General features: G+C 63.8%; 57 protein-coding genes, 1 tRNA gene and 1 riboswitch (1 of these 59 only partly in view). Of the genes, 21 read left to right on the top strand and 37 right to left on the bottom strand.

What is annotated here, in order from left to right; genetic code table 11:
* Nucleotides 1-276: 276 nt before the first annotated feature.
* Nucleotides 277-358, bottom strand: a tRNA-Tyr gene (locus BKN05_RS01435).
* Nucleotides 359-468: 110 nt separating this feature from the next.
* The gene (locus tag BKN05_RS01440) at nucleotides 469-1,473 is read right to left on the bottom strand and encodes a polyprenyl synthetase family protein (protein ID WP_225746015.1); all 1,005 of its coding nucleotides are present in this window, start codon (nucleotides 1,471-1,473) and stop codon (nucleotides 469-471) included.
* A 98-nt stretch (nucleotides 1,474-1,571) separates the two neighbouring features.
* On the opposite strand from BKN05_RS01440, the gene BKN05_RS01445 reads away from it, so the two are divergent.
* On the top strand, nucleotides 1,572-2,837 hold the full coding sequence (locus tag BKN05_RS01445) for a geranylgeranyl reductase family protein (protein WP_225746016.1): 1,266 nt from the start codon (nucleotides 1,572-1,574) through the stop codon (nucleotides 2,835-2,837).
* 33 nt (nucleotides 2,838-2,870) lie between these two features.
* On the opposite strand, the gene BKN05_RS01450 is transcribed toward BKN05_RS01445, so the two are convergent.
* The 6 genes from BKN05_RS01450 to BKN05_RS01475 form a co-directional block, all read right to left on the bottom strand.
* A complete protein-coding gene (locus BKN05_RS01450) occupies nucleotides 2,871-3,560 on the bottom strand; it encodes a demethylmenaquinone methyltransferase (protein ID WP_225746017.1) in 690 nt (229 codons plus the stop codon).
* A gap of 11 nt (nucleotides 3,561-3,571) precedes the next feature.
* Nucleotides 3,572-4,771: a glycosyltransferase family 4 protein gene (locus BKN05_RS01455; protein ID WP_225747350.1), complete on the bottom strand. Its 1,200-nt coding sequence runs from the start codon at nucleotides 4,769-4,771 to the stop codon at nucleotides 3,572-3,574.
* A 60-nt stretch (nucleotides 4,772-4,831) separates the two neighbouring features.
* Nucleotides 4,832-5,302, bottom strand: coding sequence for a DUF3592 domain-containing protein (locus BKN05_RS01460; RefSeq protein ID WP_286687753.1), 471 nt, complete (start codon nucleotides 5,300-5,302; stop codon nucleotides 4,832-4,834).
* Nucleotides 5,303-6,925 (bottom strand): 2-succinyl-5-enolpyruvyl-6-hydroxy-3-cyclohexene-1-carboxylic-acid synthase, encoded by a 1,623-nt coding sequence (menD, locus tag BKN05_RS01465; protein ID WP_286687754.1) that lies wholly within the window; start codon nucleotides 6,923-6,925, stop codon nucleotides 5,303-5,305.
* A 57-nt stretch (nucleotides 6,926-6,982) separates the two neighbouring features.
* Nucleotides 6,983-7,729 (bottom strand): hypothetical protein, encoded by a 747-nt coding sequence (locus tag BKN05_RS01470; RefSeq protein ID WP_286687755.1) that lies wholly within the window; start codon nucleotides 7,727-7,729, stop codon nucleotides 6,983-6,985.
* A gap of 78 nt (nucleotides 7,730-7,807) precedes the next feature.
* Nucleotides 7,808-10,210, bottom strand: a complete 2,403-nt coding sequence (locus BKN05_RS01475) for an ATP-binding cassette domain-containing protein (RefSeq protein WP_286687756.1) — start codon at nucleotides 10,208-10,210, stop codon at nucleotides 7,808-7,810.
* A 218-nt stretch (nucleotides 10,211-10,428) separates the two neighbouring features.
* Here BKN05_RS01475 and BKN05_RS01480 point away from each other — a divergent pair, with 218 nt between their 5' ends.
* Nucleotides 10,429-11,340 (top strand): hypothetical protein, encoded by a 912-nt coding sequence (locus BKN05_RS01480; protein ID WP_286687757.1) that lies wholly within the window; start codon nucleotides 10,429-10,431, stop codon nucleotides 11,338-11,340.
* Between the two features lie 3 nt (nucleotides 11,341-11,343).
* Here the strand turns inward: BKN05_RS01480 and BKN05_RS01485 are convergent, their stop codons facing one another.
* Nucleotides 11,344-12,360: an o-succinylbenzoate synthase gene (locus BKN05_RS01485; RefSeq protein ID WP_049377882.1), complete on the bottom strand. Its 1,017-nt coding sequence runs from the start codon at nucleotides 12,358-12,360 to the stop codon at nucleotides 11,344-11,346.
* 84 nt (nucleotides 12,361-12,444) lie between these two features.
* Here BKN05_RS01485 and BKN05_RS01490 point away from each other — a divergent pair, with 84 nt between their 5' ends.
* From BKN05_RS01490 to menE, 9 genes are all read left to right on the top strand, one after another.
* Nucleotides 12,445-12,906, top strand: coding sequence for a DIP1984 family protein (locus BKN05_RS01490; protein WP_049377868.1), 462 nt, complete (start codon nucleotides 12,445-12,447; stop codon nucleotides 12,904-12,906).
* Nucleotides 12,907-13,199: 293 nt separating this feature from the next.
* Entirely contained in the window at nucleotides 13,200-14,168 is a 969-nt protein-coding gene (locus tag BKN05_RS01495; RefSeq protein WP_034656212.1) for a 1,4-dihydroxy-2-naphthoyl-CoA synthase, read from the top strand.
* Nucleotides 14,169-14,183: 15 nt separating this feature from the next.
* The gene (locus BKN05_RS01500) at nucleotides 14,184-14,333 is read left to right on the top strand and encodes a hypothetical protein (RefSeq protein ID WP_005322953.1); all 150 of its coding nucleotides are present in this window, start codon (nucleotides 14,184-14,186) and stop codon (nucleotides 14,331-14,333) included.
* Nucleotides 14,334-14,424: 91 nt separating this feature from the next.
* Entirely contained in the window at nucleotides 14,425-14,613 is a 189-nt protein-coding gene (locus BKN05_RS01505) for a hypothetical protein (RefSeq protein WP_005322954.1), read from the top strand.
* Nucleotides 14,614-14,782: 169 nt separating this feature from the next.
* The gene (locus BKN05_RS01510; protein ID WP_049377867.1) at nucleotides 14,783-15,949 is read left to right on the top strand and encodes a metal ABC transporter substrate-binding protein; all 1,167 of its coding nucleotides are present in this window, start codon (nucleotides 14,783-14,785) and stop codon (nucleotides 15,947-15,949) included.
* Nucleotides 15,950-15,955: 6 nt separating this feature from the next.
* Complete coding sequence (locus BKN05_RS01515; RefSeq protein ID WP_005322958.1) at nucleotides 15,956-16,642, top strand: metal ABC transporter ATP-binding protein; 687 nt, start codon at nucleotides 15,956-15,958, stop codon at nucleotides 16,640-16,642.
* A complete protein-coding gene (locus tag BKN05_RS01520; protein WP_049377866.1) occupies nucleotides 16,642-17,472 on the top strand; it encodes a metal ABC transporter permease in 831 nt (276 codons plus the stop codon). The genes BKN05_RS01515 and BKN05_RS01520 overlap by 1 nt, the downstream gene beginning before the upstream one ends.
* A complete protein-coding gene (locus BKN05_RS01525; RefSeq protein WP_005322960.1) occupies nucleotides 17,472-18,299 on the top strand; it encodes a metal ABC transporter permease in 828 nt (275 codons plus the stop codon). The genes BKN05_RS01520 and BKN05_RS01525 overlap by 1 nt, the downstream gene beginning before the upstream one ends.
* Before the next feature lie 56 nt (nucleotides 18,300-18,355).
* Nucleotides 18,356-19,489: an o-succinylbenzoate--CoA ligase gene (gene menE, locus BKN05_RS01530; protein WP_005322961.1), complete on the top strand. Its 1,134-nt coding sequence runs from the start codon at nucleotides 18,356-18,358 to the stop codon at nucleotides 19,487-19,489.
* Here menE and BKN05_RS01535 read toward each other — a convergent pair whose 3' ends face one another.
* Complete coding sequence (locus tag BKN05_RS01535) at nucleotides 19,490-20,161, bottom strand: metal-dependent transcriptional regulator (RefSeq protein WP_034656208.1); 672 nt, start codon at nucleotides 20,159-20,161, stop codon at nucleotides 19,490-19,492.
* Between the two features lie 214 nt (nucleotides 20,162-20,375).
* On the opposite strand from BKN05_RS01535, the gene BKN05_RS01540 reads away from it, so the two are divergent.
* The gene (locus tag BKN05_RS01540) at nucleotides 20,376-21,266 is read left to right on the top strand and encodes a 1,4-dihydroxy-2-naphthoate polyprenyltransferase (RefSeq protein WP_286687758.1); all 891 of its coding nucleotides are present in this window, start codon (nucleotides 20,376-20,378) and stop codon (nucleotides 21,264-21,266) included.
* Here the strand turns inward: BKN05_RS01540 and BKN05_RS01545 are convergent.
* Nucleotides 21,263-21,589, bottom strand: coding sequence for a DUF4229 domain-containing protein (locus BKN05_RS01545; protein ID WP_286687759.1), 327 nt, complete (start codon nucleotides 21,587-21,589; stop codon nucleotides 21,263-21,265). The genes BKN05_RS01540 and BKN05_RS01545 overlap by 4 nt on opposite strands.
* A gap of 38 nt (nucleotides 21,590-21,627) precedes the next feature.
* Here BKN05_RS01545 and BKN05_RS01550 point away from each other — a divergent pair, with 38 nt between their 5' ends.
* The gene (locus BKN05_RS01550) at nucleotides 21,628-21,873 is read left to right on the top strand and encodes a hypothetical protein (protein WP_286687760.1); all 246 of its coding nucleotides are present in this window, start codon (nucleotides 21,628-21,630) and stop codon (nucleotides 21,871-21,873) included.
* On the opposite strand, the gene BKN05_RS01555 is transcribed toward BKN05_RS01550, so the two are convergent.
* The 8 genes from BKN05_RS01555 to BKN05_RS01590 all read right to left on the bottom strand — a co-directional run bounded on the left by BKN05_RS01555 (nucleotide 21,870) and on the right by BKN05_RS01590 (nucleotide 29,148).
* Entirely contained in the window at nucleotides 21,870-22,130 is a 261-nt protein-coding gene (locus BKN05_RS01555; RefSeq protein ID WP_284839451.1) for a helix-turn-helix domain-containing protein, read from the bottom strand. The genes BKN05_RS01550 and BKN05_RS01555 overlap by 4 nt on opposite strands.
* The gene (gene ccsB, locus BKN05_RS01560) at nucleotides 22,131-23,150 is read right to left on the bottom strand and encodes a c-type cytochrome biogenesis protein CcsB (protein ID WP_284810969.1); all 1,020 of its coding nucleotides are present in this window, start codon (nucleotides 23,148-23,150) and stop codon (nucleotides 22,131-22,133) included.
* Between the two features lie 94 nt (nucleotides 23,151-23,244).
* A complete protein-coding gene (locus BKN05_RS01565) occupies nucleotides 23,245-24,876 on the bottom strand; it encodes a cytochrome c biogenesis protein ResB (protein ID WP_286687761.1) in 1,632 nt (543 codons plus the stop codon).
* Nucleotides 24,877-24,883: 7 nt separating this feature from the next.
* Nucleotides 24,884-25,687: a cytochrome c biogenesis CcdA family protein gene (locus BKN05_RS01570; RefSeq protein ID WP_286687762.1), complete on the bottom strand. Its 804-nt coding sequence runs from the start codon at nucleotides 25,685-25,687 to the stop codon at nucleotides 24,884-24,886.
* Nucleotides 25,688-26,299, bottom strand: a complete 612-nt coding sequence (locus BKN05_RS01575) for a TlpA disulfide reductase family protein (protein ID WP_286687763.1) — start codon at nucleotides 26,297-26,299, stop codon at nucleotides 25,688-25,690. It lies immediately after the preceding gene.
* Nucleotides 26,299-26,907 carry a histidine phosphatase family protein gene (locus BKN05_RS01580; protein ID WP_286687764.1) on the bottom strand — a complete coding sequence of 203 codons (609 nt, stop codon included), beginning with the start codon at nucleotides 26,905-26,907 and terminating at the stop codon, nucleotides 26,299-26,301. Before BKN05_RS01580 ends, BKN05_RS01575 begins: the two co-directional genes overlap by 1 nt.
* A gap of 8 nt (nucleotides 26,908-26,915) precedes the next feature.
* The gene (gene hemL, locus BKN05_RS01585; protein ID WP_286687765.1) at nucleotides 26,916-28,217 is read right to left on the bottom strand and encodes a glutamate-1-semialdehyde 2,1-aminomutase; all 1,302 of its coding nucleotides are present in this window, start codon (nucleotides 28,215-28,217) and stop codon (nucleotides 26,916-26,918) included.
* Between the two features lie 616 nt (nucleotides 28,218-28,833).
* Complete coding sequence (locus tag BKN05_RS01590; protein ID WP_286687766.1) at nucleotides 28,834-29,148, bottom strand: DMT family transporter; 315 nt, start codon at nucleotides 29,146-29,148, stop codon at nucleotides 28,834-28,836.
* Between the two features lie 8 nt (nucleotides 29,149-29,156).
* A riboswitch (guanidine-III (ykkC-III) riboswitch) is annotated at nucleotides 29,157-29,227 on the bottom strand.
* A gap of 26 nt (nucleotides 29,228-29,253) precedes the next feature.
* Between BKN05_RS01590 and BKN05_RS01595 the strand changes: the two genes are divergently transcribed.
* Complete coding sequence (locus BKN05_RS01595; RefSeq protein WP_286687767.1) at nucleotides 29,254-30,102, top strand: NAD(P)-dependent oxidoreductase; 849 nt, start codon at nucleotides 29,254-29,256, stop codon at nucleotides 30,100-30,102.
* A gap of 116 nt (nucleotides 30,103-30,218) precedes the next feature.
* On the top strand, nucleotides 30,219-31,250 hold the full coding sequence (locus tag BKN05_RS01600; protein WP_286687768.1) for an HNH endonuclease signature motif containing protein: 1,032 nt from the start codon (nucleotides 30,219-30,221) through the stop codon (nucleotides 31,248-31,250).
* Nucleotides 31,251-31,320: 70 nt separating this feature from the next.
* Here the strand turns inward: BKN05_RS01600 and BKN05_RS01605 are convergent, their stop codons facing one another.
* From BKN05_RS01605 to BKN05_RS01645, 9 genes are all read right to left on the bottom strand, one after another.
* Entirely contained in the window at nucleotides 31,321-32,700 is a 1,380-nt protein-coding gene (locus BKN05_RS01605; RefSeq protein WP_286687769.1) for a protoporphyrinogen oxidase, read from the bottom strand.
* A complete protein-coding gene (hemE, locus tag BKN05_RS01610) occupies nucleotides 32,701-33,735 on the bottom strand; it encodes a uroporphyrinogen decarboxylase (RefSeq protein ID WP_286687770.1) in 1,035 nt (344 codons plus the stop codon). It abuts the gene before it with no gap.
* A 37-nt stretch (nucleotides 33,736-33,772) separates the two neighbouring features.
* A complete protein-coding gene (locus BKN05_RS01615) occupies nucleotides 33,773-34,264 on the bottom strand; it encodes a tellurium resistance protein TerC (protein WP_286687771.1) in 492 nt (163 codons plus the stop codon).
* Complete coding sequence (locus BKN05_RS01620; RefSeq protein WP_286687772.1) at nucleotides 34,261-35,010, bottom strand: EMC3/TMCO1 family protein; 750 nt, start codon at nucleotides 35,008-35,010, stop codon at nucleotides 34,261-34,263. Before BKN05_RS01620 ends, BKN05_RS01615 begins: the two co-directional genes overlap by 4 nt.
* Before the next feature lie 9 nt (nucleotides 35,011-35,019).
* Nucleotides 35,020-36,003 carry a porphobilinogen synthase gene (gene hemB / locus BKN05_RS01625; protein ID WP_225746032.1) on the bottom strand — a complete coding sequence of 328 codons (984 nt, stop codon included), beginning with the start codon at nucleotides 36,001-36,003 and terminating at the stop codon, nucleotides 35,020-35,022.
* Between the two features lie 28 nt (nucleotides 36,004-36,031).
* Entirely contained in the window at nucleotides 36,032-37,708 is a 1,677-nt protein-coding gene (locus BKN05_RS01630) for a bifunctional uroporphyrinogen-III C-methyltransferase/uroporphyrinogen-III synthase (protein ID WP_286687773.1), read from the bottom strand.
* Nucleotides 37,709-37,916: 208 nt separating this feature from the next.
* Complete coding sequence (hemC, locus tag BKN05_RS01635) at nucleotides 37,917-38,804, bottom strand: hydroxymethylbilane synthase (RefSeq protein WP_286687774.1); 888 nt, start codon at nucleotides 38,802-38,804, stop codon at nucleotides 37,917-37,919.
* Nucleotides 38,805-40,139, bottom strand: a complete 1,335-nt coding sequence (locus tag BKN05_RS01640) for a glutamyl-tRNA reductase (protein ID WP_286687775.1) — start codon at nucleotides 40,137-40,139, stop codon at nucleotides 38,805-38,807.
* A 73-nt stretch (nucleotides 40,140-40,212) separates the two neighbouring features.
* Nucleotides 40,213-40,455: a glutaredoxin family protein gene (locus BKN05_RS01645; protein ID WP_049377845.1), complete on the bottom strand. Its 243-nt coding sequence runs from the start codon at nucleotides 40,453-40,455 to the stop codon at nucleotides 40,213-40,215.
* 88 nt (nucleotides 40,456-40,543) lie between these two features.
* Here BKN05_RS01645 and BKN05_RS01650 point away from each other — a divergent pair, with 88 nt between their 5' ends.
* Nucleotides 40,544-41,581 carry an HAD family hydrolase gene (locus BKN05_RS01650; protein WP_239274429.1) on the top strand — a complete coding sequence of 346 codons (1,038 nt, stop codon included), beginning with the start codon at nucleotides 40,544-40,546 and terminating at the stop codon, nucleotides 41,579-41,581.
* An 85-nt stretch (nucleotides 41,582-41,666) separates the two neighbouring features.
* Here BKN05_RS01650 and BKN05_RS01655 read toward each other — a convergent pair whose 3' ends face one another.
* From BKN05_RS01655 to BKN05_RS01675, 5 genes are all read right to left on the bottom strand, one after another.
* Entirely contained in the window at nucleotides 41,667-41,768 is a 102-nt protein-coding gene (locus tag BKN05_RS01655; RefSeq protein WP_003855542.1) for a 30S ribosomal protein bS22, read from the bottom strand.
* A gap of 238 nt (nucleotides 41,769-42,006) precedes the next feature.
* The gene (locus BKN05_RS01660) at nucleotides 42,007-42,195 is read right to left on the bottom strand and encodes a helix-turn-helix domain-containing protein (RefSeq protein WP_005276651.1); all 189 of its coding nucleotides are present in this window, start codon (nucleotides 42,193-42,195) and stop codon (nucleotides 42,007-42,009) included.
* 225 nt (nucleotides 42,196-42,420) lie between these two features.
* Nucleotides 42,421-43,212 carry a pyrroline-5-carboxylate reductase gene (proC, locus tag BKN05_RS01665; protein ID WP_286687776.1) on the bottom strand — a complete coding sequence of 264 codons (792 nt, stop codon included), beginning with the start codon at nucleotides 43,210-43,212 and terminating at the stop codon, nucleotides 42,421-42,423.
* A gap of 72 nt (nucleotides 43,213-43,284) precedes the next feature.
* Entirely contained in the window at nucleotides 43,285-44,337 is a 1,053-nt protein-coding gene (locus BKN05_RS01670) for an Rv0497 family membrane protein (protein WP_286687777.1), read from the bottom strand.
* A gap of 9 nt (nucleotides 44,338-44,346) precedes the next feature.
* Nucleotides 44,347-45,276 (bottom strand): Ppx/GppA family phosphatase, encoded by a 930-nt coding sequence (locus BKN05_RS01675; RefSeq protein WP_225746037.1) that lies wholly within the window; start codon nucleotides 45,274-45,276, stop codon nucleotides 44,347-44,349.
* Between the two features lie 33 nt (nucleotides 45,277-45,309).
* Between BKN05_RS01675 and BKN05_RS01680 the strand changes: the two genes are divergently transcribed.
* Entirely contained in the window at nucleotides 45,310-46,236 is a 927-nt protein-coding gene (locus BKN05_RS01680) for a DUF3109 family protein (RefSeq protein ID WP_150851360.1), read from the top strand.
* Here the strand turns inward: BKN05_RS01680 and BKN05_RS01685 are convergent.
* From BKN05_RS01685 to mshA, 4 genes are all read right to left on the bottom strand, one after another.
* Entirely contained in the window at nucleotides 46,233-46,940 is a 708-nt protein-coding gene (locus BKN05_RS01685; protein ID WP_286687778.1) for a response regulator transcription factor, read from the bottom strand. The two genes, BKN05_RS01680 and BKN05_RS01685, sit on opposite strands and share 4 nt — an antisense overlap.
* Nucleotides 46,937-48,199, bottom strand: coding sequence for a sensor histidine kinase (locus BKN05_RS01690; protein WP_286687779.1), 1,263 nt, complete (start codon nucleotides 48,197-48,199; stop codon nucleotides 46,937-46,939). The genes BKN05_RS01685 and BKN05_RS01690 overlap by 4 nt, the downstream gene beginning before the upstream one ends.
* A 63-nt stretch (nucleotides 48,200-48,262) precedes the next feature.
* Nucleotides 48,263-49,009 carry a phosphoglyceromutase gene (locus BKN05_RS01695; protein ID WP_286687780.1) on the bottom strand — a complete coding sequence of 249 codons (747 nt, stop codon included), beginning with the start codon at nucleotides 49,007-49,009 and terminating at the stop codon, nucleotides 48,263-48,265.
* 39 nt (nucleotides 49,010-49,048) lie between these two features.
* The gene (gene mshA / locus BKN05_RS01700; RefSeq protein WP_286687781.1) at nucleotides 49,049-50,314 is read right to left on the bottom strand and encodes a D-inositol-3-phosphate glycosyltransferase; all 1,266 of its coding nucleotides are present in this window, start codon (nucleotides 50,312-50,314) and stop codon (nucleotides 49,049-49,051) included.
* 66 nt (nucleotides 50,315-50,380) lie between these two features.
* On the opposite strand from mshA, the gene BKN05_RS01705 reads away from it, so the two are divergent.
* The 4 genes from BKN05_RS01705 to BKN05_RS01720 form a co-directional block, all read left to right on the top strand.
* A complete protein-coding gene (locus BKN05_RS01705; RefSeq protein ID WP_286687782.1) occupies nucleotides 50,381-52,096 on the top strand; it encodes a long-chain-fatty-acid--CoA ligase in 1,716 nt (571 codons plus the stop codon).
* 1 nt (nucleotide 52,097) lies between these two features.
* Nucleotides 52,098-52,583 (top strand): methylated-DNA--[protein]-cysteine S-methyltransferase, encoded by a 486-nt coding sequence (locus tag BKN05_RS01710; RefSeq protein ID WP_286687783.1) that lies wholly within the window; start codon nucleotides 52,098-52,100, stop codon nucleotides 52,581-52,583.
* Nucleotides 52,584-52,655: 72 nt separating this feature from the next.
* Entirely contained in the window at nucleotides 52,656-54,365 is a 1,710-nt protein-coding gene (locus BKN05_RS01715; protein WP_286687784.1) for a long-chain-fatty-acid--CoA ligase, read from the top strand.
* An 11-nt stretch (nucleotides 54,366-54,376) separates the two neighbouring features.
* A protein-coding gene (locus tag BKN05_RS01720) for an AMP-binding protein (protein ID WP_286687785.1) crosses the window boundary here: on the top strand, nucleotides 54,377-55,500 show its 5' portion. The gene runs 406 nt beyond the window's last position; 1,124 of the gene's 1,530 nt are visible here — the first part of the coding sequence; it begins with the start codon at nucleotides 54,377-54,379; its stop codon lies off the right edge, out of view.

The following is a 55,500-nucleotide window of genomic DNA, read 5'->3' on the forward strand; positions in this document are numbered from 1 at the left end:
AGCAACCTACGACAGCGCCATTGACACTGCCTACAACCACTCTATCGGAATACGCAAAGGCCACCTACGCTAAAACCCCAACTCCACCAACGCAATCTGGCGTTTAACTCGACACGCCGTAAAACAACACATTTAGTCGTTTAGGCCCTTACTAACCCACGATTAGTGAACAGAAACGGGTTAAACGCCAAAGCCAGCCCGATAAGCCAGCCCCACACGCAAATCCCCCGCATGCGACGAACCCCGCGCGATACTTCGAGCGGGGTTCGTATGTTGTGCCAGGTAGAAGATTCGAACTTCTGAAGGCAATGCCGGCGGATTTACAGTCCGCTCCCTTTGGCCGCTCGGGCAACCTGGCATGCACTGTGTGGTGCGAGTAAGTACTTTACTACGAACCACCCTCCCACCTACAAATCGCCAGCGTAGTAGGGGCGAATGGGGCGGGAATAAGGGGGCATCGCCAAGCAGCTAGCCCACGCGGCGCACGGTGTAATCCGCCAGTTGGCGCAAGGCCTGGCTCGCGGAGTTCTCCGGTAGCACGGCGAGTTGCTCCTCCACCGTGCGCAGGTAGGCATTGATGTCCTCCAGCGCCTTCTGACGGCCGCCAGACTGGTGCAGGAGCTCGATGGCGCGCTCCACCTCGGCGTCGGAATGCAGCGGGCCAGTAAGCAGCTCACGCAGCTTGTCGCCCACTTCGCCCTCTTCTTCCAAGGCGTAGAGAACCGGCAGGGTAAATACGCCCTCGCGCAGGTCCGTGCCCGGGGTCTTGCCGGACTCCTTTGGGTCAGAGAAGATGTCGATGACGTCGTCCACAATCTGAAAGATCATGCCGATGGCACCACCAATGCGGTGCAAGGCTGCGACATGCTCGGCCGAGGCGCCGGAGTGGTAGGCACCCAGGTAGCCAGCAGAGGCGATGAGCACCGCGGTCTTTTCACGGATAACGGCCGTGTAGTGCTCCACGGCATTGGCCTCACCCGCGCCGATGGTCTCCCGCATCTGGCCGGTCACCAGCTCCTCAAAGGTATCGGCAAAGTGGGCCACGGTGTGGGTATCCAGTTCACTCATCAGGCGGGAGGCATGTGCCAGGAGCGCATCGCCGGCGAGGATGGCCACGGAGTTATTCCACCGCGAATTGGCAGATTCCACGCCGCGGCGGCGGTCCGCCTCATCCATGACATCGTCATGATAAAGGGTAGCTACGTGCACCATCTCCACGACGGTGGCGGCCTTAACAACCTCTTCGCAGCCCGGACGCGGACCATACTCGGAGGCCAGCAGCGCCATCATGGGGCGAAAGCGCTTGCCACCGGCCTTAGACAGGTGGCTGACCTTGTCCTTTAAGAAGTCCTGGCCGCGGTCGATTTCACTGCGCAGCTTGTCTTCTACTGCTTCCATGCCCGCACCAATGCGCTCGTTGAGCTGCGGATCACCAAGATCCACGTGCGTGGCATGCGATTGACCGTGAGTCATTAAATAGTGTTCCTTGCAACTAAAAGCCAGAGATAATCGATTACCTACCGTAGTCCAAACTGCGCCCCTAAACACACTCGAGGGGTCGAACTCATGCAATGATAGTCCTCATGTCGGAGCAGATCGATTCCCAAACCTATGTCGAGGTCGCCATCATTGGCGCTGGGCCTGCCGGAGCCGCCGCCGCGATTCATGCCGCACGCGCCGGTTATGACACCCTCCTTATTGATTCCGCGACGTTTCCCCGCGATAAAACCTGCGGCGACGGGCTCACCCCGCGCGCGATGCACCAGCTTGCTGAGCTCGGCATTGTGGTCAACGCCTCCTACCGCAATCGCGGCCTGAAACTGCACGGCTACGGCGGCGATATTACCGCGCCTTGGCCGGAGACCTACCCCTCCCAGGTGGGCACGGCCCTACCGCGCTACCGCTTTGATGCCCTGCTTGCCGACGCCGCCCGGAAAGCCGGCGCCACCCTCCTCACCGGCACCCCTGCCACCGATCCGGTGCTCGAGGGCAACCGCGTGACCTCCTTCCGCGTGGGAGAGGCCACCGTGCATGCCAAGTGGATCATCGTGGCCGATGGCGTGCGCTCTACTTTTGGCAAGAAGCTCGGCCGCACCTGGCACCGCGAGGAGGTCTATGGCATTGCCGCGCGTTCCTATGCTTCCTCTACGCATGCCACTGAGCCCTGGATGCACTCCCACGTTGAGCTCAAGGACGAAGAAGGCGAGGTGCAGCCCGGCTACGGTTGGATCTTCCCGCTCGGCTCCGAGCTAGGCCAGGTCAATATCGGCCTCGGCGCGCTGTCGACCGCGCAGCGCCCCGCCAAGATCAACACCAAGAAGCTGCTCGAGTTCTACGCCACCCAACAGCGCACCGAGTGGGGACTCGGGGAAATTGAGCACGTTACCTCTGCCTTACTGCCCATGGGCGGCGCGGTGTCTAACGTGGCCGGCGCCAATTGGATGATCATTGGTGATGCCGCGGCCTGCATCAACCCCCTCAACGGCGAGGGCATCGATTATGGCTTGGAGACCGCCGCGCTGGCCGTAGCCCTGCTCGGCCCGAAGGATTTCACCCTGGCCTGGCCAGCCGTCTTGCGCGAGCACTACGGCGAGTCCTTCCTCTTGGCCCGCACGGCCGCGCGCCTTCTGACCTACCCGCAGTTCCTACCGCTGGCCGGTCCACTGGCCCTGCGCGGCCCCATCGGCCGCATACTCATGCCGGCCGCCGCGCGCCTGATGGGCAACCTCATTACTGACGATGACCGCGACCTCATCGCACGCACCTGGCGCGCCGCCGGCCGCACGGTCTCATCCCTTCGCCGCGATACGCCCCTCTGGGATTCAACCGCGGCATAGTCCCCCGCTTCCCCGGGCGCGAAGGAGCGGCGCCTAGGCTGGCTTTACCGCCGAGTGCAGCGCCACGATGCCGAAGGTAAGGTTCTGCCAGCCGGCCTCGGCCCAACCATTGCGATTGATAACCGCGGCAAGCTCCTCCTGCCCGGGCCACGCGCGAATGGATTCCGCGAGGTAGATATATGCCTCCGGGTTAGAAGAGACCAGGCGCGCTACCGGCGGGAGCAGACGCATCAAGTATTCCTTGTACACGGTGCCAAAAATCGGTACCACCGGGGTGGAAAACTCCGCCACCGCAAGGCGCCCGCCCGGCTTGGTCACGCGCGCCATTTCGCGCAGGCCGAGCTCAAAGTCGTGGATATTGCGCAGGCCATAAGAGATGGTCACGGCGTCAAAGGTGTTATCCGCAAACGGCAGCTGCATGCCATCGCCAGCCACCTTGGGCACGTTGCGCTCACGGCCGGCGGCCAACATGCCACGGGAGAAATCACACGCCACGCACCACGCACCGGACTTGGAAAGTTCCACGGTGGACACGGCGGTACCCGCTGCAAGGTCGAGGACCTTCTCGCCCGGCTTAAGGTTCAAACGCTCGCGGGTGCGCTTGCGCCAGTGCGCGTCCTGCCCAAAGGACAGCACGGTATTGGTGAGGTCGTATTTCTCGCCCACGGCGTCAAACATGCGCGCCACATCGAAGGGCTTTTTATCCAGATCTGCCTTAGACACAAATGATCAGTCTAGGCTACGCGGGCACCAAGGGCACGAGCCGCCCATCGCGGCAGCTCGGGACGCTGGCCCAGAATGGTCAGCGGCACCCGGCGAGTATCCTCCAGTACCTCTTCGTAATAGCCCACGAGCTGCTCACACAGCGCCTTCCACGTCTTGGAGGAAATGGACTCTCGGGCATTGTTCCGCATCTCTTGGTGAATCTCCGGATTGAGCAGAGCGTCCACCGCATTGGGGAGGTCTTCCACAAAGGTCTTTACCTCCAGCAGCAGTCCGTTATAACCCTCGTTGATGAGGTCTACCGGGCCACCGGCCCGCGGCCCGATAGTCGGCACGCCAGAGGCCTGCGCCTCCTGGATGGACTGGCAGAAGGTCTCGAACTCGCCGGCGTGGACAAAGACGTCCAAGGAGGCATAGGCGGCGGCGAGGTCTTCGCCAGACAGCGCACCGGTAAAGACGGCACCGGGCAGCTGGGCTTCCAACAGCGGGCGCTCCGGCCCATCGCCCACGATGACCAGCTGGATATCCTCGCGCCCGTTGAGCGCCGAGAGGCGGTGCACGCCCTTTTCCGCGGCGAGACGACCAACGAATCCCACCACGTTCTTGGTGCCGCTCGGATCCCAGCTGCGGCGCAGCTTGTCAGAGCGCTTGGAGGGATGGAAGAGTTCCGCGTTCACGCCACGCCCCCAGTGGCGCACGTTTTTAATGTGGTGCTTTTCCAAGTCCCGGATGGTCAGCGAGGACGGCGCCAGCGTCATCTGGCAGGAGTTATGAATCGTGCGCAGCCACTCCCACACGCCATAGGCCAGTGCGGAGGCATGGTACTTGGTGGCAAAGCCGGCAACATCGGTCTGGTACAACGCTACGGCCGGCACGCGCTGCTGGCGGGCGGAGAAAGCGCCAGCCGCGCCGAGCACGAAGGGGCTGGCCAGGTGGATGATATCCGGCTTGAAATCACGCAGCGCCTCATCGACCGCCGTGGTAGGCACGCCCACCGGCAGCGAATCCACCAGCGGTACGCGCACGGTGGGCACACGGTAGATGGGGAATCCTAGGTAGTCCGGAATTTCCTCCTGTCCTTCACGGGCGCCCGGCGCGATGACGATGGCCTCCTGGCCGGTCTCGTGCAGGTGCTCTAAAACGCGCAGCACGGAGTTGGTCACACCATTGACATTGGGGAGGAAGGATTCAGCCACGATCGCAACACGCATGCCACCATCATGGCCCATTTTCTTAAGTTTATGGTGAAGCCAGCGGAAAATCTTGGTTAATTATTTCTCCGCGCGGCGGGTAAAGAAGCTAATCAGCTTCCACAGCACGGCCGCGATGAGCGTGGCAACCACCCCTACCGAGAGCGCCGGGATGATGGCCAGCGTCCATTCGCGGCCCTCTACCTTGACCAGATCAGGGTCATCGAGAGCATATTGCACCCACACCTGCTGCCCCTCGCCCAGCCCACTGGGATAGAGCAGCCCGTGCTGTGGGGTGTGGTAAATCCCTTCACTGTCTTGGAAATCCACCGTGGTGCGCAGCACGCCCACATCCTTGACCGTGGCCAAAGCGCGCGCGGGGTGGCTGGCGATGGTGTGATCATTAAGCGCCGGTCCGATGATCATCGCTACCACGCCCACGAGTGCGGCCAGATACAGCGCCAGCGTCAGCTGGTGCAGGCGGCGGCGATAGACCGCGGGCGTATAGCGCGGCACCACGGCCGCGTGCGGCTTATGCTGCGGCGGGGCCACTTACTGGCCTACCTTTGCGGTGAGCTTCTCATTGAGCGCCCGGCGCGTGGCACGGGTGGTCTTGGCCTCCACGACGGTAATCCCGGTGGAGTATTCCTTCAGCTCCGCCAGCGTATCCAATAGCTCCTGCGGGGTGGTCACCTCACGGTAGTCTGCCTCATAGGCTTCTGCCAGCTTGCCGACGTCCACCCCATGCGGCGTGCCAAACGCCGGCTCGAAGGACTCGCGCAGCGCATCGGCGCCTTGTTCCAGAGTCTCGAAGATGCCGCCACCATTGTCATTGGCCACCACGATGGTGAGGTTTTCCGGTCGTGCCTGGTCTTCCGGGATGAGCAGGCTATTCGCGTCATGTAAGAAGGTGACATCCCCCATGAGCGCCATAACGCGTGGGGCACGCCAATTTGTGGGATCCAGCGATTGCGTGGCCAAGGAAATGCCGATGGCCTGGGCGATGGTTCCGTCGATGCCGGCCGCCCCGCGCGGCGAGTACGTATCCACGCCGTCGAAAGGCAGGCCCACCATGGAGGCGTCGCGCACCGGATTCGAAGCGCCGAGCACCAGGGTGTCATTGACGGAGAGCGTATCGCCCACCGCGGCCGCGACGTGCAGACCGGTGAATCCCAGTTCCTCATCCTCGAGGGTCTCGCGCACCGCTTGTCCCGCCATATCGGTTGCGCCTTCGCAGATCTTCATCCACTCGCGGCTCGGCTCACCGGTGACCTTGACGGTGGTGCCAAGCCGGGCCTCTTCGCCGCGCTGGTTGGTGAAGTCCTTGGTGCGCGAGAGCACCACCAGCTCGATATCCGGGTCATTCATCAGCGCTAGCACGCTGCGGTGCAGCGTCGGATGCCCCACGACGATGACCTGTTCAACCTTGGTGTTGACCACATAATCATTCGCGGAGACCTGCGCCTTGCGGAAGATATGCGCCGCCGCTGGATGCACCGGATGATACGGGCCCGGCGCGCTCGGCTCTGCGATGGTTGGCACGTCTTGGAGGCCTTCTACCTCCCAGGCCTCATCGCCCGCAATGACCAGTGTGTTCTTGCTCAAGTCCACGGCCACTTCACCGTGGTCCACAAAGGCCGGTGCTGGCTCGCGCACGCCGTCGCCGGAGGTGTGGTCCGGCAGGGTGGCGTCGACAAGCGGGGCATCAAAGGCCACATTGATGTGTACCTGTAGGTCCTCGCGGAAACGCTGGGCCATCGCCGCGATATCGTCCGCGTCGGTGACCTGGGTGGTATCCGCATAGACGCCGAAGATGCCCTGCTGCTCGATGGTCTGCGACGCCCCCGTGCCCACCAGGCGCTCCGGCCGATCCGCGCTAATGATGGCCAGCGGCGTATGGGAATAGTGTGCCTCCACCACGGCTGGCAGAGTATTGGCCACCGCAGTTCCCGAGGTCATCACCACGCCCACGTGGCGGCGCTGCACCCGCGCCATGCCCAGGGCGGTAAACGCTCCCCCGCGCTCGTCCAGGCGGGTGTGTACGCGGATATCATCACGCGCCAACAGCGCCAGCGACAGCGGCGCGTTGCGCGAACCAGGGCACAAGACGACATCCGTGAGGTGGCGCGCCAGTTGGGCGGCTACCTTCTCAGCCAACTGCATCGATTCATTCATGCCGCCCGATTTTACCTGCCCGCGCACCATTTCCCTTACCGGGCAGGTGCTGGGCGCTTAGTTCTGAGCGCCCTGCTGGCTGGCCGGCTGCTCGCCGCCGCCCAGCAGATCGTTAAGGAGGCCCTCAATGTCCACGTCGCTGCCCTTATCCAGCTGGTCTTGTACCTCCGGTGGCAACTCGGTCGGGATATCGGACGGCAGGTCATTTTGGAAGTCCGGCAGCTTTGGCAGCTTATTGGAGTTCTCATCCTGCGTATCCGGCTCTTCGGTCTGGGTCACGGTGGTGGGAACCTCCGTGGTCAGCGTTTCCGTCACCGGCTGTGGGTCCGGCTTATCCGCCTCGTCCGCAGCATTGCGCCACAGGAAAAACAACACAGCCGCAGCCAGTACTGCAAGCACCGCGATGGCTGCGAAGACGCCGGCCATAGCCCCGCCACCGCCGCCTTTCTTCTTGCGCTTTTCCGGCTGGTCTGGATCATAGTTCGACGGCACCGGCTCGTACTCGGGCTGCTGCGCGTATTGCTGGCCATATGCCTGCCCGGCCGGCTGCTGATAGTTCTGGCCGTAGCTTTGCTGCTGACCGTAGCCCTGCTGATAGCCAGCGGCCGCATCGAATTGACGAGTCTCATTCTGCGGCTGCTGCTCTCCCGGGAAGTACTGCTTGGGGTGCTCGCGGCGCGCTTGGTCGCGGTTGGGGCCGGCGGCATTATCGGGCACGCGGCCAATCTGGCGCGTGGCATCATCCGCCGGGCTGGACCAGCTGCGGGTTTCATTATTATCGCCATGAGGGCCTTTAGTAGTCATACCCTCTACCTCTACCCCATTTTGCTGTGAGATCCCAGAGAGGTCTCCCACAGCTAACGGGTAGCTAAGCCTCGCCGCTTAATGCGCTCGGCGTGCACTCAAGGCGCGGCCCGTGGCGGTATCCTCTGCGGCAACCTGCGCCGGGGTGGCATCCGCGATGATGCGGCCGCCATCTTCGCCAGCGCCCGGCCCCATCTCAATGATGCGATCCGCATTCGCCATAACCGAAAGATCATGCTCGACGACGATTACCGTATGGCCCGCATCCGCCAGCTTGTGCAGCTCGGTATTGAGCAGGTCGATATCGGCTGGGTGCAGGCCCGTGGTGGGCTCATCCAGCAGATAGACCGTGTGGCCGCGACGCGAGTTGCGGGAGCGCTGCAGCTCCGTGGCCAGCTTGATGCGCTGAGCCTCGCCGCCGGACAGCTCCGGCGCGCCCTGGCCCAAGCGGAGGTAGCCCAGGCCGACGGCCTGCAACGTGGCGATGGCGCGGTAAATCTTTTCTTCCTCGGCAAAGACCTCTGCGGCCTCGTCCACGGTCAGCTCCAAGATGTCCGCGATGGTGCGGCCCTGCCAGGTCACCTCCAAGGTCTCCTCATTGAAGCGGGCACCGCCGCATTCTGGACATGTGGTGTACGAGCCCGGCAAGAAGACCAGCTCCACCTCGATCTTGCCCGCGCCGCCGCAGGTGGGGCACTGGCCCTGTTTTACGTTGTAGGAAAAGCGCGAGACCGTCCATTTGCGCTGTTTAGCCTCGTCGGTGGAGGCGAAGAGCTTGCGAACGTTATCGAAAAGCCCGGTATAGGTTGCCAGCGTGGAACGCGGGGTGCGGCCAATGGGCTTCTGGGTAATCTGCACGACGCGCTTGACTCGGTCAAAGCCCTCCGTGCTCTCCACGGACCAGCCCTTATCCTCGGTCTCTTCCTCATCGGAAACGGCCGTAGCGGACTCTCGCAACAGCCCAGCCAGCACCGTGCTGACCAGGGTGGACTTGCCCGAGCCGGAGACACCGGCGACCGCCGTGAATTGGCCCAAGCCAAAGTCCACATCCACGTTGTCGATGCTGCGTGCGTTAATGCCGCGGAGGGCGAGGTGGGAGGAGGGGGTGCGGGGGTCGTCGGCAAGCGCGAGCGTGCGGTGAGCCAGCGCATTGGCGGTAGGGGTGTCCGCGTCATAGTCTTCGACTGGGCCCGAATAGACCACGTTGCCGCCGCGCTCGCCGGCCAGCGGGCCGACGTCAACGAGCCAGTCCGCTTGCGCGACCAAATCCATGTCATGCTCCACCAAGAGCACGGAGTTGCCGGCCGCGATGAAACGGCGGCACATATCCATGACCGCGTCGCGCTCATCGGGGTGCAGGCCGGCCGAGGGCTCGTCGAGCACATAGGCCACGCCAAAGAGACCGGAGCGCAGCTGCGCTGCCAGACGGATGCGCTGCATCTCGCCGCCGGATAGGCTTTGCGTCGGCCGATCCAGGCTTAGGTGCGCCAAGCCGAGCTCCAGCGCCGAGGTCAAGGCGGGAAGAATCTGTTTGAGCAGCAAATCCTCGGCCGAGTTCTCCTCCGGGTTCTGCTTGCTGAGCACCTCATGCACCCTATCCAGCGGCAGCGCGCCCAGCTCATCAATCGGCATGCCCGCATAGGTCACCTTCAGCGCGGCCGGGTTGAGGCGGCGGCCGCCACAAGTCTCGCACTCGCGGGATTCCATATAGGACAGGGTGCGCTTGCGCAGCGTATCCGATTGGGTCTCCGCCAGCGTCTTATTGAGGTAGCTGGCCACCGAGCGCCACGTGCCCTCATAATTGCGCTGAATCTGATCCTTGCCACGCAGGGGCTTGACCGTGACAACGGGGCGCTCTTCCGTAAAGAGGATCCAGTCGCGGTCCTCTTGCGGCAGGTCCTGCCACGGCGAATCCAGGTCATAACCCAAGTTCATCAAGATGTCGTGGAAGTTCTTGCCGGCCCAGGCACCGGGCCACGCCTGGATGGCGCCTTCCTCGATGGAGAGGGTGGGATCTGGGACCATGGACTCCTCGGTGGGCTCATGCACCACGCCCGTGCCATGGCACTGCGGGCACATGCCCTCCGGGGTATTCGGAGAGAAAGAATCCGAGTACAGGCCCTCCGGGTTATCCCCGGCGCGCGAATAAAGCAGGCGCACGCTATTCGAAAGCGCGGAGACCGTGCCGACCGTGGAGCGCGCACCACCGCCGGAGGTCGATTGCTGCAGCGCGACCGTCGGCGGTAGGCCCTCTACCTGGCTGACCTGCGGGTCGACGGCCGAGCTAATGAGGCGGCGGGCGAAGGGCGCTACCGATTCGAGGTAGCGGCGTTGACCTTCGCCGTGAATCGTGCCGAAAGCCAGCGAAGACTTGCCCGAACCAGACACACCCGTGACCGCAACGAGCTTGCCGCGGGGCATATCGACGTCGACGTTGCGCAGATTGTGCAGGTGGGCATCGCGGACCTTGATAGTAGACATGTCCTCTAGCGTACGCACAGGCGGCGGGTTGGGCAGTTTGAAGTCTGACAGCAGTCTCCTTAAGCGGTTCGCGGTTCTCTTTTCCCGGTTCACCGGTTTTCAACGATTTCGTCCATACATATGGCGAAAATCGTCGACGATTTAGGTGTTTTAGATGGACGAAATCGTTGAAGCTAAGAAGGTGGAACCTTTCCGGGAGATTTCCAGTCCAATGAGTCATGTGGACGAGAAATGAATTACTAGATTTAGGCCTTACTGACTATCAAATCCGCAGCAGGATTAGTGAGGGAACGCTGTTACGCTTGCGGCGCAATTGTTACGTCGCGGTGGAGGCGAGTACTAGGGACAAGGTTGCCGCAATAGCGCAGCTTTATCCGGATGCGGTATTTACAGGGACGGCGACGCTAGCGGCGTACGGCTTTTGTGAGGTGCAGCTGCCGGCAACAATTCGGGTGGATAACAATTGCCGGACACATGCGAATGAGCTGGTGCGAACGGTGAGGTCGCGGCCGGTACCAGCAAATCGGGTGAAAGGCGTGCGGATGGCGTTGCCGGCGCAAGCGGTGGCAGATGCCCTAAGCTTTGAGCGCTGCGGCGAGTGGCTGCTCAAAGAGGCACTGGCGCAAGCGTATCGCGGGCTCAACGGGAGGGGACGGTTCGCGGCCGATTTAGAGCTGGTGACCAGCAAGAAACGGGACGCGGTGCGCGAGTTAGCAGAAAGGGCGCCGGTGGGGACGGCGTCTAAGTGGGAGCAGCGGATGTTTCGCGAGATGCGGCGGGTAGGTCTCAAGCCGGTGCCGAATTTCCGGCTGGGACCGTACACCTGGGATTTAGGCTTCGAAGCGGGAACGACCGTGGTGGACTTGGACTCGCTTTACTATCACACGCCGGAGAATAATCACCGGGAATTCCTCATCGGGACATGGAAGACCAATCATGCGGTGCAACACGGGTGGGCGCCACTGAAGTTTACGGATGAATGCACCGACTACCACCTCAAGCTGGTGGTGGAGACGGTGCAGGAAACGGTGGCGCATCGGCGCAGTGTGCGCGGGCTAAAGAACAAGCCGCAGAAGGTGCGCCGCGCAATGGCAACTCCGGCGTGGAGGTTTCACCAGAGCTTGCTCTAGGCCCTAGTCAGCAAGGTGCGGCCAGCAAGCACGAACGCGGTCGAACCACCAATCGCGGCGGTCGGCGGGGGCGGCGAGTGCAGCGAGGCGGTCTGGGTCGGGGGCGAGGATATCGGCGGGAAGGTGGCCATCGACAAGCGGGCGCGGGGCGGTGACATCCTCTTCGAAAAGGGAGCCGGTGGCAAGACCGGCGGCGGCCGGGGTGACGTCGATGTCCTCGTCGTCGTAGATGCGCGGAAGCGCGGCGACGGCTGCAAGGCCCATATTGATGCCAATGGAGGTATCGAGCGCGGAGGCCACTGTGATATCCATATGGCGCTGGCGCAGGTGTTGGGCCACCTCGAGGACGCGGCGCACGCCGCCGAGCGGGGCGGGCTTGACCACGGCAACATCTGCGGCCTGCAACTCGGCGACGCGGTACGGGTCGGCGACCTTGCGAATGGATTCATCGGCGGCGACGCGCACAAAGAGGCCGGCGCGCATAAGGCGGCCGCGCACCTGGGCGAGTTCCTCGGTGGTGGCGCAGGGCTGTTCCATATAATCCAGCGGCATCATCATCTGCGCGGCCTCGACCGCCTCATCGACGGTCCAGCCGCCGTTGGCGTCCACGCGCAGGATAGGGATATCGCCGCGTTGGGTGACGGCGTCGCGGACGGCGCGGACGCGAGCGGCGTCGTCGGCAAGCGTGTGCCCCTTCTCCGCTACCTTGATTTTGAAGGTGCGGCAGCCGGGGTAGCGCTCCACCACGGCCGGGACCTCGCTGGCGGGTACGGCTGGGATGGTGGCGTTGACCTCGATGGAATCGCGCACCGGCTCCGGGAAGCCCTCGTAGGCGGCCTCGAGCCCGGCGCGCAGCCACGCGGCGGACTCGGCCGGGCCGTATTCCAGGAAGGGCGCGAATTCGCCCCATCCGGCCGGGCCATCGATGAGCAGGGCCTCCCTAGTGGTAATGCCGCGGAAACGCACGGCGAGCGGGAGGGAGACTACGTGGGCGCGGTCGAGGACGTCATCGATATGCATGGCCTTCATGGTAGCGCCCGCTAGCCGTTGACCCCTCCCCCGCTCTGCGCTATTTTGGGAACCCATACCAATAGAGGAGGAATTATGCTGCTAGCTGAGGCATTGGCGGAGCGCGCCCAGGCGCAGGAGCGCCTCAATAGCCTGCACGAGCGGCTGCTCACCGTGGCCCGCGTGCAGGAGGGCGATACCCCGGATGAGGATCCGCAGGCACTACTGCGCGAGCTTGACGGCGTGGCCGGGCGCATCGATGAGCTGGTGCAGGCCATCAATGCGACGAATATCGCCACCGCCTTTGATGAGAAGAGGAACTTGATGGAAGCCCTCGCGCTTCGCGACGGCCTCTTGCGCAAGCGCCGCATCTACCACGACCTAGCGCAGCGGGCGGGCACGCGCTCGGATCGTTATTCCCGCACCGAGATCAAGTTTGTCTCCACCATCCCGGTGGCGGAGCTGCGCAAGCGCGTCGATGATTTGTCTAAGCAGTACCGCGAGCTGGATACCCGCATCCAGCAGCTGAACTGGAATACCGAACTGAAAAACGGATAGTCATATCGCGCGCTGCTTAAAGCGCGCGATGGTAGCCCACACACCTGCAGCGAGCAGGCCCCCACCCTGGAGGGGAAAATCCTGGGACACAGGCCCCCTTTAGCGCTTTAAGGGGCGGGGAGTTCGAGTCTCCCCATGGCATGGAGTACCGCGCTGGTACGGCGTACACGGGTATTATGCGGGGCAACAACCTCGCAGTATCGCGTATTGATTATTACCAGCCTGCTGGGCAGCGTGTGTGGGTGAGGGTTGGGAATGGGGACTATTCTTCTTTTGCCACTAAGCTGGCCGTCATGAGCGAGCAGAAAAAATACAGCACCGATAATCCGTTCCGGCCGGAATTGTGGCATGCCGTAGAAGGTTTTGAGGACCTGACGGATATCACCTACCACCGGCTCAACGGCGAGGGCCGCAAGAACGGCATCGTGCGCATCGCCTTCGACCGCCCGGAGGTGCGCAATGCGTTTCGCCCGCATACCGTAGACGAGCTCTACCGCGCCCTCGACCACGCCCGCCGCACGCCGGATGTGGGCACGATTTTGCTCACCGGCAATGGCCCCTCCGAAAAGGACGGCGGCTGGGCGTTTTGTTCCGGCGGCGACCAGCGCATTCGCGGCCGCTCCGGATACCGATACGCCACCGAGCACGCCCACGATGATGCCACCGCGGATGAATCCACTGTGGACACCGCCCGCGAGAAGGTGGAGGGCGGCCGCCTGCATATCCTCGAGGTGCAACGCCTTATCCGCACCATGCCCAAGGTGGTCATCGCCGTGGTCAATGGTTGGGCGGCCGGCGGCGGACACTCGCTGCACGTGGTCTGCGATATGACGGTCGCCTCCCGCCAAGAAGCGCGCTTCAAGCAGACGGACGCGGACGTGGGATCCTTCGACGCCGGCTATGGCTCGGCGTACCTGGCCAAGATGGTGGGCCAGAAATTCGCCCGCGAAATCTTCTTCTTGGGCCGCACCTACGATGCCCAGCGGATGTATGAGATGGGCGCGGTCAATGAGGTTGTCGATCACGCCGACTTGGAAGACGCCGCAATCCAGATGGGCCGCGAAATCAACGGCAAGTCCCCAACAGCCCAGCGCATGCTGAAGTTCGCTTTCAACCTGACCGATGACGGCCTCATGGGCCAGCAGGTCTTCGCCGGCGAGGCGACCCGCCTGGCGTACATGACCGACGAGGCCGTCGAGGGCAAAGAAGCATTCCTCGAAAAGCGCGACCCGCAGTGGGAGCAGTTCCCGTATTACTACTAGCCAGGAGTTAGCACGATGTGGATTTTCGCCATCGGCTTGGCCACACTTGCACTGGCGGGCGTCATCGTCTCGCGAGTGTGGATGCTCAAGCGTATCAAGGATGCGCAGGACAGCGGGGAGCGTCCCTTCGATCAGGAGGACACCCCGCGCAATCCATACATGTAGCGGAGTAAATGGCGTGGGACGCCCTCGGACCGGAGTGAGACATCTCAAGCAATTGTGGACATGCCCATAGTTAATACTTAAAGTGTCGAACATGAAACTCTGCAACTCATTCGTCATGCTCGCAGCACGCGTCGCCCTGGGCGTAATTCTCATCGCCCAGGGCTGGCAAAAGTTCTCCGAATGGACCGTCGCCGTCGCGGGCCTGATGCTCGCCGCCGGCCCCGGCATACGCTCCCTGGATCAGCTCCCCTTCAGCAAAAAGGCAAAAGTAGCCAAATAAGGCCACCGCTTCCTAGCCTCTCACTTCACTCATTGAAGTGAGAGGCATTTTTAAATTTTGGCAGCTTAAGGAAGAGATAGGACCACCTAAGTTCATTACGTTGAACAATCTAGTTCAAGGGTGCTAGTGTTTGTTGAGTTCACTTCTCCTAATGCAAAGGAAGTTCATTATGAGCTCAAATCACAGCACCCCACGCCGGCCCCTACAGCGCATTCTCGCAGGCACCTGCGCCCTCGCACTCGGCGCCAGCCTCGCCGCTTGCAGCGCCTCGAAGGAATCCATCGACGCTGCAAAGCCGAAGGACGGCGACACCGTCAAGGCCGTGGCCACGACTACCCAGATCTGCGACTACCTCACCCAGGTAGCCGCCGGCGGCCTCAAGCTCCACAAGGTCGACTCCCAGGGTGCGGAGACCAACTCCGGCGAGGGCCCAGTGACCCTCGACCTCACCTGTTTGCTCGCCCCCAACGCCAGCGCCCACGAGCACGAGATGACCCCACAGCAGATGCAGGCGCTCTCCCAGGCCGACTACATGTTCGTCAACGGAGTCGACCTCGAGCACTTCCTCGACCAAGCCGTGGACTCCTCCGGCTTCCACGGCGTCATGGCCGTGACCTCGGGCGTCAAGAGCGAAGGTATGGGCGATGGCAACGGCAAGTACACCATCGACGAGGGCATCGAGCACGTGAGCCCGCGCCCGTGGCCTTTCCCGGGGGAGGACGGCGAGGCCCCAGAATTCAAGTACGACCCGCACGTGTGGACCTCCCCGAAGCAGGCCAAGATTCAGGTCGACAACATCGTCAACACGTTGTCCCAGGCCTCCCCGCAGGCCAAGGACGCCTTCACCGCCGCCGGCAAGAAGTACACCGACCAGTTGGAGGACCTCGACAAGTGGGCCAGCGATTCCATGTCCGCAGTTCCTGAGCAAGACCGCGTGCTCTTCTCTTCCCACGACGCCTTCGGCTACTTCTCAAACGCATACGGCGTGAAGTTCATCGGCTCCGCACTGTCTGACTTCAACAACCAGCAGGACGCCACCTCGCGCCACATCGACGAGCAGGCAAAGCAGATCCGCGAGTCCGGTGCCAAGGCCATCTTTGCGGAGAATTCCAACAGCTCGAAGTCCATCGAGGCCATCGCCCGCGCCGCAGGCGTCAAGGCGGTTACATCCGACGACGCTTTGTACGGCGACTCGCTAGGTGTGCCAGGCAGTGAGGGCGAGACCTACATCGGATCCATCGTCCACAACATCAACACCCTGGTCAGCGCCTGGGACTCCGAACAGCAACCGTTGCCGGAATCGCTGCAGGCATTCGACGTCGCCAAGCGCAAGTAGCTCTATATGTCTTCCCCATTAATCACTCTGCGCAATGCCACCTGCGGCTATGGCGCCCGGGATATCCTCACCGACGTTGATCTTGAGATCCGCGCGAGCGAGGCCGTGGCGCTCCTGGGGGCCAACGGCGCGGGCAAGTCTACGCTGCTCAAGGCAATCACTGGCCTGGCTGCCTTGCGCGGCATGGCCACCATCGACGCCTCGCTCGGCTACGTCCCGCAGTACCAAGACTCCGACCTGAGTTTTCCCGTCACGGCTTACAAGGTCGTGGAAATGGGCCTTTTGCCATCAGTGAGCTGGTGGCATAGGTGCACGAGCATGCGTAGCTATCGCGGCCATGTACTCAATGCCCTGCGACAAGTGGGGATGGAGCACCTCGCCGAGACGCGGTTTGGCCAGCTCTCGGGAGGGCAGCGCCAGCGCGTGCTCATCGCGCGCGCGTTGGTTTCGGCCCCGGAGCTGGTGCTTCTCGACGAACCCTTCAACGGGCTTGATCAAGAAAGCCGCCGAATCCTGATTCAGATCATTGCGGATCTCAAGGAAGCAGGAATCGCCCTGCTCGTCTCCACTCACGACCCCATCTTGGCGCAGCACACCTGCGACTGGGCGGCGTTTGTGCTCGACGGCAAGGTCCACACCATGGGAACCGAGGAAGCAGTGGAAACCTATATGGAGCAAGGTGCGCGACTGTAATGGAGCAGATTCTCTTCGCCCCGTACCTGCGCAATGCCTTCCTCTTCCTGCTGTGCCTATCGATTGTGGGGGCTGTCATTAGCGTCCTCGTTAATCTCCGCCGCATGGAATTTACGGTGGAAGCCCTCGTGCACTCGGTTTTTCCAGGCATCGTGGTAGGGCTCATCGTGGGCGGCATCCCGGGCATCGTGCCGGGTGCGGCCGCGGTGGCCACGGTGACGGTGCTGGTGCTGGCTTCTCTGGGTTCTGGGCGGCGCCAGTCAGCGCGGAAGCTGGATATAGAAGCCGGAACGGCCGTGGTGCTGACCTTCATGTACGGCATCGGCGTGGTCATCAGTTTGGCCTATGGCGACAAGTCCGGGCAGCTGGAGGCGCTCATGTTTGGCCGGCTTCTCGACGTCACGCAGTCCAGGCTGGCAACCTCCGTCACGCTCTGCGTGATTGCGGCACTGCTCATCCTGACAACCTGGCGCATGCAGATTCTCGTCGCTTTCGATACAGCAGCGGCCCGCGCCATGGGCGTCAACGTGGCGGCTTATGAGCTCATTGCGAATGTCGCGGTTGGCCTAATCGTGGTGGCGGCTAGCTCGGCAGTGGGTGTGTTGCTGGTTATCGGTTTTATTGTCATTCCAGGCCTCTCGGCGCGCTTGATCGCAGGATCCCCGCGCAGCATGTGCTTCTGGGCTGCGGGCTTGTCCACGCTGGCAGTGGTGGTGGGATTTGCCATCATGCTGTCCCAAACCGCGCACCAGATTTCGCCGCAGGCAATCGTCAGCTTGATGCTGGTTGTCACCGTGCCGCTAGCGGGCTTGAAGGGGGTATTTAGCTAATGGGACTGTCTCATCTTGATCCAGAGATCCTGCGGATGCCCCTCCTTGAGGCCATTGCTGTGGGATGTTTATCTGGCTTGGTTGGAACCTTGATGGTCATGGGCAAGCGCGTCTTTTTCGCCGAGAGCCTGTCGCACGGAATCTTCCCCGGCGCGGTGCTCGGCGTAGTGGTGGCCAACCTTCTGAGCTTGGATCTCTCCACGGGTTTGATGGTGGGCGCGGCACTGTTCTGCCTACCTTTGGCCTGGCTTATGCGGTGGTTGAGTACCGTCGAGGGCATTTCTTCGACCGCTGCCGCCGGCGTGACGCTCACCCTGGGATTTTCCCTGGGCATCTTGTTGCTGCGCTGGTTCCAACCGCTACCTATCCACGTGGATAGCTTTCTCGTGGGCTCGCTGACCACTGTCAATGCGCAGGATGTCTGGTTTGTCAGCGCCCTGGTGGTGGTCAGCCTTGGCGTGCTGGTAGCATTTCGCCGGACGTTGGTCTCCTTCTACTTCGACCAGACGTCCTTCCGCGCACAAGGTGGAAATCCCGGCTGCTATGACTTGCTTACCCTCACGCTTATCAGCGTGACCATGGTGGTGGTGATTCCCGCGGTGGGCACTATCTTGTCCCTGGCGCTGCTGGTAGCCCCGGCGGCGGCGTTGCAGCCGTGGATCAAGCGCCCGACCCAGCTCATGCTCGGTGCCGGTATCGCGGGCATTGCGCTGGCATGCGGCGGGCTCTGGCTGGCGGCCGCACTCAGTTTGTCGGCGGGCGGCTGCATCGCGGTGCTGGCGGGTGTGTTCTATTTGCTCAGCATGGGGCTGCGGGCCTTGCTCTAAACGCCCGGCGCGCCGCCTCCCGGGACGAGCGATATGCCCGGGTAACCTGATTATTCGTGACTCATATCCTCGCCCCACTCCCAGTCGATCCCCGCAATCCCGCAGGAATTTTGGATGACCTCGAGAAGGCCATCGCTGGGCAGACCACGCTCTTACCCCTTCCCGCAGCGGACCGCACGCGGACGGAATTGCTGCGCAACCACATGCGCGCGGGCGAATCGATTGCTGAGGACATTGCTTTGGTGGTGTCCACCTCGGGTTCCACGGGCACACCGAAGGGTGCGCAGCTAAGCCCGCTTAACCTGGTGGCGAGTGCGGATGCCACCCATTCTTTCCTGGGTGGCCCCGGCCAATGGCTACTGGCCATGCCCGCCCACCATATCGCGGGCATCCAGGTGCTCGTGCGTTCGTTGGTGGCGGGTGTGGAGCCACTGTGCCTCGACCTGTCCCAAGGCTTTAACATCACCGAGTTCGCCCGCGCAGCAGAAGAACTCGCCCACACCGAGGACCGCATGTACACCGCGCTCACACCGATGCAGCTGCACAAGGCACTCGATTCGCTGGACGGCATCCAAGCACTGCGCCGTTTCAACTCCATCCTGGTAGGTGGAGCAGCGCCACATCCCCAGCTATTGGAATCTGCGCGCAAGCTCGACATCACCGTGGTAACCACCTATGGCTCCTCGGAGACTGCGGGCGGTTGCGTCTACAACGGCACTCCCCTGCCCGGCACCGAGGTGCGCATCGGGGAAGATAACCGCATTTTCCTGGGCGGGCCGACCATTGCGCAGGGCTACCGCAATGTGGAATCGCGCGACTTCGTCGGTGGCTGGTTCGCAACTTCCGACGCCGGGGAGCTCGACGCCCACGGTCAACTCACCGTCACTGGACGTCTGGACAGCATCATCAACTCGGGCGGGTTGAAGTTGCACCCAGAACAACTGGAACAGCTCTTGTTGCAGGTACCGGGCGTCGACAGTGTATGCGTGGTGGGCATCCCTGATCCACGTCTTGGCCAGATGATCGCCGCAGCTTACACCGGCTGGGCCTCGCGCACCGACATCCTCGAAGCGCTCGATGACCTGCCTCGGTGGCAGATTCCGCGCGAGATTATCCGCATTGCTGAGATGCCGCTGACCGGCCCCGGCAAGGTGGACCGTCGTGGTGTCGCAGGGCTCTTTAAGAACTGATTAGACTTCGTTAGCGCGCACCGTCACGTCGGCGGCCGCGACTTCCGCAAGAGAGAACTCCTCGTCCCCTGCGTGCAGGTTGAGCAGGCCCGCAACGCGGGAATCGACTACGACCTCGACGCCCAGGCCGACGCCATGGCTGTCGAGGTAGCGCAACAGCTCGGTGTCTCCGTCGCATACCCGCTCGATGGTGACAGGGGTGTGAAGGGGGACGTCGTCAAGCGTGAGCGTGCCAAGGTCCTCGATGCTGCCCTGCGCGTCGGGGATGGGATCGCCGTGGGGATCGCGCTGAGGATGGCCCAGGTGCTGATCGAGTCGATCGATGAAGCGATCGGAGCATGCATGCTCGAGGAGATCGGCATCCTCGTGAACCTCGTCCCAGGTGTACCCCAGCTCTTTGACCAAGAAGGTCTCGAGGAGACGATGGCGGCGGACCATGCCCATGGACAGTGCCTGGCCCTCTGGGGTCAGCGAAACGCCAGCGTAGCGCTCATGTTCCACCAGCCCTTGGGCAACGAGACGCTTTACGGCTTCCGACGCCGTGGGCACCTTTTGGTTCAATCGCCCCGCCAGCTCCTTGAGCGCGATGGGCGCGCCGCCGGAGTGCTCGGAGAGGTCCCACAGGACTTTGAGGTAGTCCTGGGTACGTTCAGGGAGATCGCTTAAATGCATGACATTCATCGTAGTAAAGGCCTTGCCCCGCGAGCGATTCACATGATAACTTTAAGAAAGTTCAACGCATTGAACTTTTGTCACGGGTGTGGCCCACAGCCGTCCTTTCTTGGGTCCGTACGACGCGCTTCCGCCATACCCGTGGCTTTTATATATCCGCCGTGTGCGTCCCTTGTGCACAGCATGCCCGCGGTGGCGTGGCACAATAACTGACATGTCACTTTCTGCCTATCCCGCAACTGCCAAAGACTGGCTCCAAGGCGCACGCCCGCACACGTGGGCTAATGCCTTCGCCCCAGTCATCGCTGGTACTGGTGCCGCAGCGGCTGCCGACGGCGCGCACTTCGGCCGCGCGCTCCTCGCCCTCATCGTGGCGTGGGCACTTATCATCGGCGTGAACTATGCCAATGACTATTCCGATGGCATCCGCGGCACCGACGATGACCGCACCGGTCCGCAGCGCCTGACCGGCGGTGGCCTGGCCCGCCCGCAGCAGGTGAAACTCGCGGCCTTCGCCGCCTTCGCCGTGGCTGGGCTCGCCGGCATTGCGCTGTCCTTTGCAGCGCACGCGTGGTGGCTCATCCTAGTGGGCGCGCTATGCATCGCGGGCGCGTGGTTTTATACCGGCGGCAAGAACCCGTATGGATATCGCGGGCTCGGCGAGGTTGCTGTCTTTATCTTTTTCGGATTGGTCGCCGTGCTCGGTACCGAATTTACCCAGGCCGGACGCCTGTCGTGGTCGGGCCTCGCGCTGGCCGTCGGCATCGGGGCGATGAGCTCCGGCGTCAACTTGGTCAACAATATCCGCGATATTCCTTCCGACGCACAGACTGGCAAGATTACCCTCGCCGTCCGGCTTGGCAACGAGAAGGCGCGCCTGCTCTTTACGGTGCTGCTCCTGCTGCCATTCCTGCTGACCATTGGCATCGCCTTCGGCAGCTGGCTCGCGCTCGCTGGCTTGGTCTACTTCCCCCTTGCGCTGCGCGCCATCCGCACCGTCAACCGCGGCACCCAAGGCCCAGAGCTCATCCCGGTGCTCGGCCTGACCGGCCGCGCGATGCTGCTGTGGGCCGTTATCGAGGCCGCCGCGCTCATCCTCGTCTAGTCCTGCGCGGCGCGGCCTTCCAGCTCCGCTTGGACCCAGCGCTTGTGGGCCTTGCGCTGGGCGGAGTACTCGGCCAGCGTTTGGGTGGCCTCGATGCGCCACTGTTTAAAGATGAGCATCGATAACGGCAGCGCCACAAAGAGCGCCAGCAGCGCTGCGATAAGCACCGGGATGGGAAAACCGATGGCGATGGCCAAAAGCTCAATCACCACGGTCAATGCGATAAAAAGCACTACGCGGGCGAGCCCGTACTTCCACAGCGCCGCGCGCGAACGGCGGCGCAGTTCTGGGTCCGGCTTGGGTGGCTCAGGGTTATGCGTCATGGAGGTTGATTGTACGCGGTGCAGGTAGAATCGCACGCATGGGCCGAATCATCCTGCTACTCCTCTTTGTCCTCGCCGCCTACCTAGTCTGGAAGGCCTTCGGGCCCTCGACATGGAAAAAGCGCGAAGTGGAACAACCCCGCGCTATCAAAGGCCCCGACGATGACGAGGAATTCCTCTGGAACTTAGAAAAGGAGCGCTTCAAGCAACGCCGCGCACAGGAGGCAGAAGAAGAAAAACGCCGCCAGCGCCGCAATCGCGGCACCGACGGCGACAAGGACTAGGAATCCTTCGGCACGAAGCGCATCTCCAAGCCGAGGGCCTCGGCCACAGCCGTGATCTTTTCCCACCGCACGCCCGCTCCACCGTGCTCGATGGTGTGGAGGGTGGAGCGGGAGATACCGGCGGCGTCGGCAAGCTGCTGCTGCAAGATGCCCAACTCGCGGCGGCGCTCGGCAAATTGTGCGCCCAGCCCCAAAATCACCGCATTATCGCCGGCCGGCTTGCCCGGCTTATGGCGCGGGCTCGTATGCTCCGCCATCTAGTTCAGCCCCGCATAGGAATGCAGGCCGGAGACCACCATGTTAATGAAGAAGAGGTTGAAGACCATCAGCGCCATCGCCATGACGTTGATCCACGGCGCCGCCTTGCGGAAGGCCGGCGTCGCACGCGCATGCAGGTAGGCGGCATACAGGATCCAGGTGGCAAAGGAGACAGTCTCCTTCGGGTCCCAGCCCCAGAAGCGGCCCCAGGCGGACTCGGCCCAGATGGCACCCAAGATGATGCCCAGACCCAAGGTCGGCAGGGTGATAACAGCCAGGCGGTAGGCCAGCTGGTCAATCTTTGCGGCCGAAGGCAGCGGGCGGGCCACCGCACCGAGGAGGCCATGCTCGGCATGCTTCGGTTGCGCCATACGCAAAAGAGTCAGCAGCGAGACAATGCCAGAGATAATACCGATGGACGCGCCCAAGGAAACCACGGTGACGTGGATGGGTAGCCAGTGCGACTGCAGCGCCGGCACCACCGGGGCAGACTCAGCATAGAGCTTGGTGGAACCATAAAACATCAGCGCGAGGGTCGGGGTGAGCAGCCACGGCCACACGGTGCGCCATTCCTTGCGCTGCATAGCAATATTGCCCACCAGCAGCACACCGAAGCTCACCATCAGCACGTACTCGTATAGGTTGCCAAACGGAAAGCGGCCGGTCGCCAGGCCACGCAGCACAATCGCCGCGGCGTGCAGGGCAATGCCCACCCACATCAGCGCGCTGGTCATGCCGCCGAGCTTATCGGCCTTGCGCTCCTTTTCCTGCAGCTCATCGGCCGTGATTCCGGAAGAGGACTGGGCAACCTCGCCGGCATAGCTGTGCTTGTCGACGCCCCCAGCGCCCGCCCCCACCAAGACCTTCGCGGCCTCGGACTTCACGGCGCGGCGGCCCTCGATGATGCCCTGCATGCGGCCGTAGTAAAACAGCGACAAAAAGAGCGCGACGCAGTACACCACAAAGGCGGTCTGCACCGCGATATCCGAGAAATTAGACAGATTCTGATCGATCTGCATGAATGCTCCTAGCCTTCACACGTGCGGGGTAAGTGCTGATTACCTTACTCAGCGAAACGACCCAATCCAACTTTTGTTGGATCGGGCCGGGGCGCTAGTCATCGGTATAAAGTTCGTCTTCTTCGACCTCGTCTGGGTCGGGCAGTTCGAGCAGCGCGCGGTGCAGCTCGTGGAACTCCTCGGACCAGCCGGCGCGGTCGGTGCGGGCGAGGCCGCCCATCTCCACGTCGGTGCCGCCGGCCGCGTTTGGCCGCAGGCGGATGTAGACGCGGCGGCGCTTAATTATCAGCGATCCCACCAAGGAAATGAGCATCACCAGCGCGGAGGCCAGCACCCACTTCTGGAAAGGATCATAAGAGACCTGGTAGTTGGCAAACTCGCTGGCGCCGTCGAAGGTGATCTTCGTGCCATCGTCCAGGGTGACGTCCTCGCCCTGGTTGAGGTTCACGCGGTCAATCTTTTGTAGCTGGCCGGACTGCACCAGGTTCGGGTCCAGCGAGAAGAAGGACTGCGGGGTGCCGGTGTCCAGGCCGGCATCTCCGCGGTAGATATCGATGGCCATCGCCGGATCCTGCAGCCCGGGATATGCGGACTGCAGCAGCTTGCCGTTCTCGCCGGCCCATTCGGCCGTGGGCGCGAAGAGGCCCTGGATGGCGATCTGGTTCTGGCGGCGGTCATAGAGATCCGGGTGCATGCCTGCCGGTGGGTCGAAGCGCATCGCGCCGGAGGACAAAAAGAAGGTCGTGTCATTCGGCTGGAACTGAATGGTCTGGGTGCGCTTTTCGCCATTGGGCCATTCCACCGTGACCGTCGGCGCATAGCCGTGGCCCTGCAAGTAGACGCGGTTGTGCGCCAAGCGCAGTGGGTGGTTGACCTTAAGCTCATAGTCCTTCCACTCGGAGTCATCCTTGTAGATGTCCTCGCCCTCCGCGTAGGAGACGTTGGAAGTAAACATCTCCGCCTGGCCGTTGGGCAGGTATTCCGCCGCGAAGTCATGGGCGACGAAGCAGAAGGGGTGAAGACCGGTGCCGTCGAAAAGCGGGCCGGCGCGGAAGGAGTCAAAGTTGGACGTGGAGGTATTGCAGAACTCCGTGGACTGGTCCAAGGTCTGGCCGCCGCCCTGCGAACCCGACTCGGTAACCACGATGACCTGGCCCTCGTAGTTGACCAAGCGGCCAGCGGCAACGGTCACCAAGATGGCCACCAGTGCCACGTGGAAGATCAGGTTGGCCAGCTCGCGGCCGTAGCCGCGCTCCGCGGAGAAAGCATGCACACCGGCGCGGTCTTCTTCGGGGGAGTACTCGGCCACGCGCCACTTCTTCAGGCGCTTTTTGATTTCTGCGGATAGCTCTTCCTCGCTCTTATCCGAATGCCCCTCGGCCGCCAGCGGCAGCTTGTGGAGGTACTTCGGCGCGCGCGTGGGCGGGGTCTTCCACGCCTTATAGTGATTCCAGGAACGCGGCAGGATGCAGCCAACCAGGGAAATGGCCAAGAGGATGAAGATGGCCTGGAACCAGACGGAAGAAAAGACGTCGAAAAGCTGCAGCTTGTCGTAGATCTTCGCCACATTGCCGTTGGACTCGATGAAGTCCTGCACGTTCTGCTCGTTGAGGTCGCGCTGCGGCAGCAAGGAACCGGGAATCGCGGCCAGCGCCAGCAAGAAAAGCAGCGCCAGTGCCGTGCGCATGCTGGTCAGCCAATGCCAGGCTTTGCGGAAATATTTCACGTCTCTCCTAAATCAGGGTGGCGCCGTAGTCCACGGTCCACTGGCGGATGAAGTTAATAAACTCGCCCCACAGGCCGGTTACCAGGGCCAAGCCAACGAGGATCATGGCCACGCCGCCGATGACCTGGATAGTATGCGAGTGCTTGCGGGCCCACGAAATCGAGCGCATCGCCCGCGCGGAGCCCAGCGCCACCAGCAGGAACGGCAGGCCCAAGCCCAGGCAATAAAAAATGATAAGTAGCACGCCGCGCGCGGCCGTCATGCCTTCGGTGCCGGCCGATACGGAAATGATGGCGGCCAACGTTGGGCCCAAGCACGGCGTCCAGCCCAGCGCGAATATCCCGCCCAGCAGCGGCGCGCCCAGCCAGGTGGTCCAGCGCTTCGGTGCCATGCGGGTGTCTTTTTGCAGCACCGGGATCGCGCCGAGGAAAACCACACCCATCAGGATGGTCACGCCACCGCCGATGCGCATGAGCGTCTCCTCATTGAGCCGGAGCGCGGAAATCGCACCGAATACGGAGACCGTCGCCAGCAAGAAAACCACGGTAAATCCCAGGATGAACAAGGCGGCGGCCAGTACCACGGCCCATTGCCTGCGCTTGCCGACGCCCACCCCCAACTCACCGTCAAACGTAACCTCGCCGCCCACCACGCCGGCTAGGTAGGAAATATAGCCGGGCACCAGTGGGATCACGCACGGGCTGGCGAAGCTCACCAGACCCGCCACGGCGGCCGCGAACAGGCCCAGAATGAGTGGGCCGGAGGTCGCGGCCTCGGCAAAGGAGTTGCCGATGCTCGCTGCGTTGTCCATTTATTCCTTTTCTAATTTGTCCACTACGTCCATCACATCTTGAGCGGTGATGGACCGCAAAAAGACCGTAGCCGGGCGGTGCTGTTTATCCAAGACGATGGTGGTCGGAACCACGGAGGTGGGTACGCCGCCCAGGGCCGCCGCGGTCTTAAATGGTGGATCATATATGGAGGGGTAGGTCAGGCCATTATCCTTGAGAAAGTCATTGGACACCTGCGGGTTATAGTCGCGCACGTTGATGCCCAGCACGGTGCCAATCTTCCGCTTCTGTAGCTCGGAGTGGATCTCTTGCAGGTCATCGGCCTCGGCGCGGCACGGAGCGCACCACTGGCCCCAGGAGTTGAGCACGACGATTTCGCCGTCATAGTCCTCCAGGGAGATGGTCTTATCCCTATCGCGCACATCCTCGCCGGAGAACGTGCGCAGCGGCTTGCGCTCAGATTCCTCGTAATTGATGACCTTTTCGCCGCCGGGCGTGATGAACTCGAAGTTGCCGCCGGTAGCAACCGCGTTTTGCGCTTTATCGGCGTCTTGCGAGCAACCGGCAAGCGGCAGCGCGATGGCTGCCGCCGCCAGCACTGCGCCGACTGTGCGTCTGCGTTGTAGTGACATTAAATCTCCTGGGCCGGCGAGGAATAGAAGATGTCGGTGACCTGGTTATCCTCAAAAAGCAGGGAGGTGACCGAGGCCAAGTCGCATTCGCGATTCCACGGCGCGTGCGGCAGGCGCTGGCCCAGCACGGTGCGCTGCACCATCACGATGGGCAGCTGGTGGCTGACCAAGATCGCCTCGTGGCCGGCCGCGGCGGTGCGGGCGCGCTCGATGGAGCCCAGCATGCGCTCGGCAATCTGCTCATAGGGCTCGCCCCACGAGGGCTCTAGCGGGTTGACCAGCAGCGGCCAGCGGCGCGGGTTCCACAGCGCGGAACGCGGGCCCTTGGTGCGCAGGCCCTCGAAGCGGTTGCCGGACTCGATAAGCGTCTTATCGACGTCCACGTCCAGCCCCGTTGCCTTAGCAATCGGCCGCGCGGTCTCTTGGGCGCGCTGCAGCGGCGAGGCCGCCAGGTAGGTCACGTCATGGTCGCGAAAGGTTTCCGCGGTGCGCGCCGCCATGGAATGCCCGCGCGAGGACAGGTGATAGCCCGGGATGCGACCGTAGAGGATCTTCTCCGGGTTGTGGACCTCGCCGTGGCGCACGAGGTGAACGATAGTGCGTGTCATGTCTCTCCTTAGTGTGCGGGACGCGCGGCGGCCGCAGCTTGGGCGGCGGGCTTGAGGGCGGCTTCGATGAGTTCGAAGTCGGCGTCGGTAAGTGCATCCGAGACAAACCAGGTCTCGAATGGGCTCGGCGCGACGTAGATGCCGTTATCCAGCAGGGCGTGGAAGAACGGGGTGAAGCGGAAGGTCTCGGCCGCCTGCATATCGGCGAAGTTGCGGCCCTCGCCCTCGGCAAAGCGGATGGAGAACATCGAAGACGCCCGCTGGATGTGGTGCGCTACTCCCTCGGCTGATAGCGCGGAAGAAATCATGCCGGTCAGGCGGTCCGCGTTGGCCTGCAAGCGCTCGTAGAGCGATTCATCGGCCAGCTCCAAAGACTTCAGGCCGGAGGCCATGGCAACCGGGTTTCCGGATAGCGTGCCAGCCTGGTAGACCGGCCCTTCCGGCGCAAGGTAGTCCATAACTTCGGCGCGGCCGCCGAAAGCAGCAGCCGGCAGGCCGCCGGAGACGACCTTGCCGAAGGTCACCAAGTCCGCCGCCACGCCGTCGACGCCATACCAACCCTTATAGGAGGTGCGGAAGCCGGTCATGACCTCGTCGAGGATGAGGAGGGCGCCGTCTTCATGGGCGACGTCGGCAAGCGCGGCATTGAAGCCCTCCTCCGGTGCCACGGTGCCCATGTTGCCGGCCGAGGCCTCCGCAATAATGCAAGCAATCTCGCCTGGGTGCTGCGCAAATGCCTCGCGCACGGCCTCGATATCGTTATAAGGCACAACGATGGTATCGGCCGCCGTCGCACCCGTCACGCCCGGGGAATCCGGCAGCGCAAAGGTCGCCACGCCGGAGCCGGCCGAGGCCAACAGCGCGTCCACATGGCCGTGGTAGCAACCCTCGAACTTCAAAACCTTGGCGCGACCAGTGTAGCCGCGGGCCAGGCGCACCGCAGACATGGTGGCCTCGGTGCCGGAGTTAACCATGCGCACCTTATCGGCCGCGGTGCGCGACACAATGGCCTCCGCCAGCAAAGCCTCACCCTCGGTGGGCGAGCCAAAGCTCAAGCCACCCGCCGCGGCCTGCTGCACGGCCTCCACAATCTCTGGGTGCGCATTGCCGTGGATCATCGGGCCATAGGAGCTGACCAGGTCGACGTACTCGTTGCCATCGACGTCCCACAGGCGCGAGCCCGCACCGCGCTCAATCACGCGAGCCTGGCCACCCACGGAGCCAAACGCGCGCACCGGCGAGTTCACCCCGCCCGGAATCACCTTGGAGGAACGCTCAAACCACTGTTGCGACTGGGAAGTATTAGGCATGTCTGACATTCTAGCGATTCGCGCGCTATACAAAAGTTGGAGTGCGCGATTCACAGTCAGCCGCTAAACTTCGGGGCGTTGCACGTTTCAATTCGGGGGGATTTTCAATGCAGCGCACTCTCATTTTCGCTATTCTGGCCGCTTTCTGCCTCGCCGGCTGCGCCAAACCCGAGCGGCCGCTGCCCACCTCGGTGGGTGCCACCCCGCTTGCCGACGCCCCCTCCTGGCAGCCCCCTCCCCGCCCGCTCGCCCCGCGCGACCTTCCTCGGGAGGACAAGCCGGCCGCTCCTTCGCCGCCGACCGCGGAGCCTGCGTCGTTGGACAAGGCACCTGCTCCCGCGTCCGGACCTGGTTCGCGTCCTGGCCTGGCTCCCGCGCCCCAGCAACGGCCCGCGCCCGCGCCCGCACCAGCGCCCGCCCCGCGTCCGCAACCAGCGGCGCCTGCCCCACGCCCACCTGCGCGGGATAAAAGCGGCCTGCCGAACCTCAATATTCCGCCGCACGAGGTGCGCGGACGCATCGAGGACGCGGTGCCTGATGTGCCGGCCGTGCCCGCCGTGCCTGCGCCCGCCCCGCCGGAGTTGCCGCTGCCGCCTGCGCCGCGGATCCCGGGCCTCTAGCTCACCGCTTTTAGCCCCACGATGCCGCCGATGATCATGGCGAGGAATAGCACCTTCCACGCCGTGGCAGCCTCGTGTCCGGCGGCGAAGGAATAAATAACCGCCACCGACGCGCCAACGCCCGCCCACACCGCATAGGCCGTGCCCACCGGGATGCTGCGCATCGCCCACGTCAGCCCGCCCATGGAAATCGCGCAAGCCACGAGGAAAATGAGCGAGGGCCACAGGCGAGTAAAACCTGCGGACTTATCCAGCGCCGCCGCCCACACGGCCTCGAATGCGCCGGAGAAAATCAAGATGAACCACGCCATAGCTGCTTCCTGGCCGTCTTGTCGCGGCGCCGGGTACGGCTCCCTCGTCCGGGACCCGCACGAAAGGCAGCGAGCCTGCACCCAATGATGGCACACTGGGAAAGCATGAGGATTGCATTTCTTGGAACTGGCCGCATGGGAACCGAACTAGCCCGCCGCCTGCTCAATGAGCAAGACGGCATCGAATTGACCGTATGGAACCGCACCGCCGAGCGCGCCCAGCCGTTGGTGGAGGAAGGCGCCGAGCTTGCCGCCTCGCCCACCGAGGCCGTAGCGAACGCCGAGGTCATTATTACCTCTCTCTTCGGGCCTGACGATGTCCGCGAGGTCGTCGTCGAGCCGCAGCTCATCCCCGCCGGCGTGACCTGGATCGATACCACCACCGTCTCGCCCAACGATGCCCGCGAATTCGCCGCCGCCGTGGAAACCTACGTCCATGCCCCGGTCGTCGGCACGCTCGGACCGGCCCGCGAGGGCAAGCTCGGCGTCTATGTGGGCACGCCTGACGACGCCCGCCGCGAGCAAGCCATGTCCCTCGCCGAGTCCTGGGCGGGCGAAGACAAGCTCATCGGAGTGGAGGCGGCGGCCACGGCGGCCATCGGAAAGCTGCTGGCGAACCTCGCGCTCGCCGTCACCGCCGAGGGCCTGCTCGAAGCCCTGCAACTCGGCGAGTCCGAGGGCCTGGACTCCGAGGTGGTGCTGCAGATGCTCGATATCACCGGTCTGTCATTCATCGCCAATATGAAGGCGCCGTTTATCACCGGCGAGCGCAATACCGACCCGGGCGATTTCACCGTCGACGCCCTAGCCAAGGACGCCAAGCTCATGGAGATGACCTCCACCAAGCCGCTGCCCGCCCTGACCGCCGCCATCGGCCGCTTCGAGGAAATGCAGGCCATGGGCCACGGGGATCAGGACTTCTCCTCCATCTTCGTCTTCCGCAATAAAGGCTAGTTATCCACAGGCCCACCGGGCGTGCGGGCCGAAATTCACCTTTTGGGCCCTAGTTATCCACAGGTTCGCGCGCTCGCCCTCGCGCGGGTTGCACGCCGTGGCTTAGGCTGCGGGGCATGACAGCTCTTCAGACTTATCTTGCGGCCCTGGCGCCTGGCATCGACATCGTTGCCGGGTGCGCCGGCATGTCTGAAGACCAGCTGCGCGCCGCCGGTGCGCCCAATAAGACGGCCCGCACTTTGCTCACGCTTGCCGACGCCCTCTTTGCCCCCACCTCCTTCACCCGCCAGCAACGCCAAGCGGTTACCGCCGCGCGCGACCGCGCCCACCCGCTGCCCACTCTGGAGGTTATCGAGCGCTACGCATCCCGCGCTAAGACCAAGCGCGATGCCTGGCGCCTGCGCGTGGAGCTGTGTCGCACTGCCGCCGATACCGATGAGATGGAAAAGCTGGCGCGCAAGAAGCTGCGCGAGCTCAATCCCCCAGCCCCGCCGCGCCCCGGTGTGCGCATCCGCCGCCGCAAGGACGCGCCGTGGACCCTCGCGATTACCGGGCCCTCTTCGCTCATCGCAGACTTGGAATCCAGCCTGGACGAGGACGCGCCTCTCGATTCCGTTGCGGAGCTCTTCTCCCCTTCCGGCGCCGCCCCAGCCACCCGTCCGACCATTACGACGAATGCAATTATCACGCTCGACGAACTCGACCGCATCATCGATGGCGACGGCGAGGAAATCACCATCCAGCTCACCAACGGTGCCCGCCTCACCGGCGCGGAACTCGTTTCGCGCACGCTGGCAGAGCGCGGGCTTATCACCCTCGTTCACCCCTTCGAGGGCGCGGTCAACCTCTACCGGACGGAACGCATGGCCAGTGAAAAGCAACGGCTCATGGCTGCTGCCGAAAATCCGGTATGCCCGTGGGTCGAATGCAACTATCCGGCGGATAAATGCCAGGTACACCACTTGCAGGCGTGGCGACACGGCGGCGATACCAATATGGCAAACCTCGCGACCTGTTGCCCGTACCACAACGGCGTCAACGACGATGACCCGAATGCCCCACCGGTGCGCGGGCGCCTCGTTCGACGCCGAGGCCGCGTGGTGTGGCAGCCGCCCTGGGCTCACACCGCGCCATCATCGCCCCAGTAGCCCCGCAACCGCCAGGCAGCAGGATGCCCTGCTGCCGCATTGGCATGCCCGCAGCTAGCGAGCCCCGCCGCTAGCGAGCGATGCGGGCCGCAGCAGCGCGGGCGTCCGCGATAACGTTTGGCACCCCAACCCCGCCGGCCCAAGCGCCGGCGGCATCGATGCCCGGCGTCGCCGCGAGGGCACCGCGCGCACCGGCCACGGTTTCCAGGTGGCCGGCATCAAAGCGCGGCAGGCCGCCGAACCAGCGCTGGGTGAAAATCTCGGCAACGCCCGCGGCGCGGCCGTCGAAGCCGGTAAGCCGCTGAAGGTCGTCGAGGGCGTAGTCGACGAGGTCATCTTCCTCGGCGCGGACGATGGCGTCGTCGCCAAAGCGGCCGAAGGAGGCGCGCACGAGAGCCCCGCCGCGCTCTGCCAAGTGCGGCCACTTGCGCGAGGACAGCGTGAATGCCTTGGCGTGAACGTCGTCTTGGTCGGTGGCGACGAGGATGCCAGAGTTCTGCGGCAATGCCTTGCCGGCCGGGTCCGTGTCAGACTCGAACTTCAGGCCCACGACTGCCGACGCCGCTAGCTTCACGCTCTTCAACCGCTCCGCCGCCCGCGGGGACACCTTGGGCAGCAGGCGCGCTGCGGTCGGGGCCGGAGTGGCCACCAGCACGCGGTCAAAGGGGACGGTATCGCCGGGTGCGCCGGCCAAGCGGAATTTCTCGCCCTCGCGAGTGATGCCCGAGATGAAGGTATCGAGGTAGATCTTGGCACGGGATTTATCGGCCAGCGCCTCGTAGAGTTCTGCGTAGCCGCCGCGGAAGGTCTGAAAGACGGGTCCGCCGCTGCTCGGCTTGGCCGCGCGGGCCTCTTCCAACGAGCGAACCGCGGCCGAGAGTGTGACTGGGCCGCGCTCGGAGAGCACGTCGAGCGTCTCGGCCAGCGCAGGCATGGTCGCGCGCACACCCAGGTCATCGGCCGAGCAGGAGTACACGCCACCGAGGAGGGCGGAGATGACGTGGTCAACGAGGTCGTCGCCAAACTGCTGGCGCACTAGGCGGCCGACGGAGACGTCGCTGCCGGCCGTCCACTCGAAAGGCTCCTCGTTATCGATGCGACGCGCAGTCTCGGCCGAGACCAAGTGTGCGACCGGCTCCGAGTGCGAAGGAATGCCCATCATCCCGCCGCGCGGCAGCGGCTTAAGCTCGCCGGAGTACACCAGCGAGTGCAGACCGGAGGGCTCAACCAGGCTGTCGCCGAGGCCGAGGGATTTGATGAACTCCACGGCGTCGTGGCGGCGGGCGAGGAAGGCCTCGGCGCCCATGTCGGTGGGGCCGTCATTAAACGGCACGGAATACAGCTTGCCGCCGATACGGCCGGCGGCCTCGAAAACCTCAACGTCGTGGTCGCGCAGCTCGTAAGCGGCCGTCAAGCCCGCCAGGCCGGCACCAATAATCGCAATACGCATTTAGCCCTCCTCGTGGATGATGGATACGGCGCGGGTGATGGCCTCCGCGTCGGTAGTTGGCAAGACCCCGTGGCCGAGGTTCCAGATATGGCCGTCAATATCGCCGCGCTCGCGGGCCCGGTCGACCTCGCCGCGGATGGTGCGCACGGCCTGGCGCACGGCGGCATCGCCGGCAAAAAGCATGGCCGGGTCGAGGTTGCCCTGCAGCACGCGGGCGCTTACGCGCTCGGCCGCGGCGTCCATGGGCACGCGATAATCGACGCCCATAACTTCCGACCCCGCCTCCGACATGGCCGGCAGCAGCTCGCCGGTGCCGACGCCGAAGTGAATGCGTGGAATCTCCACTCCGGCCAGGATTTCCCGGGAGTACGGAAGCACGAACTCGCGGTAGTCGCGCTCATTGAGGTAGCCGGCCCAGGAATCGAAAAGCTGCATGGCATCAATGCCGGCATCGACCTGCACCTGCAGGAAGCGGGTGATGGTCGGAACTAGGCGGCGCATGAGCATGTGCCAGGTCTCCGGTTCTGCATGCATGAGGGCCTTGGTGCGCTCGTGGTTCTTGGATGGCCCGCCCTCAATGAGGTAGCTGGCCAGCGTGAACGGCGCGCCAACAAAGCCAATGAGCGCTTGGGTTTCGCTAAGCTCGGCCAGGATGCGGGCGATACCTTCGTTAACTTCGGGGACGTCAGTCTCCAGCAGCGGCAGCTTGCCGACGTCCTCCCTACTCCTCACCGCTTTTTCCATCACCGGCCCACGCCCCGGCGCGATATCGACCTTGACGCCCGCGGCCTTAAGCGGGACGACGATATCGGAGAATAAAATGGCGGCGTCGACGTCGTGGCGGCGCACCGGCTGCAGTGTAATCTCGGCCAGCAGCTCCGGCATGAAGCAGGAATCGAGCATGCTAATCCCCTCGCGGGCGGCGCGGTACTCCGGCAGCGAGCGGCCGGCCTGGCGCATGAACCAGACTGGGGGGCGGGAGGGGGTGCGGCCGAGGGCGGCGTCGATAAGCGGGGCACGATGTGTTCGAGACATGCCCCAATTATGAATCAAAAGTTGGAGTGGGGGCTAATTAGCCACGCAAGCTGCGGTCCTTGATGAAGCGGTTGGACTGCGGCTGGAAAAGCAGCGCGAGGGCAACAATCAAGGTGATGGGGATAATCAGCAGCCCAAGCCCGCCGATTCCGAGTGCGAGGGCGGCGATATTGGTAAAAAGCGCGAACGCGATGACCACGGTAATGATGCGGCGCGCCCACTTGGACCCGGCGGCCAGCTGCGCCGCGAAGAGCGCAAGCAGAATGGCGCCGACGGCATTGGTCACCGCGACAAACAGGCGATTGGAATGGAGGTACTCCGCGACCTGCGCATTCTTCGGCTCGGCCTGTGGCCCGCCCGAGCCGAAGATGCCCACCATGCCGCTCACCAGCATGATCACGGCGCTGACGACGAGCACCCAATATGCCCAACGCAGGGGCCGCGGCCATGCGTCGAGGTTTTGGTTGGCGGAGGAGTTTCGGGCCGCCCGGTTATAGTCCCGGGGCCCGGGCCGCTCGGTATTGCTCATCGCTCATCCTCCCGGTCGGTCCGGTCAGCACGGTCGGTGCGGTTGGTGTGGTCGGTGCGATCGCGCTTGCTGCTGTCGCGCTTGCTGCGCTGGTCGCCCTTGGAACGCTTGCGCTCTTCCTCGGCGCGCTTCTTCTCGCGCTGCGCTCGCTCGAGTTCTTTTTCCAGCTCGCGCATCTGCTCGAGCTCGCCGGTGTAATCCAAGGTATCGGCCCGCACGGAGAAAATCAGGCCGAGCACCGCCGCGACGCCGACGAGAATTTGCACCATGCCATCGGCGGCAAAGAGCCAATCGGGCACGTCCGCGCCGGCTGGGGTGACCATGAAGGTCAGCAGAATGCGGAATCCGAAGTAGATCGAAAAAGCGAACCACACGCGGCGCGAGGTGCCGGCCCGCCTGCTGCGGTTAGCAAGGGACCGCAACAGGAAGGCCAACAGCACGATAATCGCCAAGGAAATGGCAGCCGAAAGAGCGACGGAACCGTAGGCGGCGGTGCGGAGGAAGGCGTCGGAAAGCTGGGCTTCATCCACGCCGGCCGGTGCGGACTTGGCCATCTCCTTGGCCTGCGACATGAGTACGTCGTGGTTGAGCAGCGTGAGCACCACGTTGAGCACCTGGTGCACGGCCTCGCCGCATAGCGCGCCCAGCCACAGCCACAGCATGTACGTCACGGACTCCGGCCGCTGCTGCCGCGGCGGGCGTTGCGTGCGAGGGGCAGGGGCGGGCGACGGGGGCGTAGCAGTCACAGGGGTCCTTTACTTGAGAAGGCGGGCGGCTTCGGTAGCGAAGTAGGTCAGAATCTGGCCGGCGCCGGCGCGCTTGAATGCGGTCAGCGACTCGAGCATGATGGCCTCGCCGTCGATCCACCCGTTGGCGGCCGCGGCCTTGACCATCGCGTACTCTCCGGAGACCTGGTAGACCGCAACCGGCACGGGAGAAGTCTCCGCCACGGCCGAGAGCACGTCCAAGTAGGGCAGACCGGGCTTGACCATGACGAAGTCCGCGCCCTCTTCGATGTCGAGCTCGGCTTCGAGCAGGGATTCGCGGAAGTTGCGCGGGTCCTGCTGATAGGTGCGGCGGTCGCCCTCGAGGGAGGAACCGACCGCGTCGCGGAACGGGCCGAAGAAGGCGGAGGCGTACTTGGCGGAATAAGCCATGATGGCAACGTCCTCGTGGCCGGCCTCGTCGAGGTCAGCGCGGATGGCGGCAACCTGGCCGTCCATCATGCCGGACGGGGAGACGATCTGGGCGCCGGCGCGGGCTTGGGAGCGGGCCATGTCTTGGTAGAGCTTGACGGATTCGTCGTTAAGCACGCGGCCCTTGTCATCCAGTACGCCGCAGTGGCCGTGGGAGGTGAATTCGTCCAGGCAGGTATCGGCCATAACGATGAGGTCATCGCCGAATTCCTCGTGCAGGCAGGAAATACCGCGGTTCAAAATGCCCTGGGGGTCCCAGGCGACGGAGCCGGTCTCATCCTTGTCCTCATCGAGCGGCACGCCGAAAAGGTCGATGCACGGCACGCCGGCCTCCAGCGCCTCCTCGGCCGCGCGGCGCAGGGAATCGAAAGTGTGCTGGTAGACGCCCGGCATGGAGGGAATCTCGCGCGGGGCGTCGAGACCGTCCACGATGAACATGGGCAGAATCAGGTCCGAGGGGCGGACCTCGGTTTCGGCCACGAGGTTGCGCATCTGCGGGGTGGTGCGCAGGCGGCGTGGGCGGCGGGCTGGGAAGGTGCTCATTGGGTACTCCTTAGAGCGAGACTAAAACTTATGCCTTGTCGACCTTAGTAGCCTTCTTGCGCGAGCGGCGTTTCTTGCGCGGCGCGGGCAGGTTTCCGGCGGCGCGGAGGGCGGCGACGTGGTCTGCGAGGGCGTCGACAAGCGCGGGCACGTCGGCGACTTCGGGCACCACATCGACGCGCAGGCCCATCTCTTCCGCGGCCGCTCTTGCCGACGGCCCGATACACGCAATGATCGTCCGCTGGTGCGGTTTGCCCGCAATGCCCACCAGATTGCGCACGGTGGATCCGGAGGTGAAGGCGACGGCGTCGAAGCCGCCGGTCTTGATCATGTCTCGGATCTCGGCCGAAGGCGGGGCGGCGCGGACGGTGCGGTAGGCCACGACGTCGTCGACCTCCCAGTCGAGAGCCTTGAGCCCGTCAACTAGGGTGTCGGCCGCGATATCGGCGCGCGGGAGCAGGACGCGGCCGACGGCGTCGATATCTTCCACAAAGTTGGGGAAGACATCGAGCAGGCCCTCGGCGTTCTGCTTCTTCTTGTGTGGCAAGAGCTCCGGGACCATGCCCTTGGCGCGGATGGCGGCCGCGGTTTTGGTGCCCACGGCCGCAAGGTGGACGCCGGCGAAATCGCGGGCGTCGAGGCCGAGTTGGGCGATCTTCTCCCATACCGCGGTCACGGCGTTGACGGAGGTGAAGACGATCCACTTATAGCGGCCCTCGACGATGCCCTTGATGGCGCGGTCCATCTGCGCCGGGTTGCGCGGCGGTTCGATGGAGATGGTGGGCACGTTTTGCGGGATGGCGCCGTAGCCGGCCAGGCGCGCGGACATCGGGCCGGCCTGTTCCTTGGTGCGCGGGACGAGCACGCGCCAACCATAGAGCGGGCGGTTTTCCCACCAGGAGTACTTGGTACGGTCATCGATGCTGCGGCCGAGGGTGACCACGAGCGGGCCGGTGAGGTCAGCGTCCAGCTTGCCCATGGTGCCCAGCGTGGTCTCATAGGTGCGCTGCAGGCGGGTGGTGCCGTGGACGGTGACGAATGCTTCGGTCTCGGCCGGCATGCCGCGCTGCTGCAGCTCATCGGAGATGACCGGCAGGTCTTCCTTGGTGGCCTGCAGGACGATGGGCTGGGTGGCATTGGCCAGCGCGTCCCAATCGGCGCCGTCGGTTACGTCGGCCTCGGTGTAAGTCGAGCCGAGCGCAATGCCGGCAAAGGACGGCACGGTAGACGGCAGGGACATGCCCGGCACCACCTGGAACTCCAGGCCGGCAGACGCCACGGCGTTGATCTCCGCCTTGATGGACTCGCGGTGCAGCGGGTTGCCGGTGACCAGGCGGATGACATCCTCGCCATCGGCCTTGACCAAGCACTCGCGCAGCTGGCCGACGATATCTGCGGCCGGCTCGTACAGCACCGCGGCCGTCGGCGGCGCGGGGCGCGGCGGTTTGCGGCGTGCGCCCTTGGCTTTGGCATCGGCGCACATTTGGGCGTATTCGGCCTCGGCGGCGTCGAGAAGCTCTTGCGGAACGGGCAGCGCGGCGGCGACGGCATCGCGCACGCCCTGCATGACCTGCGGATCGGTCACGGCGATGGCACTATTTGCCAGAACCTCGCGGGCGCGCACGGTCAGCAGGTCGGGATTACCTGGACCAGCGCCCACAAAGACGATCTTGCCCAATTGGGTGTCTGGCGCGGCATTGCTCATAAAGTTCTTTTCTAAAATCGGGCGCGCGGCACCGCGCACGGACATGATCGCATGCGGTGTGGTTCCCCGCGCCGGCGGTGGGTGACACGGTCTTAACGGCCAAAATCCCAGGCCTTGCGTCCTGGGATGCCCTTAAAGGGGGCCGGATCATTGCGGAACAATGATCTGTGGTATCTACACCTTAAATTATTAGCGCCTAAAGGCGAAATTACTTGCCCAGCAGCTCGGCCGCGCCACCGGCGAAAAGCTCGTCCGAGATGCGCGCGCCAAGGTCGGCGGCTTCGGCCGCGGAGCCGGAGGCGGTGGCGATGAGCTGGCGGGATCCGTCGAGCGCGAAGACGCCGCCGCGCACGGTGAGCTCGTCGCCGTCCCAGCGCGAGGTGGCGGCCACCGGCGCGGTACAGCCGGCCTCGAGGCGGGCCAGCACGGCGCGCTCACCAGCAGCTGCGGCCGAGGCGCGGTCGTCGACAATGGCGTCTAGGGCCGCGGCGGCCTCGGTGCCGGCCACGGCCTCGATGGCGAGTGCGCCTTGGGCCGGCGCCGGCATGAAGACGGAAGGCTCAAAGATTTCGGTGGCGCGGTCCGCATAGCCGCCGCGCAGCAGGCCGGCGTAGGCCAGCAGGACGGCGTCGAGCTCGCCGTCGGTGACCTTGGACATGCGGGTATCGATATTGCCGCGCAGCGGGCGAATCTCCAGGTCCGGGCGGAGGGCGGCGAGCTGGGAGATGCGGCGCGGGGCGGAGGTGCCCACGCGCGCACCCTGCGGCAGCTGCTCCAGGCTCAGGCCATCGCGGGCGACGAGCGCCTCGCGGGAATCCTGGCGCTGCGGCACGACGAGGCGGAAGCGATCATCGGGCGCGGTGGGCAGGTCCTTAAACGAGTGCACGGCGATATCGCACTCGCCGGCATAGAGAGCCTCGCGCAGCGCCTGGGTAAATACGCCGACGCCGATGCGCTCGACGGGCGCCATGTTGACGTCGCCGGCGGTGGTGACGATGTGGAGTTGGGAGTCAAAGCCGGCGTCGATAAGCCAATCGCGCACATGGCCCGCCTGGGTAGTGGCGAGCTTGGAGCCGCGGGTACCAATCTGAAACATTTAGGCCTCCTTAGTCATGGTGGGCAGTTCATTGACGGCCACGGACACGCCGGAGCCTTCCAGCTGCAGGCCAAAGAGTTCCTGCAGGGCGTTCTCGCTGCTGACGCTGCTTTCCGACGCCGCCAGTTTCTTCGCCCTCACCGTCGGTTCATGCAGCAGTTTATCGGCCACACGCTTAAGGGCGCGCTGGACGTCCTCAAGTTGCTTGCCCGCGAGTTCGGGGTGCTTGTGGTGCAGGCGCGCGGCCTCGCACTCGACGAGATCGGCCGCGCGGCGGTGCAGGGCGCTTACGGCCGGGGCGACGTCGCGCACGCGCTGGGCTGAGGTATAGGCCGCGAGTTCTTCGTCGACGATGTGGCGGGCCTGGGCGTGCGGGCTGGTACCGGCCGCGAGATCGGTGGAGGCGGCCGAGAGCGACTTACTCAGGCGCTCGATATTGACCAGATCCACGCCCTCGGCCGCGGCGGCGGCATCGTCGATATCGCGCGGCAGGGAAAGATCGATGAGCATGAGATCGCGGCCGGCAGGAATGTCGGTGGCCGCGATGGTGAAGTTCTCGGCGCCGGTGGCGGAGATGGCCAGGTCGACGTCGGAAAGCGCGGCGGCGCGCTCGGAAAAGTCCACGACGCGGGTGGCAACGCCCGCCTCCTCGGCGTGGCTGGCCAGGCGCTCGGCGCGCTCGCGGGTGCGGTTGGCCAACACCAGCTCCTTGACGCCCAGCCGGCCGGCGTGGGTGGCGGCGAGGGATGCCATGGCGCCCGCGCCAAGGACCAGCGCGGTCTTGCCGCTCAGGTCTTCGGCGTCGAGGCGCTGCAGGGCCTGGTCGAAGGCGAAGGACACCATGGAGGCGCCGGCCTCGTCGATATCGGTCTCGGAGTGGACGCGCTTGCCCGCCCGCAGCGCGGCCTGCGCCAGCGCGTGGATGCGCGGGCCGACCGTGCCCTGCTCCGAGGCGGACTGGTAGGCGCTGCGCACCTGGCCGATGATCTGCTGCTCGCCCACCACCATGGAATCCAGGCCGGAGGTCACGGACATCAAGTGCTCGGCCGCGGCGTCGGCATAGCGCACGTAGAGGTAGTTGCGCAGCTCCTGCTCTCCCACGCCCGAAACCTGGGTGAGCACGCGCACGACTTCTTGCACGCCGGCGTGGAAGGAGCTGGTGACGGTGTAGACCTCCATGCGGTTGCAGGTGGAGATAATCATGGCCTCTGAAAGCGGCTCGGCCGCCACGAGTTGCCCGCAGGCGGAATCCTGGACCGCACTATCCATGCTCAGCTTTTCCAGCAGCGCCACCGGCGCCGACTGGTGGGACATGCCCACGACGAGCACGCTCATGCACAACACTCCTCAACCCTTTGATTGATTTTAATCCTCCAAAAGACTACCCGTCGGTGTCGCGGATCCCGAATCAACCGGCCAGCTCGGCCGCTAACTCCTCGTTGTCTACTTCCCAGCAGGCAAACTCTTCGCCGTCGATGACCACAACGGGCACGCGGTCACCGAACTCCATGGCCAGCTCCGCGTCCTCATCCACGTTACGCACAGCAAGCTCCGCGCCTGCCCGCTTGATGACGGGGGTGATTTGCTCCCTCACGCGCGCGCAAGAACCGCAGGTGGTGCGCACCATGAGCTCGACGAGATGCTGAGACATATTCTCCTCACAAGGACGGCGGCGGTCGAAACCATTACTATGGACACGTTAGTCCACCCCGCGTTTGCGAAAGCTGTTTGTCTCACTCGTGTCCGCTACCACTCCCCCAGGGTTCCCCGAATCCCCCCGCGACTTCTTGGCCAATTGGACCGCCTCGCGCGGTAACCTGCGTAATTTCTTGGAGACCCAAGCGCTCGCCCCGCTGGACGAGGAATCACAGCGCACCGCCGGTGAAGCCGCGGCCGCCGCGGCGCTGGAGGAATTCGGGCTGGAGTTGGAGGATTTCGCCTCCGGCGTGGACTCGGTCACCGGCTCCTATGACGCGGCCGGTGCACAACGCATCACCGCCCAAGACCCAGACGTACCGGTGGATGTGGGCGCGGCAGCGTTTTTCGACGTCGACAACACCCTCATCCAAGGCTCTTCCCTCGTGGAATTCGCCTTTGGCTTGGCGCGCAGGCGCTACTTCCGGCTTTCTGAAATCCTGCCGATTGCGTGGAAGCAGCTCAAGTTCCGCGTCTCCGGCAGCGAAAATGCCAAGGACGTGGCCGTCGGCCGCGCGCAGGCGCTGGAGTTTGTCAAAGGCCGCAGCGTCGACGAGCTGGTGGAGCTATGCGAGGAGATTGTAGACGCCTCGCTGGCCCGCCGCGCCTACCCCGGCACCACACAGCTGGCGGAGATGCACCTAGCCGCCGGCCAGCAAGTGTGGCTGGTCACCGCCACGCCGGTCCAGCTAGCGCAGGTGCTCGCTCGGCGCTTCGGGTTTACCGGCGCGCTCGGCACCGTCGCGGAGGTCAAAGACGGCAAGTTCACCGGCCGGCTGGTCGGCGATATCCTCCACGGGCCCGGCAAAAAGCACGCCGTGGCCGCGCTCGCGACCATCGAAGGCCTCGACCTCTCGCGCTGCACCGCGTATTCGGATTCCGCCAACGACGTGCCCATGTTGTCCATGGTTGGCACCGCCGTAGCCATCAACCCGGACCGCAAGCTGCGCGATATCGCTGGCGACCGTGGCTGGCTCGTGCGCGACTATCGCTCCGTGCGCCGCGCCATCCGCACCTATGGCCTCCCGGCGCTGGCCACCGCCGCCTTTTCCTATGGCGGCTGGCGCTACTACCGGCGGTAGCGAGGGCGGTAGAGGGCGCTGGGGGCTTCGGCAAGCATGCAAAAACCCTCCGCACAATGGCGGAGGGCAAGAAGCGGGCTGGGGTTTACTTGCCCAGCTTACGGCGCTGCACGCGGGTGCGGCGCAGCATCTTGCGGTGCTTCTTCTTGGACATGCGCTTGCGGCGCTTCTTAATGACGGAACCCATGGAGTCCTCACTTTCGTGTAGTACGTACTGTCAAACTTGTCAGCGCTAAAACGGCGAAGGTGCACTCTTGCCGCCGTGGCCACACGGACCGCGGGCCACATCAGCGAGCCGACACGAATGCACACCATCTTACCCAGCACCCAGCCCGTGACCAAAAAGGGCCTATGCGAAACAACAGCGCCCACCACCGCTGACCTCGAGGGCCAACAGAGGTGGGCGCTGTCTGTGCGGCGCGAGCCTAGGCTCCGTAGACGGAAGCCTCCAAGTACTCGTTGACGGCAGACTCGTGAACGCGGAAGGAGCGTCCGACGCGAACAGCCGGCATTTCGCCTGCGTGAACCAAACGGTAGACGGTCATTTTGGAGACGCGCATAATCTCGGCGACCTCCGCGATCGTCAGAAAGGTTCCCTTTTCTTCATTTGCCATATATATCTAACCCTTCAGCTCGTTACGCGCTGTAGGCTTCCCCTCCCACAGGACTTCACGCACGTGCTTGCCCTAGCCTATCGTGAAACATGTGACTAATGCGACCCAAGTGCCAAATTTTTTCACAGCATTCATTAGGGTTTCCCCTAAAAGCGCTGCTTAACACCTGCCCCAGCACTCCCGGGTGGGTACACCCCCACCACGGGGAGGTCGCACACGGAGGCGCTAGCCGAGCTCCTTGGCCTTATCGGAGCAGGCCTCTGCCGCGCGGTAGAACGCGCCGCGCAGGCCGGACTCCTCCAGCTCGCGGACGGCGGCCGCAGTGGTGCCGCCCGGCGAGGTTACGCCAGCGCGCAGCTGGGTGGCCGAGCGGCCAGAGCTAGCCAGCATCTCACCAGAGCCGGCTGCGGCCTGGGCGGCAAGCTTCTCGGCGACGTCGCGGGGAAGGCCGAGCTGCACGCCGGCATCGACAAGCGCTTCTGCCACGAGGAAGAAATAAGCCGGGGAGGAGCCCGCCAGCGCGGTGGCGGCATCGATATTCTTCTCCGGAATGACCGCGACCTCGCCCACGGCCTCGAGCAGCTCGCGGACGCCGTCCATCTGGGCGTCGCTCACGTGATCACCGGCCGCGCAGGTGCACATGCCGCGACGCACCAACATGGGGGTATTGGGCATAACGCGCACCACCGGTACGCCTTCGCCCGCCGCCCCCTGGAGCTGCTTTAGGGTCAGGCCCGCGGCCATGGACACGACCACGGCATCCTTGGCCGGCTCAAGGCCTTCGAGCAGGTCCAGGATGGCGTAGGGCTTCACGCACGCGAAGATATAGTCCGCGCCGTCCACCGCCGCCGCATTATCGCTGGTGACGTTGACGCCATAAGTCTCTTTGAGTTCCTGGCTGCGGGATTCGGTGCGATTGGTGACCGTGATATCCGAGCCCGCAAAACCCGATGCCACGAGTCCCGAGGTCAAAGCCTCGCCGATTTGTCCGCCGCCTAAAATTGCAATCTTTGTCATAGTCTCCACCATGCCAAAAATGCGGAACCCCGGCTACCACGTGGGGTAACCGGGGCGTAGACAAGCGGGGGCTTAGAGCATGACCAACAGCAGTGGGCCGAAGGTCAGGATAAGGCCGGTAAAGCCGGCCAGGAACATGGAGAATCCATCGCGCGCGGTGCGCAGGGCGTGTGTCACGCCCACCATAATTGCGGTGACGCACAGCGCGAGGATGGCGACGACAAGGCGCGGGAAGCTATCCCACAGAATCTCAAAGCCCTTGAAGATGACAATCGCCAGCAGGATGCCCGCGACAACCATCAGCAGGATGGAAACTGGGTTGAGCTTCTCGTGCTCTTCCTCGATCCATTCTTCGTCGTCCTCGACCTTGGGAAGGTTGCCGGTTTCCTCGGCATCCTTAGCGACGCCCGCCTTCTTCGACGCCGGCACCGCCGCTGTAGCGGCCGTTCCAGCACCAGCTGTCGCAGCTCCCGCTCCGGCCGCTTTCGCGCCCTTGTCGGCCTTCGCTGCGGTGGCCTTGTCCGCGCCGGCCTTGTCTGCGGCCGACTTCTCCGCTGCGGGCTTGGTAGCGGCAGGCTTGGCATCGTCCGCCTTCGCCTTACCCACGCGCTGGATTACCGCGGTGTCATCCGCAGAAGGCTGATTCTTCTTCTCCGCCTCCTGTGCCGCGGCGGCAGCAGCCGGCTTTGCGGTCTGCGCTGGCTTGGCGGCAGCCTTGGCTGCGGGCTGGTCCGCGGATTTAGGAGCAGCCTTTGGTTCTGCCTTTGCGGCGGTCTTTGGCGCAGCCTTCGGCGCGGCAGGCTGAGCAGCGGTCGTGGCTGCGGACTGAGAAGCTGGCTTGTCGGTGGACTTCTTTGCGGAGTCGGCATCGGTCGCGTCAGCGGCCTTGGGGGCGCGGATGACGGGAGCGTCCTCGTCGATGGAGACGGAGGTGTGCTTGGCCTCGGCAGGCGAAGCCTCGACCTTCTTGAGGTTGCCGGTTAGCTCGGCAACGGAAATGCCGCCTTCATCGAGGCTGCGGCGGTGGCGGCGCGAACGCTTGTCGTCCTTGCCGCCCTTTTCGCCGCGGGCCTTTTTATCGCGAGCCAGCAGCTCTGCCACGGTCAACTTCTTCTTGTCAGCCATGATCTCTTCCTATTCCAATCCCTTGTCGGTCCGGCGCAAAATGACGCCCTCACGCAGCGCCCACGGGCAGATTTCCAGCTTCTCAATGTCCAAGGCTCGCATGGATGCCTCGGCCACTAGAGCGCCGGCAACGATTTGGTGCGATCGGTTAGAACTTACACCTTCTAGGTCCGCTCTGTCTGCCGCAGTCATGCGGGAGATGAAGGAAATCAACTGGCGCAGACCCGGTGCTGTCAACGTGCGCTTGACGTATGGGCCGGCAGACGAGGGGGCGGAACCCGTCAGGCGCGCCAGCGTGCGGAAGGTTTTGGAGGTACCCACGGCGAGGCCAGCGGGGCCCATGGCCTTCATCTGCTGGGCAACGTCTTCGAGCTCCGCATCGATATAATCGCGCAGCGCACTTACCTTCTTTTTCTCCGGTGGGTCGGTGTCAAACCAGTTATGGGTCAACCGGCCAGCGCCCAGGTCGAGGGAGAAGGCGAGGTCGGGGTGCTCGTCGGTACCGGTGGACAGCTCTAGCGAGCCGCCGCCGATGTCCAGGTTGGTAATACGGCCGGCGGACCAGCCGTACCAGCGGCGTGCGGAGAGGAAGGTCAGCTGGGCTTCTTCCACGCCGGAGAGAATCTGCAGGCGTACGCCGGTCTGCTTTTCCACCTCATCGAGCACGGCCTCCGAATTATGCGCGGAGCGCACCGCCGAGGTAGCAAAGGCGATAAATTCAGCGCAGCCCAACTTATCGCCCAGCTCGCTCGCCTCCGCTACGGCGCTGACCAGCTTCTTTACACCCTTTTCTTGGATGTTGCCCTTTTTGTCCAGCTGTTCTACCAGCCGGAGCGGGGTCTTCCAATCACTCATCGGAGTGGGCCGCCCGCCCGTCGCGGCATCGACCGCAACGAGGTGGACGGTATTGCTTCCGACATCTAATACACCTAATCGCACACTAATAGCGTAGTAGGTCTACCGTGGTTAGGTGTGAATCGCCCAAAATCTGACACGGTATACCTAGGTTTTCCTGCGAGCTCGCCCGCGGCGGCGTCGATAAGAGCGGGCCGCGAAGAGGCCCCTGATTTCCCGCGGGAGTGGTTCGAATTTACCAACCCAAACGACCCACACCACGTCTTTTCCATCGACCTAACATGGGTGGAATCGCACTACAGCTGCCAATTTGGGACGTCGGCATGCCGGGGCATCGATAAGAGCCAGCCCGACGTGGGCTGCTGCGTGCATGGCGCCTATATGGCCGATGAGGAAGACCGCGACCAGCTTTACGACGCCGTCTCGCGCATGCCCGCCAAGTATTGGCAGCTGCGCCCAGCGGGGGTAGATGAGTTCCTCGCGCAGGACGCTACGGACGAGTTGGAGCCATGGCTAGAGTGGGACGAGCTCGACGGTGAGGACGGCGAACCGGAACCGGCGCTGAAGACACCCATCGTGGACGGCGCGTGCATTTTTGCCAACCGCGCCGGCTGGGCTACGGGTACGGGCTGCGCGCTGCACCAGTGGGCTGTCGATACCGGCGAGGAGCTCACGGTGGTCAAACCCGAGGTGTGCTGGCAGCTACCGCTGCGCCGATACGAAGACTATGAAGAGCGCCCGGATGGGCAGGAGATTTTGCGCACGCAGATCGGCGAGTATGACCGCCGCGGTTGGGGCAATGGCGGCGAGGACTTTGATTGGTATTGTTCGGCCGATGCCGCCTGCCACGCCAACCCGCTGCCGATGTGGCAATCGCACGAGGACGAGCTGGTAGCGCTCATGGGCCGAGAGTCCTATGAGATTCTGGCCGCGCACTGCAAGGCACGCGCCGCGGCGGCCGAGCACGGCGTCCAGCTCACGCAGCATCCGGCCAGCGTGAAGGCCGGGAGCCTACAGGCAGAAAACCAGCGGGCGGAGAGCTAGAGCTCGAATTTATAGCCCAGGCCGCGCACCGTAACCAGGTGCTTCGGACGGGAGGGCTGCTCCTCGATCTTGGAGCGCAGGCGCTTGACGTGGACATCGAGCGTCTTGGTGTCGCCAACATAATCGGCGCCCCAAATGCGGTCAATGAGCTGGCCGCGGGTGAGCACGCGGCCGGCGTTGCGCAGCAGGTACTCCAGGAGGTCGAATTCCTTGAGGGGCATGGAAACCGGCTCGCCCGCGACGGTAACGGTGTGGCGTTCCACGTCCATCTTGACGCGGCCGCCCTCGAGGATCTGCTCGGCTACTTCTTGCTCCGCCTCGGTATCGGCAGTGGCGCCGGAATCGTGACCGCGGCGCAGGACCGCGCGGATGCGGGCGATGAGCTCGCGGGAGGAATAAGGCTTGGTCACGTAATCATCAGCGCCGAGCTCAAGGCCGACGACCTTGTCGATCTCGGAATCACGTGCGGTCACCATGATGACCGGCACGGACGAGGTGGTGCGCAGCTGCTTGCATACCTCGGTGCCGGACATGCCGGGCAGCATGAGGTCTAGAAGGACGATATCAATGTCGTTAGCGGCAAACTTTTCCAGCGCGGTGGGGCCATCGTGCGCGATGATCGGCTCGAAGCCCTCCTTGCGGAGGAGGAATGCCAGCGGATCTGCCAGCGACTCTTCATCTTCAACGATGAGGATGGTGGTCATTGTGCTTTATCCTTTCGACGTGCTGCAACGCGTGCTACTGCACGCGGGAGCCCAGGCGCCGCCGCGTCGACGGCATCCCTTTTCTCATTATCCTTCATGCCAGCATCCTGCGCTGGCTTTTCTTCCCTGTAAATGGGCAATTCGATGGTGAATGTAGAACCCGTACCGGGCCGGGACCACAGTTTGATGTTGCCGCCATGGTTGGCCACCACGTGTTTAACAATTGCTAATCCTAGGCCAGTGCCTCCGGTCTGCCGCGACCGGGCTTGGTCTACGCGGAAAAAGCGCTCGAAGACGCGCTTTTGATCATCCGGTGCGATACCGATACCGCGGTCCGTGACGCGGATGAGCACGACCCCGCCATCCACCACTTTTTGGGAGACCGATACCGGCATCTTTTCCGGCGAATAATTAATCGCGTTGGAGACGAGGTTAGACAGTGCGGTAACCAACAGGGACCTATCTCCTTTGACCTGCACGCCGACGGAGGCGCCCCGGTTGAGCTCGATGGAGCGAGCCTCCGCAGCCAGTTGGTTGCGCGAGAGCGCTTCCTCGATGAGGTCATCGACGGCTAGCGGTTCCATCTCTGGCAAGGCCTCGGCACCCTGCAATTTGGACAGGGAAATAAGTTCGCTGACCATATCGGCCATGCGGTTGGCTTCCTTGTAAACCTTATTGCCAAAGTACTCCACGGTCTCTTGGTCGCCGGGGTCTTGGAGCAGGGCCTCGGCCAGCAAGGCAATGCCGCCGACGGGGGTCTTGAGCTCGTGGGAGACGTTTGCCACAAAGTCGCGGCGGGCGGATTCCATGCGGACGTTTTCGCTCTCATCGGTTCCGTAGATGATGACAAAGCGGCCGTCGTTAAGCGTCAGCGGCTTAATGACCGCCTTGAACTGGGTGACGCGGTGACCCGTGCGGCGCTTAGGAATGGCCAGGTCGACGGTGCGGGTTTCCTTGTCCTCGAAGACCTCCTGCGCGGTCTGCCACACCTCCGGGTTCACGGCGCGATCATGCACCAGGGACATCTCGTGGGCGGCGGGATTGGACATGACGATTTCTTGGTTGCGGTCTAGCACCGCCAGGGCCGTCGGCGAGCCTTGCACGGCCAGGTGCAGCACCTGGCTGACCGTCGTGACCTGGTTAGCCTCGGCATCGGTGGCTTGGCGGTAGCGCGCAATGCGCCCGCGCAACCAGGAAATCACCGGCAGCGCCAGCCCGCAGGCCACCACGCCGGCGGCAAAGGAAAGAATCAATTCCACGTGTCTAGCCTATCCATCACAAAGTCCCCAGGGAATACTCCCCGGGGACTGTGGCGCAGTTTCTTACTTACCGCCCTGCGCAGCAACGGCGGCGGCACCGGCAGCGGCGGCTTCCGGATCCAGGTAAGTGCCACCTGGGTTTACTACGGAGCCGTCTTCGGTGATCTCATAAACCAGCGGGATGCCGGTTGGAATGTTCAGGCCGGCAATGTCATCATCGGAGATATTGTCCAGGTGCTTAACCAGTGCGCGCAGGGAGTTGCCGTGCGCGGCGATAAGTACGGTCTCGCCCTTCTTGGCGCGTGGGAGGATTTCTTCTTCAAAGTACGGCACGAAGCGGGCGACGACGTCCTTCAGGCACTCGGTCTGCGGGACCTTATCCAGGTCCGCGTAGCGCAGGTCATTGGCCTGGGAGTATTCGGAGTCATCGGCCAGCTCCGGCGGGCGCGTGTCATAGGAGCGTCGCCATGCCATGAACTTTTCCTCGCCGTACTCTTCCTTGGTCTCGGCCTTGTTCAGGCCCTGCAGGGCGCCGTAGTGGCGCTCGTTGAGGCGCCAATCGCGCACCACTGGGATCCAGTGGCGGTCGGCGGCGTTGAGAGCGATATTTGCGGTGCGGATAGCGCGACGCAAAAGAGAGGTATACAGGACGTCGGGCAGAACGCCTTCCTGCGCGAGCAGCTCACCGCCGCGCTTGGCTTCCGCCTCGCCCTTTTCGGTCAGATCTACATCGACCCAGCCAGTGAACTGGTTGGACTCGTTCCACTTGGATTGGCCATGGCGAAGAAGAATCAGTTTTCCGTTAGTCATGCCTCCAGCATGCCACGAAATTATTACCGGCGTCAGGGTTTAATCCCCGATCGCCCGCCGTTGATGGCAATCCGGAACCTCGATGCGGCTGGCCTCGTCATAGATTTCTGCGAGCGCGGCAGCGGAGCTGGCCCAGCTAAAGCGTGCGGCGTGGGCGACGGCGGCCTCGCCCATGGCGATGCGCATGGGGTCGTCGTCAAGCAGGCGGACTAGAGCATCGGCCCAGTCGGACGGGTCATGCGAGTGCACCAGCAAGCCGGTCTCCTCGTCGGCCACGGCGATGGGCAGCCCGCCGACGGCCGCGGCTACCACCGGCGTGCCAGAAGCCTGGGCCTCCAGCGACACCAGACCGAAGGACTCGTTATAGCTAGGCACCGCTACGATATCGGCCGCGCGGTAGACCCCCACCAGCTCCTCTGGCGGGCGGGCGCCTAAAAAGCGCACGCGCTTATCGACGCCCAACTCGCGCGCCAACTCCCTATAGGCCTCCGGCGCCGTATTGGCCCCCGACGGGCCACCACAGATGACCACGCGCAGGTTGCGCGCTGGTTCGCGGCGGAAGAGCTCGGCCGTGGCGCGAATGAGGACCTCTGGTCCCTTAAACTTTTGCAGGCGCCCGACAAAGGCCACCACCTTGGTGTGCAGTGGAATGCCCAGCTCGCGACGGGAGCGCTCGGTATTGCGGACCGTACCAGGGGTAAAAAGCTCTACGTCGGCGCCGGGCGAGACCACGCGAATGATGTCGCACTCGGCATCATAGTGTTCGGCCAAGTCGCGAGCTTCTTGCTCGGTATTGACCACGAGCAGGTCCGCGTTATCCACCAGTTGCTGCTCGCAGATGCGGCGGGCCTCGGACTCCAAGGTGTCATCCGCGGTCCGGGAGGCGTTTTTCACCGCGGCGAGGGTATGGGCCGTGTGGATGAGCGGAATGCCCCAGAGATCCCGTAGCAGCCAGCCCACCTGGCCGGAGAGCCAGTAGTGGGAGTGAATAAGGTCATATTTCTTGCCCTGCCACTTGGCAAATTGCACCATGCCGCCCGCGAAAGCGGTCAGTTGGGTCGGCAGATCCTCTTTATCCAGACCCTCGTACGGCCCGGCGACGATATTAATGACGCGCAGATGGGGTTCAACCTCAATGATTTCGCCCTGGCTAGGCCGAGTGGCGCGGGTATAGACGTCCACCTCTATTCCCCGGCGAGCCAGTTGGCGCGCACTATTGAGGACGTAGACGTTCATGCCGCCGGCGTCCCCCGAGCCGGGCTGTTCAATCGGCGAGGTATGCATAGAGATCATGGCGATGCGCATGGCGCTCAATTCTACCGGCGCTATACTGGCCCCTGCCAGAAACCTACGCTACCGAAAGGTAAAGTTTTGTCCGCATACGAATCACAGGCTTGGCTCCAGTATTACCCGGAATGGACACCGCACCACCTCGAGTACGGCGACACCACGTTGCTGGATATCTACGACAACAATCTTGAGGTCAACGCCGATAAACCGGCCACCTACTTCTTCGGACGCACCCAAACGTATGCGGAGCTGGACCGTCAGGTTCGCGCTGCGGCCGCTGGCTTGAAGGCCTTCGGTGTGCGCCCCGGTGACCGAGTCGCCATCGTGGCACCAAACTCGCCGCAGTACATCGCGGCGTTCTACGCCATCTTGAAGCTGGGCGCCCAGGTGGTACTACACAACCCGCTCTACACCGCCCACGAGCTAGAAGGGCTCTTCCAGGATCACGGCGCGCGCATCGCCATCGCCTGGGATAAGGCAGCGCCGACTTTGGAGAAGCTGCGCGCGACCACCAACCTGGAAACAGTCGTGTCCATCAACATGATCAACGCCATGCCTACCCTGCAGCGCGCGGCCCTGCGCCTGCCCATCCCGCCACTGAAAACCAAGCGCGAGCAGCTCTCTTCCCCGGCGCCCAATACCGTGCCGTGGGAAACCTTGGTGGGCAACGCCATCGGCGGCGACGGCAGCGATATCACCACGCCGCAGGACGTGGACAAGGACACCATCGCGCTAATTATGTACACCTCTGGCACCACCGGCGCCCCGAAGGGCGCCATGCTCTCGCACGGCAACCTCTTTTCCAACCTGTTGCAGGGCAAGGCGTGGGTTCCCGGCCTGGGCGATAAGCCGGAGCGTATGCTAGCCGCCCTCCCCTTCTTCCATGCTTATGGCCTGACCATGAACGTGACCTTGGCGCAGTTCATCGGCGGTGAGCTGGTCATCCTGCCAAAGCCGGATATGTCGCTCATTATGCAGTTGATGAAGAAGCACACCCCGACCTGGGTTCCGGGCGTGCCGACGCTTTACGAGCGCATCGTGAAGGCCGCCGAGTATCAGGAAATCCCCATCAAGGGTGTGCGTGCGGCCTTCTCCGGTGCGTCTACCCTGCCTTCGGACACGGTCAACAAGTGGGAGAACTACACCGGCGGCCTCTTAGTGGAGGGCTATGGCCTCACCGAATGCTCGCCGATTATCGTGGGCAACCCCATGAGCACCGACCGCCGCCCAGGTTACGTGGGCATCCCGTTCCCGGATACCCAGGTGCGCATTGCCAACCCGGATAACCTGGATGAGACACAACCAGACGGCGTTGAGGGCGAGGTGCTGGCCCGCGGCCCGCAGATCTTCAAGGGCTACCTCAACAATGACGAGGCCACCGAGGCCGCCTTCCACGGTGAGTGGTTCCGCACCGGTGACATGGGCGTCATGGAAGAGGATGGTTTCATCCGCCTGGTCAGTCGCATCAAGGAAATCATCATCACCGGCGGCTTCAACGTGTATCCGGGCGAGGTGGAAGAAATCCTGCGCGAGCACCCAAGCATTGATGACGTCGCCGTGGTCGGCCGCCCGCGCGAGGACGGCTCCGAAGACGTCGTGGCCTGCCTCGACCTCGCCGACGGTGCCGCCCTCGACCCGGAGGGCCTGAAGGACTACTGTCGCGAGCGCCTGACCCGCTACAAGGTCCCCCGCACCTTCTACCACTTTGAGGAGCTGGCGAAGGACCAGATGGGTAAGATCCGCCGCCGCGAGGTCCAGGCAGACCTCATCCGCCGCCTCGAGGCCGAACAGAACTGAGATGTTCCGCCTTATCGATAGCCCCCTCGGACCCCTGCGCCTGCAGGCGAGCCCGCGGGGGCTTTCCCGTGTCGAATTCACCGCAGCCAGCATCCTGCAGAAAGAGATGGGCGGTGTGGAAGAAGGGGACGTCGGAAAGCGCAGTGCAGACGTGCTCGATACCGCCCAGGCACAGCTTACGGAGTACTTCGCTGGCCGGCGCCGCTCCTTCGAGCTTCCCCTCGACCCGCCTGCGACGACCGACTTCCGCGCCGCGGTGCATGCGCAGTTGGCGGAAATTGGCTACGGGGAGACGGTCACCTACCGCGACGTCGCTAAGTTACTCGGCCGCCCCGGCGCGACGCGGGCCGTGGGCAGTGCGTGCGGCGCCAATCCCCTGCTCATCGTGCGGCCGTGCCACCGTGTACTGCGCAGCGATGGCGGGCTCGGCGGCTACGCGGGTGGTCTGGAAGCCAAACGTTTTTTGCTGACATTAGAAGAAAACTAGAGGGCTTCTTCGCGTTTGGGATATGCTATCCCTTCAGAAATAGTTTTTGTAGCCAAACGAAAGGTTTTTCGCGTGTCCGCTTCCACCTCCCGAGCCTGGCTCGAACACTACAGCGCCTGGACCCCACACAGGCTGGACTACGGCGATAAGACCATCGTCGACTACTACCGCGATAACCTGCGGGCCAACGCCAATAAATCCGCCACCTACTTCTTCGGCCGCACGCAAACCTACGCGGAGCTTGATGCCCAGGTGCGCGCCGCCGCGGCCGGGCTCAAGGCCTTTGGCATTCGCCCGGGTGACAAGGTGGCCATCGTCCTGCCCAACTGTCCCCAGCACGTCGCAGCCTTCTATGCGGTGCAGCTACTTGATGCCACCGTGGTCGAGCACAACCCGCTCTACACCGCCCCGGAGCTGGAAGGGCTGCTCAATGACCATGGCGCGCGTGTGGCTATCTCCTGGGACAAAACCGCCTCCACGCTGGAAAAGCTGCGCTCGACCACCCCGCTAGAAACCATCGTCTCCGTCAACATGGTCGAGGCCATGCCCCCGCTCAAGCGCCTCGCGCTGCGCCTGCCCATCCCGCCGCTGGCCGCCAAGCGCGAGCAGCTCACCAGCCTCGCGCCCAATACCGTGGAGTGGTCCACCCTCATCGGCTCGGCCATCGGCGGCGATGGCTCGGATCTCGATGTCCCTGAGATCTCCCAAGACGATATTGCGCTTATCCTCTACACCTCCGGCACCACCGGTAAGCCCAAGGGCGCGCTACTTTCGCATGGCAACCTCATTGCCAACGCCATCCAGGGCAAGGCCTGGGTGCCGCAGATGGGCAAGCAACAAGAGCGCTTCCTCGCGGCACTGCCCATCTTCCACGCCTATGGCATGACGACGCTGTGCGTCTTCAGCATCTACTTGGGCGCCGAGCTCATCCTTGTCCCCTCCCCACAAATGCCGCTCATTCTGGACATCGTGAAAAAGCGCACGCCTACCTGGCTTCCGGGCGTGCCCACGCTGTATCAAAAAATCATGGACGCAGCGGAAGAAAAGGACGTGGACCTAAGCGGCATCCGCAATGCCTTCTCCGGCGCCGCCACGCTGCCCGTAGAGATTGTGGAGCGCTGGGAAAACTTAACCGGTGGCCGGCTCGTGGAAGGATTCGGTATGACAGAAACCTCCCCGGTCCTTACGGCCAATCCCATGAATGGCAAGCACCGCCCCGGCTATGTGGGCGTGCCCTTCCCGGATACGGAAGTGCGCATTGCCAACCCCGAAAACCTGGATGAAACCCAGCCCGACGGCCAACCGGGTGAGATGCTCGCGCGCGGCCCGCAGATTTTCCAGGGTTATTTTGGCAATGCCGCCGCCACTGAAAAGACCTTTCATAATGGCTGGTTCCGCACCGGCGATATGGCGCTCATGGAGCCGGATGGCTATATCAAGCTGGTCAGCCGCATCAAAGAAATCATCATCACCGGCGGCTTCAACGTCTACCCCGCAGAGGTAGAAGAGGCGATTGCCCAGCATCCCGACGTCGTAGATGTCGCCGCCGTGGGCCGCCCGCGCCAGGATGGCTCGGAGGACGTCGTCGGCTGCGTCACCCTGCGCGATGGCGCCGTGCTCGATCCAGAAGGCCTGAAGGAATTCTGCCGCGAGAGCCTCACCCGCTATAAGGTGCCGCGCACCTTCTACCACTTCGAAGAACTGGCGCGCGACCACCTAGGCAAAATCCGCCGCCACCAGGTGCGCAAGGACCTACTCGAGCTGCTGGGGACGAAGGCCTAAACTTAGCGGCTATGGCAGATATTCATTACGGCGCTACCTTGACGGATTTCCTCGCCGCCGCCGTCACGAGGTTTCCGCAGCGCCCCGCCACCTACTTCGCCGGCCAGACGCTGACCTATGGCGAGCTCGATGCCCAGGTGGCGGCCGCGGCTGGGGCCCTGCGCGAGATGGGCGTGCGGCCCGGCGACCGCGTGGCGCTCCTGCTGCCCAATTGCCCGCAGCACGTGGTGGCATTCTTCGCCATCCTGCGCTTGGGCGCGGTGGTGGTGGAGCATAACCCGCGCTATACCGCGCACGAGCTCACCCCGCTGCTCGCCCACCATGGCGCCCGCGTGGCGATTGCCTGGGAGGACACCGCCCCCACCGTTTCCGCGCAGGTAGAGACCACCATCTCCGTCTCCCTTAGCGCACCGCTTCCGCTAAACGGCGCCCCGGTAGAGGCACACCCCGCCACGCTTGCCGACGCCGCCCTTATCCTCTACACCTCCGGCACCACCGCCCGCCCCAAGGGTGTGGTCTTAACCCACGGCAACCTCGCGGCGAACTGCCTGCAGCTAGAAACCCAGGCCCCGCTGCGCGCTGGCCACGAGCGCTTCCTGGCCGCGCTGCCCATGTTCCATTCCTATGGCCTGACGATGAGCGTGTTGCTCGCGGTGCGCTGCGCGGCCGAGATCATCCTGCTTGCCGCCCCACACACCGATGCGGTGACCAAGGCGCTAGCCACGCGCCGCCCCACCTGGATGCCGGGCGTGCCCACCATCTACGAGCGGGCCATGGCGGCCGCGCCCACCGCCGCTGGCTCATCCGCCCCCACGGATCTCGGCGGGGTGCGCTATTCCATTTCGGGCGCGGCCTCGCTGCCCTCGCGCATCATCGATCCCTGGGAAGCACGCACCGGCGGCATGCTGGTGGAAGGCTATGGGCTCACCGAAACCTCTCCCGTGCTGACCATCAATCCCCTTAATGACGCCCGGCGAGCCGGCACCATCGGCCTGCCGCTTCCGGATACGCAGCTGCGCATCGGCGATCCTCAGGACCTCAGCCGCACCCAGCCGGATGGCGAGGCCGGCGAGATCCTCGCCCGCGGCCCGCAGGTCTTTAACGGCTACCTTGCCGACGCCCCCGCCACCGCCGC

This window comes from Corynebacterium sp. S5S1 (assembly GCF_001913985.1).
GTDB lineage: Bacteria > Actinomycetota > Actinomycetes > Mycobacteriales > Mycobacteriaceae > Corynebacterium > Corynebacterium marquesiae.

Excerpts from the sequence above, each read along its gene's own strand:
- BKN05_RS01520 (WP_049377866.1), top strand. The coding sequence starts at position 16,642 with ATGGAGCAGATTCTCTTCGCCCCGTACCTGCGCAATGCCTTCCTCTTC.
- BKN05_RS01445 (WP_225746016.1), top strand. The coding sequence starts at position 1,572 with ATGATAGTCCTCATGTCGGAGCAGATCGATTCCCAAACCTATGTCGAG.
- BKN05_RS01535 (WP_034656208.1), bottom strand. The coding sequence starts at position 20,161 with ATGCATTTAAGCGATCTCCCTGAACGTACCCAGGACTACCTCAAAGTC.
- BKN05_RS01480 (WP_286687757.1), top strand. The coding sequence starts at position 10,429 with ATGTGGACGAGAAATGAATTACTAGATTTAGGCCTTACTGACTATCAA.
- BKN05_RS01695 (WP_286687780.1), bottom strand. The coding sequence starts at position 49,009 with ATGACTAACGGAAAACTGATTCTTCTTCGCCATGGCCAATCCAAGTGG.
- BKN05_RS01575 (WP_286687763.1), bottom strand. The coding sequence starts at position 26,299 with ATGTCACTACAACGCAGACGCACAGTCGGCGCAGTGCTGGCGGCGGCA.
- BKN05_RS01500 (WP_005322953.1), top strand. The coding sequence starts at position 14,184 with ATGTGGATTTTCGCCATCGGCTTGGCCACACTTGCACTGGCGGGCGTC.
- BKN05_RS01595 (WP_286687767.1), top strand. The coding sequence starts at position 29,254 with ATGAGGATTGCATTTCTTGGAACTGGCCGCATGGGAACCGAACTAGCC.
- BKN05_RS01615 (WP_286687771.1), bottom strand. The coding sequence starts at position 34,264 with ATGAGCAATACCGAGCGGCCCGGGCCCCGGGACTATAACCGGGCGGCC.
- BKN05_RS01440 (WP_225746015.1), bottom strand. The coding sequence starts at position 1,473 with ATGACTCACGGTCAATCGCATGCCACGCACGTGGATCTTGGTGATCCG.
- BKN05_RS01505 (WP_005322954.1), top strand. The coding sequence starts at position 14,425 with ATGAAACTCTGCAACTCATTCGTCATGCTCGCAGCACGCGTCGCCCTG.
- BKN05_RS01600 (WP_286687768.1), top strand. The coding sequence starts at position 30,219 with ATGACAGCTCTTCAGACTTATCTTGCGGCCCTGGCGCCTGGCATCGAC.
- BKN05_RS01525 (WP_005322960.1), top strand. The coding sequence starts at position 17,472 with ATGGGACTGTCTCATCTTGATCCAGAGATCCTGCGGATGCCCCTCCTT.
- ccsB (WP_284810969.1), bottom strand. The coding sequence starts at position 23,150 with ATGCAGATCGATCAGAATCTGTCTAATTTCTCGGATATCGCGGTGCAG.
- menD (WP_286687754.1), bottom strand. The coding sequence starts at position 6,925 with ATGAATGAATCGATGCAGTTGGCTGAGAAGGTAGCCGCCCAACTGGCG.
- BKN05_RS01540 (WP_286687758.1), top strand. The coding sequence starts at position 20,376 with ATGTCACTTTCTGCCTATCCCGCAACTGCCAAAGACTGGCTCCAAGGC.
- hemB (WP_225746032.1), bottom strand. The coding sequence starts at position 36,003 with ATGAGCACCTTCCCAGCCCGCCGCCCACGCCGCCTGCGCACCACCCCG.
- BKN05_RS01490 (WP_049377868.1), top strand. The coding sequence starts at position 12,445 with ATGCTGCTAGCTGAGGCATTGGCGGAGCGCGCCCAGGCGCAGGAGCGC.
- hemE (WP_286687770.1), bottom strand. The coding sequence starts at position 33,735 with ATGTCTCGAACACATCGTGCCCCGCTTATCGACGCCGCCCTCGGCCGC.
- BKN05_RS01475 (WP_286687756.1), bottom strand. The coding sequence starts at position 10,210 with ATGTCTACTATCAAGGTCCGCGATGCCCACCTGCACAATCTGCGCAAC.
- BKN05_RS01555 (WP_284839451.1), bottom strand. The coding sequence starts at position 22,130 with ATGGCGGAGCATACGAGCCCGCGCCATAAGCCGGGCAAGCCGGCCGGC.
- BKN05_RS01660 (WP_005276651.1), bottom strand. The coding sequence starts at position 42,195 with ATGGCAAATGAAGAAAAGGGAACCTTTCTGACGATCGCGGAGGTCGCC.
- BKN05_RS01590 (WP_286687766.1), bottom strand. The coding sequence starts at position 29,148 with ATGGCGTGGTTCATCTTGATTTTCTCCGGCGCATTCGAGGCCGTGTGG.
- BKN05_RS01470 (WP_286687755.1), bottom strand. The coding sequence starts at position 7,729 with ATGACTACTAAAGGCCCTCATGGCGATAATAATGAAACCCGCAGCTGG.
- BKN05_RS01455 (WP_225747350.1), bottom strand. The coding sequence starts at position 4,771 with ATGCGTGTTGCGATCGTGGCTGAATCCTTCCTCCCCAATGTCAATGGT.
- BKN05_RS01655 (WP_003855542.1), bottom strand. The coding sequence starts at position 41,768 with ATGGGTTCCGTCATTAAGAAGCGCCGCAAGCGCATGTCCAAGAAGAAG.
- BKN05_RS01645 (WP_049377845.1), bottom strand. The coding sequence starts at position 40,455 with ATGTCTCAGCATCTCGTCGAGCTCATGGTGCGCACCACCTGCGGTTCT.
- BKN05_RS01495 (WP_034656212.1), top strand. The coding sequence starts at position 13,200 with ATGAGCGAGCAGAAAAAATACAGCACCGATAATCCGTTCCGGCCGGAA.
- BKN05_RS01550 (WP_286687760.1), top strand. The coding sequence starts at position 21,628 with ATGGGCCGAATCATCCTGCTACTCCTCTTTGTCCTCGCCGCCTACCTA.
- BKN05_RS01510 (WP_049377867.1), top strand. The coding sequence starts at position 14,783 with ATGAGCTCAAATCACAGCACCCCACGCCGGCCCCTACAGCGCATTCTC.
- BKN05_RS01605 (WP_286687769.1), bottom strand. The coding sequence starts at position 32,700 with ATGCGTATTGCGATTATTGGTGCCGGCCTGGCGGGCTTGACGGCCGCT.
- BKN05_RS01545 (WP_286687759.1), bottom strand. The coding sequence starts at position 21,589 with ATGACGCATAACCCTGAGCCACCCAAGCCGGACCCAGAACTGCGCCGC.
- proC (WP_286687776.1), bottom strand. The coding sequence starts at position 43,212 with ATGACAAAGATTGCAATTTTAGGCGGCGGACAAATCGGCGAGGCTTTG.
- BKN05_RS01630 (WP_286687773.1), bottom strand. The coding sequence starts at position 37,708 with ATGAGCAATGCCGCGCCAGACACCCAATTGGGCAAGATCGTCTTTGTG.
- mshA (WP_286687781.1), bottom strand. The coding sequence starts at position 50,314 with ATGCGCATCGCCATGATCTCTATGCATACCTCGCCGATTGAACAGCCC.
- BKN05_RS01710 (WP_286687783.1), top strand. The coding sequence starts at position 52,098 with ATGTTCCGCCTTATCGATAGCCCCCTCGGACCCCTGCGCCTGCAGGCG.
- BKN05_RS01515 (WP_005322958.1), top strand. The coding sequence starts at position 15,956 with ATGTCTTCCCCATTAATCACTCTGCGCAATGCCACCTGCGGCTATGGC.
- BKN05_RS01485 (WP_049377882.1), bottom strand. The coding sequence starts at position 12,360 with ATGCATATCGATGACGTCCTCGACCGCGCCCACGTAGTCTCCCTCCCG.
- BKN05_RS01640 (WP_286687775.1), bottom strand. The coding sequence starts at position 40,139 with ATGAGCGTGCTCGTCGTGGGCATGTCCCACCAGTCGGCGCCGGTGGCG.
- BKN05_RS01670 (WP_286687777.1), bottom strand. The coding sequence starts at position 44,337 with ATGGCTGACAAGAAGAAGTTGACCGTGGCAGAGCTGCTGGCTCGCGAT.
- BKN05_RS01685 (WP_286687778.1), bottom strand. The coding sequence starts at position 46,940 with ATGACCACCATCCTCATCGTTGAAGATGAAGAGTCGCTGGCAGATCCG.
- hemC (WP_286687774.1), bottom strand. The coding sequence starts at position 38,804 with ATGTTTCAGATTGGTACCCGCGGCTCCAAGCTCGCCACTACCCAGGCG.
- hemL (WP_286687765.1), bottom strand. The coding sequence starts at position 28,217 with ATGCCTAATACTTCCCAGTCGCAACAGTGGTTTGAGCGTTCCTCCAAG.
- BKN05_RS01580 (WP_286687764.1), bottom strand. The coding sequence starts at position 26,907 with ATGACACGCACTATCGTTCACCTCGTGCGCCACGGCGAGGTCCACAAC.
- BKN05_RS01570 (WP_286687762.1), bottom strand. The coding sequence starts at position 25,687 with ATGGACAACGCAGCGAGCATCGGCAACTCCTTTGCCGAGGCCGCGACC.